General features: G+C 63.2%; 56 protein-coding genes and 4 tRNA genes (2 of these 60 running past the window's edge). 28 read left to right on the top strand and 32 right to left on the bottom strand.

Features of this window, described 5'->3' with window-relative positions; translation table 11 throughout:
• From FHS78_RS00825 to FHS78_RS00740, 18 genes are all read right to left on the bottom strand, one after another.
• On the bottom strand, positions 1-15 hold the beginning of the coding sequence (locus tag FHS78_RS00825) for an XdhC family protein (protein ID WP_167089325.1). It extends 666 nt beyond the left edge of the window; only the first 15 of its 681 coding nucleotides appear in the window; the start codon lies at positions 13-15; its stop codon lies off the left edge, out of view.
• The gene (locus tag FHS78_RS00820) at positions 12-368 is read right to left on the bottom strand and encodes an XdhC family protein (RefSeq protein ID WP_246220291.1); all 357 of its coding nucleotides are present in this window, start codon (positions 366-368) and stop codon (positions 12-14) included. Before FHS78_RS00820 ends, FHS78_RS00825 begins: the two co-directional genes overlap by 4 nt.
• Positions 365-1,555, bottom strand: a complete 1,191-nt coding sequence (locus FHS78_RS00815; RefSeq protein ID WP_167089323.1) for a vWA domain-containing protein — start codon at positions 1,553-1,555, stop codon at positions 365-367. Before FHS78_RS00815 ends, FHS78_RS00820 begins: the two co-directional genes overlap by 4 nt.
• Positions 1,556-1,563: 8 nt before the next feature.
• Positions 1,564-2,475 carry an AAA family ATPase gene (locus FHS78_RS00810; protein ID WP_167089321.1) on the bottom strand — a complete coding sequence of 304 codons (912 nt, stop codon included), beginning with the start codon at positions 2,473-2,475 and terminating at the stop codon, positions 1,564-1,566.
• 42 nt (positions 2,476-2,517) lie between these two features.
• Positions 2,518-3,315: an FAD binding domain-containing protein gene (locus FHS78_RS00805; RefSeq protein ID WP_167089319.1), complete on the bottom strand. Its 798-nt coding sequence runs from the start codon at positions 3,313-3,315 to the stop codon at positions 2,518-2,520.
• A gap of 11 nt (positions 3,316-3,326) precedes the next feature.
• Complete coding sequence (locus tag FHS78_RS00800; RefSeq protein WP_205305142.1) at positions 3,327-5,708, bottom strand: xanthine dehydrogenase family protein molybdopterin-binding subunit; 2,382 nt, start codon at positions 5,706-5,708, stop codon at positions 3,327-3,329.
• A 34-nt stretch (positions 5,709-5,742) separates the two neighbouring features.
• Positions 5,743-6,207: a (2Fe-2S)-binding protein gene (locus tag FHS78_RS00795; RefSeq protein WP_167089316.1), complete on the bottom strand. Its 465-nt coding sequence runs from the start codon at positions 6,205-6,207 to the stop codon at positions 5,743-5,745.
• Positions 6,208-6,353: 146 nt separating this feature from the next.
• The gene (locus FHS78_RS00790; RefSeq protein ID WP_167089314.1) at positions 6,354-7,022 is read right to left on the bottom strand and encodes an SRPBCC family protein; all 669 of its coding nucleotides are present in this window, start codon (positions 7,020-7,022) and stop codon (positions 6,354-6,356) included.
• A gap of 52 nt (positions 7,023-7,074) precedes the next feature.
• A complete protein-coding gene (locus FHS78_RS00785; RefSeq protein ID WP_167089312.1) occupies positions 7,075-8,769 on the bottom strand; it encodes a Na(+)/H(+) antiporter subunit D in 1,695 nt (564 codons plus the stop codon).
• A complete protein-coding gene (locus FHS78_RS00780; protein WP_167089310.1) occupies positions 8,762-9,118 on the bottom strand; it encodes a hypothetical protein in 357 nt (118 codons plus the stop codon). Before FHS78_RS00780 ends, FHS78_RS00785 begins: the two co-directional genes overlap by 8 nt.
• Positions 9,115-10,629, bottom strand: coding sequence for a monovalent cation/H+ antiporter subunit D family protein (locus FHS78_RS00775; protein WP_167089308.1), 1,515 nt, complete (start codon positions 10,627-10,629; stop codon positions 9,115-9,117). Before FHS78_RS00775 ends, FHS78_RS00780 begins: the two co-directional genes overlap by 4 nt.
• Positions 10,630-10,636: 7 nt before the next feature.
• Positions 10,637-12,142 carry a monovalent cation/H+ antiporter subunit D family protein gene (locus FHS78_RS00770; RefSeq protein ID WP_167089306.1) on the bottom strand — a complete coding sequence of 502 codons (1,506 nt, stop codon included), beginning with the start codon at positions 12,140-12,142 and terminating at the stop codon, positions 10,637-10,639.
• The gene (locus FHS78_RS00765) at positions 12,139-12,597 is read right to left on the bottom strand and encodes a cation:proton antiporter subunit C (RefSeq protein ID WP_167089304.1); all 459 of its coding nucleotides are present in this window, start codon (positions 12,595-12,597) and stop codon (positions 12,139-12,141) included. The genes FHS78_RS00770 and FHS78_RS00765 overlap by 4 nt, the downstream gene beginning before the upstream one ends.
• Positions 12,597-13,034 (bottom strand): Na(+)/H(+) antiporter subunit B, encoded by a 438-nt coding sequence (locus tag FHS78_RS00760; RefSeq protein ID WP_167089302.1) that lies wholly within the window; start codon positions 13,032-13,034, stop codon positions 12,597-12,599. The genes FHS78_RS00765 and FHS78_RS00760 overlap by 1 nt, the downstream gene beginning before the upstream one ends.
• Positions 13,035-13,041: 7 nt before the next feature.
• Positions 13,042-13,608 carry a DUF4040 domain-containing protein gene (locus FHS78_RS00755; protein ID WP_205305141.1) on the bottom strand — a complete coding sequence of 189 codons (567 nt, stop codon included), beginning with the start codon at positions 13,606-13,608 and terminating at the stop codon, positions 13,042-13,044.
• Positions 13,608-14,036, bottom strand: a complete 429-nt coding sequence (gene mnhG, locus FHS78_RS00750) for a monovalent cation/H(+) antiporter subunit G (protein ID WP_246220290.1) — start codon at positions 14,034-14,036, stop codon at positions 13,608-13,610. The genes FHS78_RS00755 and mnhG overlap by 1 nt, the downstream gene beginning before the upstream one ends.
• A gap of 3 nt (positions 14,037-14,039) precedes the next feature.
• Positions 14,040-14,333, bottom strand: coding sequence for an MrpF/PhaF family protein (locus FHS78_RS00745; protein ID WP_167089297.1), 294 nt, complete (start codon positions 14,331-14,333; stop codon positions 14,040-14,042).
• Entirely contained in the window at positions 14,330-14,845 is a 516-nt protein-coding gene (locus FHS78_RS00740; RefSeq protein ID WP_205305140.1) for a Na+/H+ antiporter subunit E, read from the bottom strand. The genes FHS78_RS00745 and FHS78_RS00740 overlap by 4 nt, the downstream gene beginning before the upstream one ends.
• A 324-nt stretch (positions 14,846-15,169) precedes the next feature.
• On the opposite strand from FHS78_RS00740, the gene FHS78_RS00735 reads away from it, so the two are divergent.
• Both FHS78_RS00735 and FHS78_RS00730 read left to right on the top strand, forming a co-directional pair.
• On the top strand, positions 15,170-15,754 hold the full coding sequence (locus tag FHS78_RS00735; RefSeq protein WP_167089931.1) for a cold-shock protein: 585 nt from the start codon (positions 15,170-15,172) through the stop codon (positions 15,752-15,754).
• A gap of 43 nt (positions 15,755-15,797) precedes the next feature.
• A complete protein-coding gene (locus FHS78_RS00730) occupies positions 15,798-16,247 on the top strand; it encodes a PaaI family thioesterase (RefSeq protein ID WP_167089295.1) in 450 nt (149 codons plus the stop codon).
• Between the two features lie 24 nt (positions 16,248-16,271).
• On the opposite strand, the gene FHS78_RS00725 is transcribed toward FHS78_RS00730, so the two are convergent.
• Both FHS78_RS00725 and FHS78_RS00720 read right to left on the bottom strand, forming a co-directional pair.
• Positions 16,272-16,348, bottom strand: a tRNA-Pro gene (locus FHS78_RS00725).
• Positions 16,349-16,440: 92 nt separating this feature from the next.
• Positions 16,441-16,674 (bottom strand): hypothetical protein, encoded by a 234-nt coding sequence (locus tag FHS78_RS00720; RefSeq protein WP_167089293.1) that lies wholly within the window; start codon positions 16,672-16,674, stop codon positions 16,441-16,443.
• A 229-nt stretch (positions 16,675-16,903) separates the two neighbouring features.
• Between FHS78_RS00720 and FHS78_RS19300 the strand changes: the two genes are divergently transcribed.
• The 8 genes from FHS78_RS19300 (at position 16,904) to FHS78_RS00680 (ending at position 24,341) form a co-directional block, all read left to right on the top strand.
• Positions 16,904-17,212, top strand: coding sequence for an ETC complex I subunit (locus tag FHS78_RS19300; RefSeq protein ID WP_281356541.1), 309 nt, complete (start codon positions 16,904-16,906; stop codon positions 17,210-17,212).
• A gap of 38 nt (positions 17,213-17,250) precedes the next feature.
• A tRNA-Arg gene (locus FHS78_RS00710) sits at positions 17,251-17,327 on the top strand.
• Between the two features lie 173 nt (positions 17,328-17,500).
• Positions 17,501-18,505, top strand: a complete 1,005-nt coding sequence (gene ptcA / locus FHS78_RS00705) for a putrescine carbamoyltransferase (protein WP_167089291.1) — start codon at positions 17,501-17,503, stop codon at positions 18,503-18,505.
• A gap of 51 nt (positions 18,506-18,556) precedes the next feature.
• Complete coding sequence (locus tag FHS78_RS00700; RefSeq protein WP_167089289.1) at positions 18,557-19,954, top strand: APC family permease; 1,398 nt, start codon at positions 18,557-18,559, stop codon at positions 19,952-19,954.
• A 58-nt stretch (positions 19,955-20,012) separates the two neighbouring features.
• Positions 20,013-21,116, top strand: coding sequence for an agmatine deiminase (aguA, locus tag FHS78_RS00695; RefSeq protein WP_167089287.1), 1,104 nt, complete (start codon positions 20,013-20,015; stop codon positions 21,114-21,116).
• A gap of 10 nt (positions 21,117-21,126) precedes the next feature.
• Complete coding sequence (arcC, locus tag FHS78_RS00690; protein WP_167089285.1) at positions 21,127-22,050, top strand: carbamate kinase; 924 nt, start codon at positions 21,127-21,129, stop codon at positions 22,048-22,050.
• Between the two features lie 129 nt (positions 22,051-22,179).
• Positions 22,180-22,908: a tetratricopeptide repeat protein gene (locus FHS78_RS00685; protein ID WP_167089283.1), complete on the top strand. Its 729-nt coding sequence runs from the start codon at positions 22,180-22,182 to the stop codon at positions 22,906-22,908.
• A gap of 125 nt (positions 22,909-23,033) precedes the next feature.
• Positions 23,034-24,341, top strand: a complete 1,308-nt coding sequence (locus FHS78_RS00680) for a D-arabinono-1,4-lactone oxidase (RefSeq protein ID WP_167089281.1) — start codon at positions 23,034-23,036, stop codon at positions 24,339-24,341.
• 20 nt (positions 24,342-24,361) lie between these two features.
• On the opposite strand, the gene FHS78_RS00675 is transcribed toward FHS78_RS00680, so the two are convergent.
• Together FHS78_RS00675 and metC are read right to left on the bottom strand one after the other, a co-directional pair.
• A complete protein-coding gene (locus FHS78_RS00675) occupies positions 24,362-24,586 on the bottom strand; it encodes an acyl-CoA carboxylase biotin carboxyl carrier protein subunit (protein WP_167089280.1) in 225 nt (74 codons plus the stop codon).
• 33 nt (positions 24,587-24,619) lie between these two features.
• Positions 24,620-25,792, bottom strand: coding sequence for a cystathionine beta-lyase (metC, locus tag FHS78_RS00670; RefSeq protein WP_167089278.1), 1,173 nt, complete (start codon positions 25,790-25,792; stop codon positions 24,620-24,622).
• Between the two features lie 178 nt (positions 25,793-25,970).
• Between metC and FHS78_RS00665 the strand changes: the two genes are divergently transcribed.
• The 4 genes from FHS78_RS00665 to FHS78_RS00650 are packed head-to-tail and all read left to right on the top strand — an operon-like array spanning position 25,971 to position 30,107.
• The gene (locus tag FHS78_RS00665) at positions 25,971-27,011 is read left to right on the top strand and encodes an amino acid ABC transporter substrate-binding protein (RefSeq protein WP_425500282.1); all 1,041 of its coding nucleotides are present in this window, start codon (positions 25,971-25,973) and stop codon (positions 27,009-27,011) included.
• A gap of 9 nt (positions 27,012-27,020) precedes the next feature.
• Positions 27,021-28,208, top strand: coding sequence for an ABC transporter permease subunit (locus tag FHS78_RS00660; protein ID WP_167089274.1), 1,188 nt, complete (start codon positions 27,021-27,023; stop codon positions 28,206-28,208).
• Entirely contained in the window at positions 28,209-29,321 is a 1,113-nt protein-coding gene (locus FHS78_RS00655) for an amino acid ABC transporter permease (protein ID WP_167089272.1), read from the top strand. It abuts the gene before it with no gap.
• A gap of 9 nt (positions 29,322-29,330) precedes the next feature.
• Positions 29,331-30,107: an amino acid ABC transporter ATP-binding protein gene (locus FHS78_RS00650; RefSeq protein WP_205305139.1), complete on the top strand. Its 777-nt coding sequence runs from the start codon at positions 29,331-29,333 to the stop codon at positions 30,105-30,107.
• Between the two features lie 99 nt (positions 30,108-30,206).
• Here FHS78_RS00650 and FHS78_RS00645 read toward each other — a convergent pair whose 3' ends face one another.
• From FHS78_RS00645 to FHS78_RS00620, 6 genes are all read right to left on the bottom strand, one after another.
• Positions 30,207-30,731, bottom strand: a complete 525-nt coding sequence (locus tag FHS78_RS00645; protein WP_167089270.1) for a GNAT family N-acetyltransferase — start codon at positions 30,729-30,731, stop codon at positions 30,207-30,209.
• A gap of 9 nt (positions 30,732-30,740) precedes the next feature.
• Positions 30,741-31,619 carry a 3-mercaptopyruvate sulfurtransferase gene (sseA, locus tag FHS78_RS00640; protein ID WP_167089268.1) on the bottom strand — a complete coding sequence of 293 codons (879 nt, stop codon included), beginning with the start codon at positions 31,617-31,619 and terminating at the stop codon, positions 30,741-30,743.
• A 23-nt stretch (positions 31,620-31,642) separates the two neighbouring features.
• Positions 31,643-32,644, bottom strand: coding sequence for a cysteine synthase A (locus FHS78_RS00635; RefSeq protein WP_167089266.1), 1,002 nt, complete (start codon positions 32,642-32,644; stop codon positions 31,643-31,645).
• A gap of 94 nt (positions 32,645-32,738) precedes the next feature.
• Positions 32,739-33,353 carry an NUDIX domain-containing protein gene (locus FHS78_RS00630; protein WP_167089264.1) on the bottom strand — a complete coding sequence of 205 codons (615 nt, stop codon included), beginning with the start codon at positions 33,351-33,353 and terminating at the stop codon, positions 32,739-32,741.
• Between the two features lie 84 nt (positions 33,354-33,437).
• Positions 33,438-34,703, bottom strand: a complete 1,266-nt coding sequence (locus FHS78_RS00625) for an SAM-dependent methyltransferase (protein WP_167089262.1) — start codon at positions 34,701-34,703, stop codon at positions 33,438-33,440.
• Between the two features lie 169 nt (positions 34,704-34,872).
• Positions 34,873-34,947: transfer RNA gene (locus FHS78_RS00620), tRNA-Asn, on the bottom strand.
• Positions 34,948-35,119: 172 nt separating this feature from the next.
• Between FHS78_RS00620 and FHS78_RS00615 the strand changes: the two genes are divergently transcribed.
• Positions 35,120-35,398 (top strand): PGPGW domain-containing protein, encoded by a 279-nt coding sequence (locus FHS78_RS00615; RefSeq protein WP_167089260.1) that lies wholly within the window; start codon positions 35,120-35,122, stop codon positions 35,396-35,398.
• Here the strand turns inward: FHS78_RS00615 and FHS78_RS00610 are convergent.
• The gene (locus tag FHS78_RS00610; RefSeq protein WP_167089258.1) at positions 35,395-36,489 is read right to left on the bottom strand and encodes a polysaccharide deacetylase family protein; all 1,095 of its coding nucleotides are present in this window, start codon (positions 36,487-36,489) and stop codon (positions 35,395-35,397) included. The two genes, FHS78_RS00615 and FHS78_RS00610, sit on opposite strands and share 4 nt — an antisense overlap.
• A gap of 164 nt (positions 36,490-36,653) precedes the next feature.
• On the opposite strand from FHS78_RS00610, the gene FHS78_RS00605 reads away from it, so the two are divergent.
• From FHS78_RS00605 to FHS78_RS00590, 4 genes are read left to right on the top strand one after another with little or no spacing between them, the layout of a single operon-like run.
• Positions 36,654-37,949, top strand: a complete 1,296-nt coding sequence (locus FHS78_RS00605) for a GNAT family N-acetyltransferase (protein ID WP_167089256.1) — start codon at positions 36,654-36,656, stop codon at positions 37,947-37,949.
• A 9-nt stretch (positions 37,950-37,958) separates the two neighbouring features.
• Positions 37,959-39,383 (top strand): lipopolysaccharide biosynthesis protein, encoded by a 1,425-nt coding sequence (locus tag FHS78_RS00600; protein WP_167089253.1) that lies wholly within the window; start codon positions 37,959-37,961, stop codon positions 39,381-39,383.
• A gap of 1 nt (position 39,384) precedes the next feature.
• A complete protein-coding gene (locus tag FHS78_RS00595) occupies positions 39,385-40,674 on the top strand; it encodes a GNAT family N-acetyltransferase (RefSeq protein ID WP_167089251.1) in 1,290 nt (429 codons plus the stop codon).
• Entirely contained in the window at positions 40,658-41,566 is a 909-nt protein-coding gene (locus FHS78_RS00590; protein WP_167089249.1) for a cupin-like domain-containing protein, read from the top strand. The genes FHS78_RS00595 and FHS78_RS00590 overlap by 17 nt, the downstream gene beginning before the upstream one ends.
• Before the next feature lie 19 nt (positions 41,567-41,585).
• On the opposite strand, the gene FHS78_RS00585 is transcribed toward FHS78_RS00590, so the two are convergent.
• Positions 41,586-43,847, bottom strand: a complete 2,262-nt coding sequence (locus FHS78_RS00585) for a polysaccharide biosynthesis tyrosine autokinase (RefSeq protein ID WP_167089247.1) — start codon at positions 43,845-43,847, stop codon at positions 41,586-41,588.
• A gap of 210 nt (positions 43,848-44,057) precedes the next feature.
• Here FHS78_RS00585 and FHS78_RS00580 point away from each other — a divergent pair, with 210 nt between their 5' ends.
• From FHS78_RS00580 to FHS78_RS00570, 3 genes are read left to right on the top strand one after another with little or no spacing between them, the layout of a single operon-like run.
• The gene (locus tag FHS78_RS00580; protein WP_167089245.1) at positions 44,058-44,618 is read left to right on the top strand and encodes a polysaccharide biosynthesis/export family protein; all 561 of its coding nucleotides are present in this window, start codon (positions 44,058-44,060) and stop codon (positions 44,616-44,618) included.
• Positions 44,618-45,817, top strand: a complete 1,200-nt coding sequence (locus tag FHS78_RS00575) for a glycosyltransferase family 4 protein (RefSeq protein ID WP_167089243.1) — start codon at positions 44,618-44,620, stop codon at positions 45,815-45,817. The genes FHS78_RS00580 and FHS78_RS00575 overlap by 1 nt, the downstream gene beginning before the upstream one ends.
• Positions 45,818-45,829: 12 nt before the next feature.
• Complete coding sequence (locus tag FHS78_RS00570) at positions 45,830-47,149, top strand: O-antigen ligase family protein (protein WP_167089240.1); 1,320 nt, start codon at positions 45,830-45,832, stop codon at positions 47,147-47,149.
• 25 nt (positions 47,150-47,174) lie between these two features.
• Here the strand turns inward: FHS78_RS00570 and FHS78_RS00565 are convergent.
• Positions 47,175-47,248 (bottom strand) — tRNA-Cys (locus FHS78_RS00565).
• Positions 47,249-47,557: 309 nt separating this feature from the next.
• Here FHS78_RS00565 and FHS78_RS00560 point away from each other — a divergent pair.
• The 5 genes from FHS78_RS00560 to FHS78_RS00540 all read left to right on the top strand — a co-directional run bounded on the left by FHS78_RS00560 (position 47,558) and on the right by FHS78_RS00540 (position 54,300).
• Positions 47,558-48,229: a protein-L-isoaspartate O-methyltransferase family protein gene (locus FHS78_RS00560; RefSeq protein WP_167089238.1), complete on the top strand. Its 672-nt coding sequence runs from the start codon at positions 47,558-47,560 to the stop codon at positions 48,227-48,229.
• 177 nt (positions 48,230-48,406) lie between these two features.
• On the top strand, positions 48,407-49,846 hold the full coding sequence (locus FHS78_RS00555; protein WP_167089236.1) for a TolC family outer membrane protein: 1,440 nt from the start codon (positions 48,407-48,409) through the stop codon (positions 49,844-49,846).
• Positions 49,847-49,965: 119 nt separating this feature from the next.
• The gene (locus FHS78_RS19560) at positions 49,966-50,790 is read left to right on the top strand and encodes a PopZ family protein (protein WP_167089234.1); all 825 of its coding nucleotides are present in this window, start codon (positions 49,966-49,968) and stop codon (positions 50,788-50,790) included.
• Between the two features lie 204 nt (positions 50,791-50,994).
• A complete protein-coding gene (locus FHS78_RS00545) occupies positions 50,995-53,724 on the top strand; it encodes a valine--tRNA ligase (protein WP_167089232.1) in 2,730 nt (909 codons plus the stop codon).
• 114 nt (positions 53,725-53,838) lie between these two features.
• Positions 53,839-54,300 (top strand): putative periplasmic lipoprotein, encoded by a 462-nt coding sequence (locus FHS78_RS00540; RefSeq protein ID WP_167089230.1) that lies wholly within the window; start codon positions 53,839-53,841, stop codon positions 54,298-54,300.
• Positions 54,301-54,349: 49 nt separating this feature from the next.
• Here the strand turns inward: FHS78_RS00540 and FHS78_RS00535 are convergent, their stop codons facing one another.
• Complete coding sequence (locus FHS78_RS00535; RefSeq protein ID WP_167089228.1) at positions 54,350-54,589, bottom strand: hypothetical protein; 240 nt, start codon at positions 54,587-54,589, stop codon at positions 54,350-54,352.
• 177 nt (positions 54,590-54,766) lie between these two features.
• Here FHS78_RS00535 and FHS78_RS00530 point away from each other — a divergent pair, with 177 nt between their 5' ends.
• Positions 54,767-54,889 carry the 5' portion of a tetratricopeptide repeat protein gene (locus tag FHS78_RS00530; RefSeq protein WP_167089226.1) on the top strand. It continues 639 nt past the right edge of the window, so the window shows 123 of its 762 coding nt (coding positions 1-123); the start codon lies at positions 54,767-54,769; the stop codon falls past the right edge of the window.

Below are 54,889 nucleotides of genomic sequence, written 5' to 3'. Positions count from 1 at the left end.
GATTTCCGCCTTCATGCGTTCCCCTCGACCGGTTCGATCATGACGCGGATGCGCCCGCCGCAGGCAAGCCCCACTTCCCAGGCGCGGGCGTCGGAGACGCCATATTCCACGATCTCCGCCGTTCCGCCGTCGAGCTTGTCGAGCGCGCGCGTCACCACATCGCCCTCGATACAGCCGCCGGAAACCGACCCCGTGAAGGTCGCATCGTCGCGGATCGCGAGCTGGCTCCCCACGGGCCGGGGCGCGGAACCCCAAGTCTCGATCACGGTCGCGAGCGCCACCTTGTGGCCGTCCTTCATCCAGGCGGCGGCCTGTTCCAGCACCTTGTCGTGGTCCATTTCGCGCGCGCTTTTCGAGGTATCGCTCATGCCGCTTTCTTTCCTGTTTTCGCCCGGTCCGGCTCGCCGGAAAGCGCTTCCACCAGCGCCGTCAGCGACTTGATGTTATGGACCGGCCGGAACTCGTCCACATGGGGCAGCAGCGCCCTGATCCCCAGTGATTTCGGTTCGAAGCCGTCATAGCGCAAGAGGGGATTAAGCCAGATAAGCCGCTTTGTCTGCCGATGCAGCCGCGTGATCTCGGGTTCCACGCCGTCGCCGGCCTCCCGGTCGAGGCCGTCCGTCACCAGCAGCACGACCGCGCCCTGGCCCAGCACGCGCCGCGCCCAGTCCACATTGAAGCGATGCAGCGTCTCGCCGATCCGTGTGCCGCCGTCCCAGTCGTCCACGGCCTGCGTCACGCGCTCGATGGCCTCGTCGATGTCGCGGTGGCGCAGTTCGCGCGTCACATTGGTCAGCCGCGTCCCGAAAAGGAAGACATGCACCCGGTCCCGGGCATTGGTCAGCGCATGCAGGAAATGCAGGAAAACCCGTGCATAAACGGACATGGAGCCGGAAATATCGCACAGCACGACCAGCGGCGGGCGGCGTGTGCGGTAGTCGCGCCGCTTCAGCGGAATGATGCCGCTGGTGCGCAAGCTCGCCCGCATGGTGGCGCGCATATCCACGAGCTGGCCGCGTACCGCCGCGCGTGTCCGCCGCGTCCGGCTTTCGTCGAGCGGCAGGCGCAGCCTTGCAATGGCCGCGCGCGCCTCGGCGAGTTCGGCTGCCGACATCTGCTCGAAATCCTTGGTTCGCAGCACTTCCTGCGCGGAAAAGGTCTCGCTCGCATCGACGTCGATATCGGGCTCCTCGGTCGCCTCCATATCGTTCTGGCCGAACAAAGCTTCGGCGAGGCGGCGGCTCGTTTCCTCGCGCGTCTCGTCGGTGCTTTCGATTTCCGGCAGCATCATCGACATCATGCGGTCGATGAGTTTCGGATCGCGCCAGAAGACGTGGAAGGCCTGATCGAAAAGCTCGTGATGCTCGTGCCGTTTCACCAATGTCGCATGCAGCGTCCAGTAGAAATCCTCGCGTCGCGTCAGCCCTGCGGCCTGCACCGCTTCGATGGCCTCGATCACCTGCCGGGGGCCGGCGGGCATGCCGGCGCGGCGCAGCACGCGGGCGAAATGGACGATGTTTTCGGCGAGGCGGCCTTCCGGCTGAGGCTCTGCCATGGCGGGACCTATTGCGCCGCGCTCGCGGCCATGCGGATCTCCTCGAGAATCCGCGCCGCTTCGCTGCCCTGAACGCGCGCAATGTCGTCCTGATATTTCAGCAGCGTGCCGAGCGTGTCGTTGACATTGTTGGCGTCGAGCGCGAGCGCATTGAGATGGGTCAGCGCGTTGGCCCAGTCGAGCGTTTCCGCCACGCCAGGGCTCTTGTAGAGGTCCATTTTCCGGAGCTGCTGCACGAAGGCGACCACCTGCTGCGACAGCTCTTCGGGTGCATGCGGCGCTTTCAGCTTCAGGATTTCCAGTTCCCGTTCGGCGTTCGGATAGTCAACCCAGTGATAGAGGCAGCGCCGTTTCAGCGCGTCATGGATTTCGCGCGTCCGGTTGGAGGTCACGATGACGATGGGCGGATTATCCGCATGGATGGTGCCGATCTCGGGCACCGTCACCTGAAAATCCGAAAGCACTTCCAGCAGATAGGCCTCGAAGGGTTCGTCCGTCCGGTCCAGCTCGTCGATCAGCAGCACGGGCGGGCCTTCCACCGCCGGTTCCAGCGCCTGCAACAGCGGACGGCGGATGAGGAAGCGCTCGGAGAAGATGTCCTTGCCCAGTTCGTCGCGCGTTTCCACGCCTTCCGCTTCGGCCAGCCGGATCTCGATCATCTGCGCCTGATAGTTCCACTCATAGACGGCGGCGGCGGTGTCGAGCCCCTCATAGCATTGCAGGCGGATGAGGCGGCGGCCGAGCGCCTGTGCGAGGACTTTGGCGATCTCGGTCTTGCCGACGCCCGCTTCGCCTTCCAGCAGCAGCGGACGGCCCATTTTCAGGGCGAGAAAAACAACGGTCGACAGCGAGCGGTCGGCGACATAGCTGCCGCGCGCCAGCAGATCGACTGTCTCGTCGATGGAAGAAGGCAGGGTCATGAACTCAGTCTACCGGTCGGGAACCAAAAGCCGAAACGCCGCTTATCCGGCTGCCTCGACCGCCCGTTTGGCCATCACGGTGATGAGGTGTGCCCGATATTCGGCACTACCATGCATATCAGTGTTGAGTCCGTCCGGGGATATCTTGACGTTGGCGACGGCGTCCGGGGACCAGTTTTTTTCCAGCGCCGCTTCCATCTCGCTGGCACGGAAGACGCCGTCCTGACCGGCGCCCGTCACGGCGACGCGAATGCCCCACGGGCCTTTGGACACGAAAACCCCCACCATGGCGTAGCGCGAGGCCGGGTTGGCGAACTTCATGTAGGCCGCCTTTTCCGGATGCGGAAAGGTCACTTCCTTGATGATTTCGTCGTCTTCGAGCGCGGTTTCGAACATGCCGGTGAAGAACTCGTCCGCCTCGATCAGCCGCTTGGTGGTGTGGATCTTGGCGTCGAGTCCGAGGCAGGCCCCGGGATAATCGGCGGCAGGATCGTTATTGGCGATGGAGCCGCCCAGTGTGCCCATATGACGGACGGCGGGATCGCCGATATTGTCGGCCAGTCTCGCGAGCGCGGGATTGTGCGTCATGACATCGGCGGAGGCTGCGACATCGGCATGTTTCGTGCCGGCACCGATGGTCAGCGCATCGCCTTCGGCCTTGATGTAACGCAGGTCCGTCAGCGAGCCGATATCGACGAGGTCGCTCGGCATGGCAAGCCGCTGCTTCAGCGTGGGGATAAGGGTCTGCCCGCCGGCCAGGAGCTTGGGATCGTCCGCCCCGGCAAGCGCCTTGACGGCTTCGTCCAGCGTCTTCGGGCGGTGATAGTTGAACTGATACATCGGGTGTCTCCTTATTCGGCGGCTGCGCGCGGCTGCCTGGCTTGCAGCGCGGCCCAGACACGCGCCGGCGTTGCCGGCATGGCGATTTCGCGAATGTTGAGGGCATCCGTCACGGCGTTGATGATGGCGGGCGGGGAGGCGATGGCGCCTGCCTCGCCGCAGCCTTTCATGCCGAGCGGGTTCGAGGGGCATTCAGTCGTGGTGAAACCGAGCCGGAAGCTCGGCAGGTCGTCGGCGCGCGGCATGCAGTAATCCATATAGGAGCCTGTCACGAGCTGGCCGGATTCCGGGTCGTAGACGCCATGTTCCAGCAGCGCCTGGCCGACGCCCTGCGCGATGCCGCCATGCACCTGTCCCTCGACGATCATGGGATTGATGATGGTGCCGAAATCGTCGACGGCCACGAAATTCGCAATCTTCGTGACGCCGGTGTCCGGGTCGATCTCGACTTCGCAGATATGGCAGCCCGCGGGGAAGGTGAAGTTGGTCGGATCGTAGAACGCGCCTTCCTTGAGGCCCGGTTCGAGGTCGCTGCCGGCGAAACCATGCGCGGTATAGGCGGCGAGCGAGAGTTCCGCCCAGGCCATGCTCTTGTCCGTGCCCTGTACGGTGAAGGTGCCGTTCTCGAAGACGATATCCTCGACGGCGGCTTCCATGAGGTGCGCGGCGATCTTCTTCGCCTTGGCCTCGATCTTGTCGAGCGCGCGGGAAATGGCGCTCATGCCGACCGCGCCGGAGCGCGAGCCGTAAGTCCCCATACCGAACTGCACCTTGTCCGTGTCGCCATGCACGATCTCCACATCGTCCAGCGGCACGCCGAGGCGCGAGGAAACGAGCTGTGCGAAAGTCGTTTCATGGCCCTGGCCATGGCTGTGCGAGCCCGTCAGCACGTCGATATTCCCTGTCGGATTGACGCGGACTTCGGCGGATTCCCAAAGCCCCACGCCTGCGCCGAGAGAGCCGACGGCGGCGGAGGGTGCAAGGCCGCAGGCCTCGATATAGGTCGAGAAGCCGATGCCGCGCAGCTTGCCCCGGGATTCCGCTTCCGCGCGGCGGGCCGGAAAACCCTTGTAGTCGATGGCTTCCAGCGCCGCGTCGAGCGAGGCTTCGTAATTGCCGATGTCGTAATTCATGATGACCGGCGTCTGGTGCGGGAATTCGCGCACGAAATTCTTCCGGCGGAACTCGGCCGGGTCCATGCCGATTTCACGCGCCGCCGTTTCCGCGATCCGTTCGATGAGGTAGGTCGCTTCCGGGCGGCCCGCGCCGCGATAGGCGTCCACGGGCGCGGTATGCGTATAAACGCCGTCCACCTCGACATGGATGGCCGGCAGATCGTACTGGCCGGAAAGCAACGTGCCGTAGAGATAGGTCGGCACGGCGGCGGAGAAGGTGGAGAGATAGGCGCCGAGATTGGCCACCGTCTTCACCCGCAGGCCCAGCATCTTGCCGTCGGCGTCGAGCGCCAGTTCCGCCTTGCTCAGATGGTCGCGCCCATGCGCATCCGATAGGAAGGCTTCGGAGCGATTGCCCGTCCATTTGATCGGGCGGCCGACCTTGGCCGACGCCCAGGCGCAGGCAGTTTCTTCCGAATAGATGAAGATCTTGGAGCCGAACCCGCCGCCCACATCCGGTGCGATGACGCGCAGCTTGTGTTCCGGCGCGACGCCGACGAAGGCGGAGAGGACGAGACGGGCGACATGCGGGTTCTGGCTCGTGGTCCAGAGCGTGTAATCCCCGGTTCCCTTGTCGAACTCGCCGATGGCCGCGCGCGGTTCCATCGCATTGGGGATCAGGCGATTGTTTTCCAGATCGAGCGAGACGATACGGGCGGCCTTCGAGAAGGCGGCTTCGGTTTCGGCCTTGTTGCCAAGTTCCCATTCGAAACAGGTATTGCGCGGCGCTTCCGGGTGGACCTGCGGGGCGTCGCCGTTCTGGCAGCTCGCGAGAGAAACCGCGGCGGGCAGGGCGTCGTAATCCACATCGATGAGTTCGGCGGCGGCTTCGGCCTGCTCGCGCGTCTCGGCGACGACCATGGCGACGTGATCGCCGACATAGCGCACGGTATCGAGGGCGAGAACCGGATGCGGGCCGACCTTCATCGGCTCGCCGTCTTTCGAGGTGACCGTCCAGCCGCAGATCAGGCCGCCCAGTTCGTCCCTGGCGATATCCTGTCCGGTGAAGACGGCGAGAACGCCTTCCGCCTTTTCGGCATCGCTGATGTCGATGGAGCGGATCCTGGCGTGGGCGTGGGGCGATCTGAGGAAGCTCGCATGCGTCTGATGCGGGCGGTTGATGTCGTCGGTGTAGTGGCCGTTCCCGGTGATGAACCGGAAATCCTCTTTCCGGCGCGCTGGCTTGCCGATACCGGTTTCAGAAATTTCTGCCGTCATGGCGCTCCTCCTCCCCGGATATGTGTCCTGCGCTTCAGCGCATTTCGTTCGATGCCGCCAGAATTGCCTTCACGATGTTGTGGTAACCGGTGCAGCGGCAGATATTCCCCTCCAGCTGCTCGCGCACCGTTTCCTCGTCGAGGTCCGGTTTGCGGCGGATCAGGTCGACCGCCGTCATGATCATGCCGGGCGTGCAATAGCCGCATTGCAGGCCGTGATGTTCCCGGAATGCCTTCTGCACGGGGTGAAGCTCGCCATCCTGGGCGAGGCCTTCGACGGTCGTGACCTCGGCGCCCTCGGCCTGGGCGGCCAGCATGGTGCAGCTTTTCACTGCCTTGCCGTCCACATGCACAACGCAGGCGCCGCACTGGCTGGTGTCGCAGCCGATATGCGTGCCCGTCAGGCCGAGCGTGTCCCGAATATAGGTAACCAGGAGCGTGCGGGGTTCAACATCGGCACTAACAGACTTGCCATTGACCGTCATGGCGACAACGGACATGCGCGACCTCCCGTCGAGTTTGGCCTCTTCTGAAAAATCAGCGGATCGGGCCTTGTGAACCGGCAGCAACGCGCTGCCGACTGAACGAGTCTCTGCTTTCGGTCACTTCCCGTCAAGTTTTGCGGCGACGGGCCGCCCGCCGGGCCCTAGAGGCCGACGATCAGGGCGGCGACGACCACGGCGACGATGATGAGCGGTCCCCAAACCCAGGGCGAGATGCTGAAACCGGCTTCCTCGTCGGGGATAAGCGGCGCGCCCGTCGGCGAGATCGCATCGTGATCGGGGGATTTTCCTTCGATGCCGTGCGAGGCTTCTTCCACGATTTCCGGCAATTCTTCGCCGGTCTCCTCGGCCGGCGCGGCTTCCGGTTCCTTCTGGCCCGCGACCTTGGAAAAATTCGAGAAGAATTCTTCCGACATCTTGGCCGCGGTGGAGTCGATAAAGCGCTGGCCGATCTGGGCGAGCTTGCCGCCCACCTGGGCCTTCACCGCATAGGACAGCTTGGTGCCGCCATCGGCGGTGTCCTCGAGCGAGACATCCGCGGAGCCCTTGGCAAAGCCGGCCGCGCCGCCGGAGCCTTCGCCGGAAATCGTGTAGCCGTTCGGCGGATCGATATTGGTGAGCTGCACCTTGCCCTTGAAGCGGGCGCTGACGGGCCCGACCTTGGCCTTCACCGTGGCTGCGAAGGCGTCGTCCGCCGTCTGTTCGACGGTTTCCGCGCCGGGGATGCATTGCTGCAGGATGGCGGCGTCGTTGAGCGCGGCCCAGACTTTGTCGCGCGGTGCCGGGATCGTGTATTCGCCTGACATTTCCATGGGCGCGTCTCCTTAAATTCGATTGCTTGTTTTCCGCGAGCCGAAGCAGACGTCAAACATAGGTGAGCAGCACCGTCATACCAAGGATCACCGCGACCCAAAGGACCATGGATCCGCTCGGCCATGTGCGGGCGAGGGGGCCGTGGGGACCGTGGGTGGCGTAGATGCCCCGGATGAAACTGGTGATGTAGTACTCGGTGAACTGGCTCAGCCCGCGCCAGATCGCGCCGACCATGGCCGACAGGAAGCCCATGATGACCGGCAGCATGCGGCGGTAGATCCAGTCCGTGTCGAGATTGACCGAGCGCAGTTCCGGCGGATAGACGCCGGTTTTCATCAGCACCGTAAAGGCAAGCGCCGAGAAGAAGAGAAGCTGCAACTGGGTGATGACATGGCCGGTCGTATAGGGATGGTAGGTCACGTCGAAGGGCAGCAGCGAATAGAGCGGGGCCGGATAGACGCCGATGCCGATGCACAGGGCCGCCGTGATCCCCATGGCGATCAGCATATGCGTGGGCGCTTCCTTCGGCCGCTTGCCGCTGTCATGGGCGAAGAAGGCAAAATAGGGAATCTTGATCCCGGAATGGTGAAACACGCCCGCCGAGGCGAAGAGCAGTATCAGCCAGACCACATAATGTCCCTGGTCGGCGCTGGCGCTCACGATCAGCGATTTCGAGATGAAGCCCGAAAAGAGCGGGAAGGCGGAAATGGAGGCCGCCCCCACCACGCAGAAGAGCATGGTCAGCGGCATGGTCTTGTAGAGGCCGCCCAGCTCGGAGCCTTTGGCTGTGCCGGTGCGGAACAGGACCGCGCCCACGCTCATGAAGAGAAGCGCCTTGTAGAGAATGTGACAAAAGGCATGGGCCGCCGTGCCGTTGAGCGCGAGCGGCGTGCCGATGCCGACGCCTACCACCATGAAGCCGAGCTGGTTGTTGAGGCTGTAGGCGAGAACGCGGCGCAGGTCGTTCTCGATCACGGCGTAGAAGATCGGGAACAGTGTCATCACCGCGCCGATATAGATCAGGATTTCGGTTCCCGGAAATCCCCGGGCCAGCGCATAGACCGCAAGTTTGGTGGTGAACGCGGAGAGCACGACCGACCCGGTGACGGTGGCGGCGGGATAAGCGTCCTGAAGCCAGTTATGCAGCAGGGGGAAGGCGCATTTGATGCCGAAGGCGATGAAGATGCAGATGGTCGCAGGGCTGCCGAGCGTCATCGTCTCGAAGGCGATCGAGCCCGTTTCCCGGTACTGAAGAACGGTACCGGCAAGCAGCAAGACGCCGGAGAAGACTTGTATGACGAGATAGCGCATCCCGGTCGCATAGGCGCCTTCGGTGCGCCGCGCCCAGACAAGAAACACCGAGGTGATCGCCGTCAGTTCCCAGAATACGAAGAGCGTGACGAGGTCGGATGCGAAGACCGCGCCGATGGCGGCACCGGCGTAAAGAAGCGCCGCGACCTGCTGGACGGTATCGCGGACATGCCATGCGTAAATGATCGACAGGAAGGCGGCGATTGAGAAGATCAGGCCGAAAATCCGCGAAAGCGCGTCGACGCGCATCAGCCCGATATGCATGCCCATGGCGTTGAAGGAGGCATAGGTGCCTTCCGGCAGGGTCCAGAAGACCGCGACGCCGGCGACGGGGACGAGCAGCATGAAGAGCTGGCGCGCTCTCCCGTTCGGCAGGAAGGGGACCAGAAGCGCGGCGGCGATATAGATCGCGGCGGGGGTCAGGATCTCAGGCATCGAAATCCTCCCGGCCCAGATCGAACTCGGGATGCTCTTCCGCCTCCACCGAGCGCGGCGCGTAGTAATCCTCGCGGCGCATGAGGATCATGCGAAGGCCCTTGGCCGCGACCACGAGCCCGGCGCACATGAAAAAGCCGTAGAGACCGTAAAAGGCGGGAAACTCCTCTATCGGGAACTCCACATGCTTGTGATAGGCGAAATCGAGCAGGCCGAGCACGACGCAGAGCGTGACGAGCATCCAGACCAGCCTGTTCACATTGCGCATATCGTCGACCCAGAGAAACATCCGGGCCAGCCTGGAAAAGGCGGCCGGGTCGTCGCGCCGATTTTCGTGTTCGCGGTTCATGGATATGTCTCCGGGAGGATCGGAACGTGCAGCAGGAAGTCGTAGAGCGGGCTGATCGCGAATATGGCGAGCAGACACAGGAGTGCCGTGAGGCAGAGCGGCAGGACGCAGAGAAGCGGCGCCTCGCGCCAGCGTTTGCCGTCATCCGCGGCCGCCGCGCCCAGTGAGTGCGCGGCAACGGGCGCGGGCGCGAAAAATCCCCGGGCCACGATGGGCATGAGATAAGCGATATTCAGCAGCGAACTGACAAGCAGGACCGCGATGATCGCGAGCTGTCCCGTATTGGCGGCGCCCAGCATCAGATACATCTTGCTCCAGGCGCCGGCGAAGGGCGGCAGGCCGATAATGCTGAAGGACGCGATGCCGAAGGCGGCGAAGGTGAACGGCATTTCGCGGCCGAGCCCGTCCAGTTCGCTGACCTTTTTCTTGTGGGTCGCGACATAGATGGCGCCCGCGCACATGAAGAGTGTGATCTTGCCGACGGCGTGCGTCACGATATGCATGGCGCCGCCGACAATCCCCATCTGCGTCGCCAACGCCATGCCAAGCGTGATGTAGGAAAGCTGGCTGACGGTGGAATAGGCGAGCCGCGCCTTCAGGTCGTCCTTGGTCAGCGCGATGATGGAGGCGATCAGGATCGAGGCCGAGGCGAGCCAGACGAGCCATTGCGAGGCGTCGGTCTGCGACAGGAAATCCACGCCGAAGACATAGACGCCGACTTTCAGCATGGTGAAGACACCCGCCTTCACCACGGCCACGGCATGGAGAAGGGCGCTGACCGGCGTCGGCGCGACCATGGCGGAGGGCAGCCAGCGATGGAACGGCATGAGCGCGGCCTTGCCGATGCCGAAAGCGAAGAGCGCAAGCAGTACCGGCACCAGCGCGGGGTCCACCTGACCGGCGATGAAACCGCCGGGCCGGAAGTCCAGCGTTCCCGTCGCGCTCCATGTCCAGATGATCGCCGTCAGCAGGAACAGGATCGAGGTCGTCATCAGGATGGCGAGATAGGTCCGCGCGCCGCGCCTTGCCTCGTCGGTTTGCTTGTGCGCGACGAGGGGATAAGTCGAGACCGTCAGCACTTCGTAGAAGATGAAGAGCGTGAAAAGGTTCGCCGAGAACGCGATGCCGAGCGCCGCGGAAATGGCCAGCGCGTAGCAGATGTTGAAGCGCGTCAGATGGCGCTCGTTTTCCGCGCGCATATAGCCGATGGAGTAGATCGCGGCGGGTATCCACAGGCCCGATGCGACCAGTGCGAAGATCATGCCCAGCGGTTCGATGGAAAAGGAAATCACCAGCCCGGGCATCACCTCGAAAAGCGAGACGGACGGCGTCTGGCCGGCATTGACCATGCCCAGCAGGTCCAGCACGACGAGAAAGGTGGCGATGGCGGCGACGACGCTGGCGGCGTCGCGCAGGTTCGGCCGGCTGGAAAGGGCGGCGATGACGAGCGTGACGAAGGCCGGAATGCCGATTGCGAGAAGAATGGCGGTGCTGCCGTCCGTGATAATCATACGACCCTCACTGCCAGATGATGTTGGATGTGGAGATGAGCGTCGAGGCGGCGCGGCTGGCCGCTGCGCTGGTCAGCGCCGCATGGGTGCCGAAATAGACGGTTGCCGCCGCCAGAATCCACATGGGCACAAGCATGCTGAGCGGCGCTTCCTTCGCTTTCGTGTCGGGCGAGGGGGAGTGCAGATAGAGCATTTCCACAATGCGCCAGACATAGGCGATGGCGATCAGCGACGACAGGACGATGGCCGCCGCCACCGGCCACCAGCCGAGTTCCAGCGCGGCCTGGACGAGATACCATTTGCTCACGAAGCCGACGGTGAGAGGAATGCCGATCAGGCTCAGCCCGCCGACGACGAAGGCGGCGCTGGTCCAGGGCATGATGCGGCCCAGTCCTTTCAGCTCCGAAATCTTGCTGCTGCCCACCGAATAGACGAACGCCCCGGCCACCATGAACAGTGTGGCCTTGGTCACGGCATGGTTGAAGAGGTGGATGACGGTGGCCATGACGCCGGTCTGCGTCATGAAGGCGGTGCCGAGCAGCATGTAGCCGACCTGCGCGATGCTGGAATAGGCCAGCATGCGTTTCAGGTCGGTCTGGAAAACCGCCACCAGCGACGCGGCGAACATCGCCAGCAGCGCCAGCGGCAGCAGCACGTATTGCAGCGTCGATTGCTGATAGGCGTAGTCGAAGCCGAAAATGCCGAACATGAAGCGCAGCAGCACATAGACCGCGACCTTGGTCGAGGTCGCCGAAATGAAGACCGAGACGGCGGACGGCGCAAAGGTATAGGCGTTCGGCAGCCAGAGATGCAGCGGGAACATCGCGAGCTTCAGCCCGATGCCCACCAGCACGAAGGCAAAGCCCATATGCAGCATGCGGGTGTCGCCGCGCAGGGTGATCTGGTGGGCGAGATCGGCCATGTTGAGCGTACCGGTCGCCATATAGAGAAGGCCGAGGCCGATGACGAAGAAGGTCGCGCCCACCGTCCCCATGATGAGGTAGTTGTAGGCGGCGGTCAGGGCGCGCCGGTTGCGCTCCGCGCCCGTCGCGACCAGTGCGTAAGTCGAGAGCGAGGATATCTCCAGAAAGACGAACACGTTGAAGGCGTCGCCCGTGATGGTGACGCCGAGCAGGCCCGTCAGGCAGAGAAGGAAGGCGGTGTAGAAGAAGCCTTGTTTTTCCCGCGGAATTTCCTGCGCCACGCTTTTTGCGGCATAGGGGAGCGTGACGACGGCGATGCCGGACACGATCAGCAGGACGAAGGCATTCAGAACGTCGACCCGGTACTCGATGCCGATTGGCGGCGCCCATCCCCCCAGATGATAGGAAATGATGCCGCCGTCCAGCGTCTGCCCGAGCAGCGCCACCGACATGGCGAAGCTCGCAATGGCGACGACGAAGGCGATGAGCCATGCCAGGCGGCTGCGATTGAAGATGGCGCAGACCGGGGCGGCCATCAGCGGTATCACGACCTGAAGGGCCGGCAGGTTTTTGGCGATGAGGTCGATCATTTCCCGCCGGGCTCTCCCTTGTTCGCATCGCCCTGTCCGGGGACGGGGGATGCTTCGGCGCTTTCTTCGGCGAAATCGAGTTCATGTTCGATTTCGATGAGTTCGTCTTCTTCGATGCTGCCGAACTCCTCGCCGATGCGCACGACGAGCGCCAGCGCAAGAGCGGTCGTTGCGATGCCGACCACGATGGCGGTGAGGATCAGGACATGCGGCAGGGGATTGGAATAGACGGTATTCGGATCGCCGGTCAGGATCGGCGCCGTTCCGCCCTCGATCTTGCCCATCGAGATGTAGAGCATGAAGACCGAGGTCTGGAACAGGTTGAGGCCGACCACCTTCTTGATGAGATTTCCCCGGCTCACCGTGATGTAGAGGCCGGTCATCATCAGAATGACGAACAGCCAGTAATTGTAATGGCCGATGATGAACTCGAGATCGAGGACGACTTCCTGCATCACCAGTCCTCATCCTTGAGTTTGGGCGTGCGGGATGCGAAGGCCACGAAAATGCCGATCATGACGGATGCCACGGTGATGCCGACGCCGAGTTCCACGAGAAGAATTCCCCATTCCTGGGCGTGATGTCCGCCATGCCCGATGGATTCGTAGTCCAGGAAATTATGGCCGACGAGGAGCGCGTAAAAGCCGGTCCCGGCATAGATCAGGACGCCGAGGCTCATCGCCACGCGAATGACGGATGTCGGCAGGACTTCCGTCATCGCTTCGACGCCGAAGACCAGCCCGTAGAGAATAAAGGCGACGGCGAAGATGACGCCGGCCTGAAAGCCGCCGCCCGGTCCGAAGTCCCCATGCCATTGCACATAAAGCGCATAGACGATGATCGGGGGGATCAGAAGTTTGGAAACGACGCGAAGGATAGAGTGATGGTCCATCGGTTTTTCACTCCTTGTCCGTGCGTTTTTGCTTTTTCCGGCTGAACGAGCCGAGCAGCAGGATAACGGCGACGGCCGCGGTGAAGATCACGGTGGTTTCGCCCAGCGTGTCGTAGCCGCGATAGCTCGCGAGAATGCCGGTGACGATATTGGGCACGCCGATATCGTCCGGCGTGCGGGCGATATAGTCGGGCGCCACATGTTCGTGGATGGGCGCCTGCGCCGTGCCGAAAGCCGGCATGTCCAGCGTGCTGTAGACGAGGGCGGCGCCCGTTACCACGCAGACGAAAACCGGCAGGACCGGCGAGCGTTTCGTGGTTTTTTCGCGGGTGACGGTGAGCGCCATGGTGCCGAGCATGAGGACGGTGGAAATTCCCGCCCCGACGGCGGCTTCGGTAAAGGCGACGTCGACGGCGTCCAGCGCGACGAAGAGACCGGCGGACAAGAGGCTGAACACGCCCGACAGCATCGCAACGGCGAAGAGATGCCGCACCCGGACGATGGCGATGGCCGTCATGACGAGAAAGGTGAAGAGCAGGACGTTGACGATGGCTGCCAGGGAGATGCCGGTCATCATGCGTTTCCTTCCGTGCCCGACGTCGTGCCGGGGCTTGCCGCCGCGCCGCTGCGATGGGGAATGGCGGCCGTCGGCACATCGCCCAGAGTCTCCTCCGTCTCGTCCTTTTTGAGGTCGAGCGGCCTCAGCCCGGCAACGAAAGCGGCGTTGCTGACGGCGTGGGTCGCCGTCGGGCTGGTGATGAAAACGAAAAAGGCGATGAGGATAAGTTTGAGGGTCGCGATGTCCCAGCCTGTCTGGAACATCATGCCGATCAGGATGAGTTCGGCCCCGGCGGTGTCGATCACGCCGGCGGCATGCAGGCGGGACCAGAAGTCGGGCAGGCGAACGATGCCGAACGCGCCGATGAGCAGGAAAATGCTTCCCATCGTAAAGGCGATGGCGGTGGCGATGTCGCAGGCGGTTTCGATGAGGCTCATATCCATCGTTCAGCCCTCCGCCCCGTCCCGGTTGCCCAGGCCGCGGCCGAGTGCGCGGTAACGGAAGAATTTCAGCACGGCGATCGTGCCGACGAAATTGATCAGTGCGTAGAGGAGGGCGATGTCCAGGAAGTCAGGGCGCTCGGTCAGGAAACCGATAAAGCCGAGCAGCAGAACGGTGAGCGTGCCGAAGGAATTCAGCGCCAGGACACGGTCGTAAAGGGCCGGACCGATATAGAGCCGGGCGAGAACGAGCAGCATGGCAACGACAAGGGCGGCGGTGCCGGCAATGAACAGGATCATCGGTGGCGGGCCTCTACTTTGGTCACCCGGTCGCCCATCTCCTCGAAGCCTTCGCTGCCGGTGAATTCGTCTGTCAGGGCGTGAACGAGAAAGGCGCCGTCGCCGGTCTCGACGGTAATCGTGCCGGGGGTGAGCGTAATGGAGTTTGCGAAGATCGTCCGTCCCATCTCGGTTTTCTGATCCCACGGTACCCGTATCAACTGCTGGGAGAGCGTCATGTCCCGAGACAGGATGACGCGGCAGACGGCCACGCTCGCCTTGAAGATCTCGCCGCCAAGCCAGCCCCAGTAAAGGAAAAGCGCGGGCCGGAGCTGCACGGGAACGGCTTCGTCGTCGAGCAGGCGCATGCGCGCGGCGAGATAGACGGTGAAGAGAACCGAGGCCACGCCAATCGAAAGAAGGAACGGCGTGAAGTAACCCGAAAGTGTGAGCCAGAGCGCTATGAGGGCGATCGTCAAGCTGATGGCTTTGACCATTTCGGTACCGGCGTCCTGATGGGTGCGGCGCAGCATAGCGGTTCCCCGAAGGCGTATGCCGGCTGCTGATGGGATGTTTTGCGCTGCGAAAAGGAGATTCTCGCTGCGACACGCTAATATGCACAGTCGCGCTATGGGGGGCAAGGAACCCCGGACACGGCCTGCGCCTTTGGATGACCTGAATATTAGAGAAACATTTTTTGACGACGGGCTTTGTCTTTACTGCCGCCGGATCGCTGTTATAGTTTTTTCATCTTGAGGGGGATCGTGGGGAGTATCCACGGACCAGAACGAAGTCCCGGCTTGTCTGAGCGGAGGCCATATCTGTCTCGGCACGTCGGATCGGTAATCGTGGCTGGGATGGAAGAACGGTTGGAGAGTGCGGCGGAATCCGTCGATAACGCATTCGAAGTATCTGGCGTCGTGAAATGGTTCGATGCGGTCAAGGGATATGGCTTCATCGTACCCGATGACGGACGAGAGGATGTGCTCGTTCACCTGTCATGTCTGAAGCAGGCGGGCAGGGAAATTCTCGAAGAGGGCGCGACCGTCACCTGCGAGGCGGTCAAGCGGCCCAAGGGCAATCAGGCAATCCGAATACTTGAAGTCGACGAGAGTACGGCCGTGCGCAGCGCCTCGTCCCAGGTGCCGGCGCGCAACCGCTCTCCGGCCTCGGCGGTGGTCGCCGTGGGCGAATACGAGATCGCGACCGTGAAATGGTTCAACCGCGCCCGGGGCTATGGCTTCGTGACGCGCGGGGACGGAACGCCGGACATTTTCGTGCATATGGAGACGCTGCGCCGCCACGGCATCCGGGATCTCGTTCCCGGGCAGAATGTCAGCGTCCGGTTCGGCGAAGGTCCGAAAGGGCTGATGGTGGCTGAGATCTCGCTTCCGGAAGGCAATGGAAACGGCGACGGTAACGGCTCGGATCAGGGCGACTGACCGGCTATAAGGCCCTATCCGATTTCCGGGAGACGAGTTGAGTATGCGCCGCGAAAAGCTTTCCGAGGACGATTCCGCCTATGACGATCCGCCCGAGGGGTTCGTCCCGTCCGGTACGCGCGGTCCCTACACCACGCATAACGGGCCCTTTTTCCATAAGGTGACGGAAGACGGCTTCTGGCACGGGGTGCGTGTGAGGGAGCGGCACTGCAATTCGCGCGGCATCACGCATGGCGGCATGTTGATGGCGTTTGCGGACGGTTTGCTCGGGACCGCGGTTTTCCGGGAAACCCAGACGGTGGCGCTGACCATCCGGATGACGTCGGATTTTCTCTCCTCCGCCCGGCCGGGCGATTGGCTGGAGGGGACGGCGCGCGTCGTCAAGGCGACGCGATCGGTCTGTTTTTGCGAAGCCGAGCTATATGTCGGAAGCCGCCCGGTCCTGAAGGCCAATGGCGTCTTCAAGCTGATGCAGCGGCACAAGGAAGGTTAGGGGAGCGGCCTTTCGGCCGGAAGATGGTCGGGGCGGCGTGATTCGAACACGCGACCCTCTGCTCCCAAAGCAGATGCGCTACCAGGCTGCGCTACGCCCCGACGGCTCCAAATCGCGGAGACCGTTCCAATACACCCGATTGCAGAGTCGCGGCAACCGGCCAGAACGGGCCGTCATCGCCCGGGGCGTTCGATCAGGCGGCCTTTGCCAGGATGGCCGAGTGCACCTCGTCTTCGCCCAGCCAATAGGCTCTGCTGGCGAGGCGTTCGACCCTGTCGGCCGGCCATACGTCCCGCCCGCCCCGGACAACCGGACCGGCGAGATCGAGGATGCATTCAATATCGCGACCGTTGAAGCCCTTGCTTTCGAGAAAGGCCTCGGTCTCGCGGCGGTCGAAATAGACGGGATTCGAGATGGCCTGCGCCATGGGGGGACCTCCTTCCGTCTCTGTCGGTTGTTGTCTAGGCGTGAGGCATGTCAGGGTCGTGACGCCTGTGAGACTTCTTGTTGTCAGGCCCGCGCCGTGCGGACCTGGGAGGGACGCTGAACGGCGTCCTGTGGTTCTTGTGGCTTGCAAATCTGACCTTATTGAGGCCATAAGATGCAAAATCGGTAAGTTTCGGCATTCTGTTCGATCGGATCTCGGGAGTTTGGATTTGGCGCATGTTCGCATCTACAAGCCGGCCAAGACGGCCATGCAGTCGGGCCGGGCCAAGACGAAGAAGTGGGTTCTCGATTTCGAGCCGTCCGCGCGGCGGCAGATCGAGCCGCTGATGGGCTGGACCAGTTCTCCGGATACGCGCCAGCAGCTTCGCCTGAGCTTCGAAACGAAGGAAGAGGCCGTCGCCTATGCCGAGAAGCATGGGTTGACCTATCGCGTTTTCGAACCGCATAGCGCCAAGGCGCCCGCCAAATCCTATGCGGACAATTTCAAGTTCGGCCGCAAGACCCTCTGGACGCATTGATCGACGTCCCTTGCCGGGCCGCCTCCGAGTGCTTCTTCGGTCCCGTAGCTCAACTGGATAGAGCACTCGCCTTCTAAGCGAGTGGTTGCAGGTTCAAGTCCTGCCGGGATCGCCACTCGCTTCCATTGTCTGTTTTTTACCTGAATTTTTAGGCCAGTTGTTGCGCTGCAAGACGGTGCGGCGACCTGCCATCCGTATTATTGCGGATACAAAGGCCAACGCCGGGGATGCATCATCCCGTCCATCGATCCGGGCTCACATCGGATCAGTCAGCGACGGAGGCAAGGCGTGCTCAGGCATTTCATTCAGACACAGGACTTTTCCAAGGAAGAACTGCTCAGGCTCATCGAGCTTATTCGCCTGCTCAAAAGAGCCGACAAGGAAGGCGCGTGTCCGAAGCTGCTGGCGGGCGCTTCGCTGGGCATGATCTTCGAGGAACCGTCGACGCGCACGCGGGTGTCCTTTGAAGTCGCGATGACGAAGCTGGGCGGCCACGCGCTTTATCTGCGTCCGGGCGAAATTCATATGGGAGAGCGGGAATCGATCAGCGACACGGCCAAGGTCGTGTCCCGGATGGTCGACGTCATCGAGGCGCGCACGCTCAAGCATCAGACCGTTCTCGATCTGGCCAAATATGCGACCGTGCCGGTGCTCAACGGGCTGACCGACTACAACCATCCCACCCAGGTCGTGTGCGATGTCTTCACGATGATCGAGCATGCGCCCAAGGGAAAGAAGCTGGAAGACTTCAACGTCACCTTTGTCGGCGACGCCACCAATGTCTGCACCTCGCTGATGATGATTTGCACGCATCTGGGCATGTCCTTCACCCATGCGGCGCCGAAGAAATATCAGCTCTGGGACGAGATGCGGAAAATCGGCGAGGAAAACTGCAAGCAGTCCGGCGGCAGCCTCACCATCACCGACGATCCGGCGGCGGCGGTCTCGAATGCCGATTTCATCTACACCGATTTGTGGTGGTGGGTCGGACAGGAAGACGAGATCCCGGAACGGCGCGACGCCTTCATGCCCACCTTCCAGGTGAATGCCGATCTCGTTTCCAAAGCGCCCGACACCGTCAAGATCATGCATTGCCTGCCGGCCTCGCGAGGCGTGGAGGCGACCGACGAGGTGCTGGATTCCGACAAGTCGGTCATTTTCGATCAGGCGGAAAACCGTCTTCATACTGAAAAAGCGTTGCTTGTCTATTTCGTGTATCCGCGCCTCAAGCATGCGTCGGAGGCTCTCGTCGCACATCATCAAGGTGAGATCGAAGCCTTCATGGGGGGCTGACGGGGCAGTTCAGAGAGTGAGTTCGGCTGAAAAACAAACGGGGTTATAGAGATGTCGGAAACTTCCGCGGGACCGGACGCGAACGGCGCCGGTGGGTTCAAGAAGGTGTTGAGGGGGCTCGATATGACCCTTTTCACCGTTTGCGCAATTCTGGTGATCGACCAGTTGGCCGCCTCCGCCGCGATCGGCGCGCAGTCGGTCTTCTGGTGGATTTTCACCATGATCCTTTTCTTTATTCCCTACGGCCTGATCACGGCCGAACTGGGCAGCACCTATCCCGATCAGGGCGGTATCTATGCCTGGGTGCGGCGCGCTTTCGGTCCCAAATGGGGCGGGCGAACCGCATGGCTCTGGTGGATCAACGTGGCTCTCTGGCAGCCTTCCGTGTTCATTCTGTTCGCGGGTATTTTTGCCACTCTCTTCATTCCGGGCCTGCCGCTGTGGTGGCAGATCGGGATCGCGGTCGTCCTGACCTGGCTCGTGGCCTGGATCAACATTATCGCGCTCGATGTCGGTAAATGGGTGCCGAATGTGGGCGCGGTCTTCAAGGTCGCGATCATGCTCACCATCGGCATTGGCGGCTTCGTCTATGCAAGCCAGCATGGCGTGGCAAACGAGCTGACGCTGGAGAGCATGGCGCCGAGCTGGGGAGCGACGCTCGCCTTCCTGCCGGTCATTGTCTACAACTTCATGGGCTTCGAGCTGATGTCGGGTGCCGGCGCGGAGATGAAAAACCCCGCGCGCGACGTGCCGCTCGCCATCGTGGTATCGGGCGTTCTGATCGCCGCTTTCTATCTGCTGGGCACCATCGGAATTCTGATCGCCCTGCCGATGGACGAGATCAATCTCGTGGAAGGCATCATCGATACGCTTCGTCAGTTGCTCGGCGATAGCGGAGCGGGGCAGGCCGCCGTCTATGTGCTGGGTATCATGGCGCTCTACACCTTCGTGGCGAACATGGTGACCTGGACGCTCGGGGCGAACCGGTCGGCGGCGGAAGCGGCCAATGAGGGCGCATTGCCGACGATGTTCGAAAAGCTGCATCCGGTTCACAAGACGCCGGCCTCGGCGGCCATCGTGACTGCGGTGGTGACGACCGTCGTGATCGTGATCTACGGCTTCATGGCGGCCGATGCGGAAGACCTGTTCTGGACGCTTTTCGCCTTCTCGTCGGTGGTGTTCCTGTTGCCCTATCTGCTGATGTTCGCCGCCTTCCTGCGGCTCAGGACCATCGATGCCGACCGGCCGCGCGCCTATCGCGTCCCGGGGGGCAACAGCACGGCCTGGGTCCTGTCGCTTGTCTGCATGGCGTTCATCGTCCAGGCGATCGTGTTCTTCATCTACATTCCGGGCGAGTTCGACTGGAACTATGCCTTGTCCATCGTCGCCGGCGTGGTCGCGACGCTGATCGTCGGTGAAGTGCTGATCCGGATGGGCAAGAAAGTCTGACCCGGGTTCAATGCGCCGGGCCCTTCGGGGCCCGGCATCCGTTCTTTTGGAGAGTGCCATGAGCAAACGCCTGCAAACCACCCCTCGTGCCGACGGCTTCCGGATGCCCGGCGAATTCGAGCCCCATGCGGGGTGCTGGATTTTGTGGCCCGAGCGGCCGGACAACTGGCGTCTCGGCGCGAAGCCGGCCCAGGAGGCGTTCGTCGCCGTGGCCCGGGCGATTTCCGCCAGCGAGCCGGTTACGATGGCGGTTTCCCCGCGCCAGTTCCAGAATGCGCGGGCCATGCTGCCGGAGACCGTGCGGGTCGTCGAAATCTCCAATGACGATTCATGGATACGCGATTGCGGTCCCACATTCGTGACCAATGCCGATGGCGAGATCCGGGCCATCGACTGGATCTTCAATTCATGGGGCGGTCTGGAAGGTGGGCTCTATTTTCCGTGGGATCAGGACGATCTCGTCGCGTTGAAGGTTGCCGAAATCGAGAAGGCGCACAGCTACCGCGCGCCCATCGTGCTGGAGGGCGGCTCCATTCACGTCGACGGGGAAGGCACCTTGCTGACGACCGAGGAATGTCTGCTCAACAAGAACCGGAATCCGGGGCTTTCGCGTCGGGAGATTGAAGACGTGCTGGGCGAGTATCTGAACATCACCAAGGTGATCTGGCTGGAGCGGGGCGTTTTCAACGACGAAACGAACGGGCATGTGGATAATATCGCTTGCTTCGTGGAGCCCGGCGTCGTCGCGCTGACGTGGACGGACGACAAGTCGGATCCGCAATACGAGATTTCGCTCGACGCTTACGAGCGGCTGAGCGCGGCGACCGATGCGCGGGGCCGCAAGCTCGACATCCACAAGATTCATCAGCCGTCGCCGATCCTCATCACGGCTGAAGAGTCGGCGGGGGTCGATGTCGTCGAGGGAACCCAGCCCCGGCGCGAGGGCGACCGGATGGCGGCGTCCTATGTGAACTTCTATATCGGGAATTCGGTGGTGGCCGTGCCCGCCTTCGGCGATCCGATGGACGAGCCAGCCGCCGAGACGCTCCGCAAGCTCTTTCCCGGGCGTCATGTGACGCAGGTGCCCGCGCGGGAAATCCTGCTCGGCGGGGGCAATATTCATTGCATCACGCAGCAGCAACCTGTGGGCATTGCCGGGTAGGGTTGAGGCCATGCGGATTGTCGTTGCCTTGGGCGGGAATGCCCTTCTGAAGCGTGGTGAACCGCTGACGGCGGAGAACCAGCGCCGGAACATGCGCGAAGCGGCGGGCCAGCTCGCGGCTATCGCGAAAGGCCATGAGCTGGTTCTGGTTCATGGCAACGGTCCGCAGGTCGGCCTGCTCGCGCTGGAAGCGGATGCCTATAAGGACGTGCCGTCCTATCCGCTCGACATTCTGGGCGCGGAGTCCCAGGGCATGATCGGCTATGTCATCGCGCAGGAACTTCAGGCCGAACTCGCGGATCGTTCGATTGCGACGCTCATCACCCGGACCGTGGTCGATGGCGAGGATCCCGCCTTCCAGACGCCGACCAAGCCCATCGGCCCGGTTTATACGGCGGAGCAGGCAAAGGAGCTGGCCTCGGCGCGGCGCTGGCACATGGTGGACGAGGGCAAGGCCGGCTGGCGGCGCGTCGTGGCGTCGCCTCGTCCGCGCGAGATCGTGGAGCTGTCGGCCATCTCCACGCTGCTTGCCTCCGGCGCGATGGTGATTTGCGCCGGCGGTGGCGGCGTTCCCGTCATTCCGCGCGAAGGCGGCGGGCTTTCCGGCGTGGAGGCCGTGATCGACAAGGACCGCGCGGCGGCTTTGCTGGCGCATCGGCTCAAGGCGGACAGGCTGGTGATTCTGACGGATGTCGATGGCGTGTTCGCGGGGTGGGGAACGCCGGATCAGACCTTGATTACGGAAATTAAAGCTGCCGAGGCGGACGGCTCCGGCTATGCGGCCGGCTCCATGGGCCCCAAGGTGGAGGCCGCCGCCTATTTCGCGCAGGAAGCGGGCAAAACCGCCTCGATCGGCAGTCTTTCCAGGGCGTTGGCGGTTTTCGAGGGCGAGGCGGGGACCCATATCACGCCCGATGCTCGCCGCGACGGCTGAGCGACCCGCCGTCCGGGCCAGATAACCAAGGTTTAAGTTGCGCCGCTTGGCGATGACTTTCATCCTTCATGGCAGGGATGATGTGCAGTGCCGTATGCACATTGGAGAACGAGCGGAGGAGGCTATTTCATGCACAAGGAAACGAGCGGGTCGGCCCGGCAACGCCAGGATGTACTGACCGCGCTGACGGTGGCCGCGGCGGCTTTGCTGCTGGCCCTGTCGTTGAACTTCGTGCGGCCGGCCTTTGCCGAGACCGACGAATTGATCACCACGGCCGACCAGGTGAAGGACGCCAGCGAGGCGGCCGGTGTGGACCTCTATCACCGGGGCTTTTACGAGGCGGCGATGAAGGTCTGGAAACGCGCCGTGGAAGAGAAGCAGGATCCGGGCGCGGCCTTCCGTCTGGGAGAAGAGTATTTCGATGCCAAGGTCGTGGACCGGAGCATGACCGACGCGGTGAAATACATGATGATCGGCGCGGAAGGCGGCGACCCCCGGGCGCAGATGGATCTCGGCACCTATTACGACAAGGGCTGGGGCGTGAAGCATGACCGGGAACTCGCGGCCAGGTGGTACAAGGCGGCGGCGGATAACGGCAAGCCCGACGCGCAGTACAATATCGGCACCATGTATGAGGACGGCGAGGGCGTCGAAAAGAACCTGAAGCTCGCTTACGCCTATTATCTCATGGCGGCCAAGAACGGTTTCCCAAACTATCCCGCCGAGGCGATCCAGCGTCTGTCGAAGGAGATGGAGCCCGCGGATATCAAGGCGGCCTCCAAAATGGCGGCGACAATGATGAAATCGCAGCCGCAGGATCCGCTTGCGCCCGCGGCGGCGGCGGAGTCCATGAAATAGGATCGCGGTGTCTTCATACCCCGCGGCATTATCCCCGGCTTGTGCCGGGGATTTTCGTTTGCGGGCAAGGGTCTGTCGCCATGCCGGGCAAGCGGGTAGCATGACCGCATAGAACAGGAGGAGCCATGAGTACCGTTTGGTCGAACTGGTCGGGCTGGGTCAAAGCCTGGCCGAAGGAAATCCTGACGCCGGAGAACGAGGCGGCGCTGGCGGGCATCGTCGGCGAGGCGTCGGGCCCCGTTCGCGTTGCGGGCCGGGGGCACTCCTTCACGGCGATCGTTCCCTCCGACGATGTGCTGCTTTCTCTGGAAAAAATGAGCGGTGTGGCGTCCCACGACGCCAATGCGCAGACGGCGCGCATCGCCGCGGGCACCACGATCCGCGATCTCGGTCCGCTGCTGCACGAAAAGGGGCTGGCGCTTGCCAATCAGGGCGATATCGACCGTCAGGCGCTCGCCGGCGCGGTGGGAACCGGAACGCATGGCACGGGCGGCAAGCTCGGCTCTCTCTCGGCCGCGGTGAAAGGCTTCCGTCTGGTCACGGCCTCGGGCGAGGTGCTCGAGTGCAGCCGGGCCGAGAACAGCGACGTTTACGATGCGGGCCGTGTCAGTTTCGGCAGCCTGGGCGTGATGAGCGAAATCGAGATGCAGTTACGGCCGTCCTATGCGCTGGAAGAGGGCGGCGGCCGCATGGCGCTCTCCGAGGCGCTGGCCAAGGCGCCGGAAATGCGCGATGCCAACCGCCATTTCGAGTTTTTCTGGTTTCCCTTTGCCGACGACGTGCTGGTGAAGACGCTCAACGAAACGGATCGGCCCGCGAAGCCGCGTCGTCGCGCGCCGGACGGCGAAATGTCCCGTGGCGACGTAATCATGCAGCGCGCCTGCGAGGCGGCGCGTTTCCTGCCGCCATTGCGCGGGCCGCTTCAGCGCTTCATGACGCGCAATGCGGGCGAGCGTTATGCGCCGGGCCAGGCCGGAAAGGCGCGATGGTCATACGATGCCTTTCCGAGCGACCGGAACGTCCGGTTCAACGAAATGGAATATGCCGTCCCTGCCGAGCGCGGGCCGGACTGCATCGCAGAGGTCGGGGCCTACATGAAGAAGTGCGGGGTGAATTTCCTCTTCCCGCTCGAATTCCGCTATGTCGCGGCGGACGATGCGTGGCTGAGCCCGTTCCACGAGCGCGACAGCGTGACGATTTCCGTCCACCAGTATCATCGCCAGCCCTATGCGGAGCTCTTCAAGGGCGTGGAAGCCATCTTCGCGCGTTATGAGGGACGGCCGCACTGGGGCAAGCTGCACACGCTCGGCGAGGCCGAGCTGCAAAAGCTCTATCCGCGTTGGGATGACTTCCAGCAAGTGCGCCGCAGGCTCGACCCCGGCGGCAAATTCCTCAATCCGCATCTGAGGCGTCTCTTCGGCGAGGAAGCGTAAGCGGCGAGGAAGCGTAGGGCTCAGCTTTCCTCGACGATGGCGACGACCTGTCCTTCCGCGACGGGCTCCTCCTCGGCGACGAGAATTTCCACAAGCGTGCAGTCGAAGGGCGCATCGACCGGAATTTCCATCTTCATCGATTCAAGGATGAGGATGGGATCTTCCTCTTCCAGCGTGTCGCCGATACCGGCTTCGATCTTCCAGACCTTTCCGGCGATTTCGCTTTTGACTTCTTTGCGGGCCAATGGGGATGTCCTGTTGTCGGTCGATGGCAAGGGTTAGCGGGCGGCATTCAGCCGGTCGAAACCGGCTTCGAGGTCGGCGATGAGATCCTCGGGCGCTTCCAGTCCCGCATGGATGCGCAGCAGCGGGCCTTCCGCCGCGTATTTCGTCGCTGTACGGATCTTTGCGGGATATTGCGGCACGATCAGGCTTTCATAGCCGCCCCAGCTATATCCCATTCCGTAAAGCTCAAGATCGTCCAGCATCGCGGCCAGCGCATCGTCCGTGCAGGGTGTGAGTTCGATGGAAAACAAACCGCTTGCGCCGGTGAAGTCGCGCTGCCAGAGCGCGTGATCGGGGTGGCTCGGCAGGGCGGGGTGAATGACGCGCGCAACCTCGGGTTGCGTTTCCAGCCAGCGCGCCAGTTCGAGGCCCGTTTCCATATGCTGTTTCAGCCTCACGCTAAGGGTGCGGAGCCCGCGCTGGATGAGATAGGCGTCGTCCGGCGCAAGGCACATGCCGATTTCGCCATGGCCGTCGATGGTCTGCTTCCAGGCTTCCTCGGTGGTGGTGATCGTGCCGGCCATCACATCGGAATGGCCGCACAGATATTTCGTCGCCGCCTGAACGGATATGTCGACGCCATGCTCGAAGGGTTTGAAGAAGAGCGGCGAGGCCCAGGTGTTGTCCATGATGACGAGCGCGCCGCCTTCATGCGCCGCTTCGGCGATGGCGGGAATGTCCTGCACCTCGAAGGTGACCGAGCCCGGCGATTCCACGAAGACGACGGATGTGGCGGGCCGGATGAGCGTCGATATGTCTCCGCCGATGCGGGGATCGTAATATTCGACATCGACGCCGAAGCGGGTGAGCGTCGTATCGCAGAAATGCCGGGTCGGACCGTAGACGCTGTCCGTCATCAGCAGATGATCGCCCGCTTTCAGGTTGGCGAGCAGCGAGACGGTGACGGCGGCGAGGCCGGACGGGGCGAGGGCGCAATGCGCGCCGCCCTCGAGTTCGGCCACGGCCTCGGCCAGCATGGCGGTGGTGGGCGTGCCGCGGCGTCCATAGGTGTATTTGACCTCGCGCTTCTTCAGCGACTGGAAGGTCGGATAGAGAATCGTGGAGGCGTGATAGACGGGCGGGTTGACAACCCCGAAATTGGCTTCCGGGTCGCGCCCCGCCGTGACAATCGTCGTTTCCGGACGGGAGAATTTCTTTTCGCTCATAATATCCCGGCGTGGTGCTGGCTGCCTCAGGCCTTGCGCTGAGGCGCATCGTGGTTAGTCTCTTGGCGGACACCATAACATCTTGTCACAGGGCGCTGGCAAAGGAAGCGGGATGGAGAATCGATTTCAGGCTCTTTTAATGGGCCTCGTGCTCGGAGCGGCGATCGTCTATCTCTTCATGCCCATTGCCAAAGCGCCCGGTCCGGCGGGCAATCGGCTTGCGGCGGTGGATCGCGCGACCGGCGAGGCGCGGCCGGAAACGGCGGCGGGCGACACGCTTGCGCGGGTGCGCGAGCGGGGCGAACTCGTCTGCGGCGTGAATCAGGGGCTTCCCGGTTTTTCGAATCCCGACGACAAGGGGCGCTGGTCGGGCATCGATGTGGACTATTGCCGGGCCATCGCGGCGGCGATTTTCGACGATCCGGACAGGGTGAAATTCCGCCCGCTCAATGCGAAGGACCGTTTCACGGCGCTTCAATCCGGCGAGATCGACATTCTGTCGCGCAACACGACATGGACCATGTCGCGCGATACGCAGCTCGGGCTCGATTTCGCGGGCGTCGTTTATTATGACGGCCAGGGTTTTCTGGTTCACAAGGATTCCGGCATCGCGCATGCCGCCGATCTCGACGGCGCGACGATCTGCACACAGACAGGCACCACGACCGAACTCAACGTCGCGGATTATTTCCGGTCGAACGGGTACAAATACAAGGTGCTTTCCTACGAGAAGAACGACGAGGCGCTCGCCGCCTATGACGATCACCGCTGCGATGCCTATACCACCGATGCGTCGGGCCTGGCGGCGGTCCGGCTGAAGATGAAGGATCCTTCCCGGCATCTCATTCTGCCGGAAATCATTTCAAAGGAACCTCTGGGGCCGGTGGTGCGGCAGGGCGATCCGCAATGGGCCGACATTGCGCGCTGGACGCTTTTCGCCCTCATCAATGCCGAGGAACTGGGCGTCACCTCCGGTAATGTGGAGGAGATGAAAAGTTCCGACTCGCCGCGCGTCCGGCGGCTCCTCGGCGGCGAGGGCGCTTATGGCAATGCGATAGGCCTGAGCGACGACTGGGTCGTGCGCATTATCCGTCATCTCGGGAACTACGGCGAAGTGTTCGAGCGGAATGTCGGCACGAATACGAAACTCGGAATCGAGCGCGGCCTGAACGCGCTCTGGAACAAGGGCGGCATCATGTATGCGCCGCCGATCCGATAGGTGACGGGCGTGGCGGGGGCAGCGGCAAGGGACAAGCGGAAGATCGGGCTGAAATGGTCCAATCCGGCGGTGCGCTCGGTCGTCTATCAGGCGGCCCTGATCGCGCTGGTGCTCTATGGCGGCTGGTTCATCGTCACGACGACGCAGGCCAATCTGGCGCGGCTGAATATCGCGACGGGTTTCGGCTTCATGGACAATACGGCCGGTTTCGGCATCGTTCAGTCGCTCATTCCCTATACGGAAGAATCCTCCTATGGCCGCGCCTTTCTGGTCGGCCTGATCAATACGCTGATGGTCGCCGGTATCGGTATCGTTCTGGCGACGATCCTCGGTTTCTTCGTCGGCGTGGCGCGCCTTTCGACCAACTGGCTGGTCTCGAAGATCGCCTGGGCCTATGTCGAGGTGATGCGGAACATTCCGCTGCTGCTGCAATTGTTCTTCTGGTATTTCACCGTTCTGCGGCCGCTTCCGGCGCCGGTCGACAGCCTTTCGCCGGTGGAAGGCGTCTATCTGAACAATCGCGGCGTGGTCGTGCCGTCGCCCGTCTTCGGCGAGAGTTCGGCCTTTTTCGGCATTGTCGTGCTGCTGTCTCTGGTCGCGGGCTATGCGGTCCTTCGCTGGGCCCGGAAACGGCAATCCGCGACGGGTGAGATATTTCCCGCCTGGCGCACGGCCATTGCGATCGTGCTGGGCGTTCCCGCGCTGGCGTGGCTTTTCGGCGGAGCGCCTTTCACGCTCGATTTTCCGGCCTATCGGGGCTTCGGTTTCGATGGCGGGATGCGCCTCATACCCGAATTCATCGCCTTGCTTCTCGGCCTCACGCTTTACACGGCGGCCTTCATCGCGGAGATCGTTCGCGCCGGTATTCTGTCGGTCAGCCATGGGCAGACGGAAGCCGCCTATGCGCTCGGCCTGCCGGCGGGCCGGACGTTGCGCCTCGTCGTCATTCCGCAGGCGCTCCGGGTCATCGTGCCGCCGCTGACGAGCCAGCTTCTCAACCTCACCAAGAATTCCTCTCTGGCCGTTGCGATCGCCTATCCCGACCTCGTGGCGGTGTTCGCCGGTACGGTGCTGAACCAGACGGGGCAGGCCATCGAGGTCATCGCGCTCACCATGGCCGTCTATCTCACGATCAGTCTCGTCACCTCGTTCCTGATGAACCTCTACAACGCCCGTGTGGCCATACAGGAGCGGTAGATGACGGATATGGCATCGCAGATCCAAAAGCCGCGGGAGCCGCTGTCCATCGGGCGGGGGATTACATGGCTGCGGAAAAACCTGTTTTCGAGCTGGTTCAATACCGCACTGACCCTGCTGTCGCTTTATGTCATCTGGCTGGTCGTCCCGCCGCTGATCGATTTCGCGATTATCGATGCGGTCTGGACCGGGGCCTCGCGCGAGGCGTGTCTCGGGCCGGATGCCGGGGCCTGCTGGCCGTTCGTCTGGGCCAATATCGACCAGTTCCTCTACGGGCGGTATCCGTCGTCGGAAGTCTGGCGGGTCTATGTCGTATTCGCCCTTGGCGCGATAGGGCTCGTCCCGGCGCTCATTCCGGCGGCGCCGGCGAAGCGCTTCAACCTGATCTTCCTGCTCGTCGCCTATCCCGTCATCGCCGTCACGCTGCTCGCTGGCGGGCGTCCGGGCCTGCCCGCGGTCGATACAAGCTATTGGGGCGGGTTGTTGGTGACGCTTGTGGTGGCGGTCACCGGCATCGTGATCTCGCTGCCGCTCGGTATCGTGCTCGCTCTGGGGCGGCGCTCTTCCATGCCCGCGATCCGTCTGGTCTCCATCGTCTTTATCGAGTTCTGGCGCGGCGTTCCGCTTGTCACGGTTCTTTTCATGGCAAGCGTCATGCTGCCGCTCTTCCTGCCGGAAGGGGTCTCTCTCGACAATCTCTTGCGTTGTCTGGTCGGCGTGGCGCTTTTCGCCTCGGCCTATATGGCGGAAGTGGTGCGCGGCGGGCTGCAGGCCATTCCCCGCGGTCAGTACGAGGCGGCGCGGGCCGGCGGGCTCAGCTATTGGCAGGCCATGGGGCTCGTCGTATTGCCCCAGGCGTTGCGTCATGTCATTCCGGGGATCGTCAACACCTTCATCGGCCTCTTCAAGGATACGACGCTGGTGCTGATCGTCGGCATCTTCGATCTGCTGGGGCAGGTGCGCTCGCAATTGAGCGATCCGAACTGGTCGGTGCCGCAGGGCGCGATTACCGGCTATCTCTTTGCCGCCCTGGTATTCTGGGTCTTCTGCTTCGGCATGGCCCGCTATTCAGCCTATATGGAGCGCCGGTTGAACGCCGGATCGCGCCGCTAGGAGACCTTCATGTCCGACACCGCCGTTCCGCCGAAAATGAAAGTCTCCGACAAGGCGATTATCGAGATATCCCATCTCGATAAATGGTTCGACGATTTCCATGTCCTGAAGGACATCAACCTCACGGTGAACGAGGGCGAGCGGATCGTCATTGCCGGGCCGTCGGGGTCCGGCAAGTCGACGCTGATCCGCTGCATCAATCATCTCGAAACGCATGATGCCGGGTCCATTGTGGTGGACGGGATCGAGCTGTCGGACGATCTCAAGAAGATCGACAGCGTACGGCGCGAAGTCGGGATGGTATTCCAGCAGTTCAATCTTTTTCCGCATATGACGGTGCTTGAGAACTGTACGCTCGCCCCCGTCTGGGTACGGAAAATGCCGGAGCATGAAGCGCGCGATCTGGCGATGAAATATCTGGAGCGCGTCCAGATACCCGAGCAGGCCCATAAATATCCGGGGCAGCTTTCGGGCGGCCAGCAGCAGCGCGTCGCCATCGCGCGCGCCTTGTGCATGAACCCGCGCGTCATGCTGTTCGACGAACCCACCTCCGCGCTCGATCCGGAAATGATCAAGGAAGTGCTGGATGTGATGGTGGAGCTTGCGAAAGAAGGCATGACCATGCTCTGCGTCACGCATGAAATGGGCTTCGCGCGCGAAGTGGCCAATCGCGTCGTCTTCATGGACGGGGGGGAGATCGTGGAAACGGCCGATCCGGAAACCTTCTTCAATCATCCCAAGAACGAGCGGACGAAGACGTTCCTGTCGCAGATTCTGGCCCATTGATCTGAGGCGTCATTGCGAGCGCAGCGAAGCAATCCAGTGCCACACGGCACGGCGTGGATTGCTTCGTCGCTGCGCTCCTCGCAATGACGGGGGCCTGTCCTAGTCCACCTCTTCCAGCTCGACTTCCTCGCGGCCGCAGACGCTGAAGCCTGCGCGCTGATACATGGTCAGCGCGCGCGGGTGGTCGAGCGTGCAGGTCTGCACGATCAGGCGCTGCGGATGGCGCGCCCAGGCGATGCGGATCGCTTCCTGCAACAGGAAGGCGCCAAGCCCTTCCCCGATGAATTCGGGCATCAGGCCGAGGAAGGACAGTTCGGCGCGGGGCATGAAGCGGAAGTCGAGTTCGGCAAATCCGGCCGGGACGCCGTTCATGTAGAGAACGTAGATCTCGACATTCTCGTCATGGATGATCGCGCCGAGTTCCAGGTCGGTCAGCCGCTTGCGATTGACCCAGACATAGTCCCTGCCGATGGCGTCATAAAGATAGCGGTAAAAGTGGATCGGCGGCCGTTCGGCGCGGAGAAGCGCGCATTTGCCGCGCGGGCAGGGGCAGGGGCGCTTTGCGTGCACGGGCTCCGCCGGCATTTCCAGATGCGTGACGGTTGTCTTGTGCTTCCTGCCCATGCGCCTGTCTCAGCATTCGTGAGGCAGGTCGGACCGCGATCCCCATTCGGCCCATGAGCCGTCATAGACGGCGACGCGGGGCAGGCCGAGTTCATGCAGCGCCAGCGCCAGAATGCAGGCCGTTACGCCGGAGCCGCAGGAGGTGACGATCGGGCGACGCAGGTCGATGCCCGCCTTCTGGAACAGGTCGCGCAGCTCCTCGCGCGGTTTCATCGTGCCGTCTTCACTGAGCAGGGATCCGGCGGGCACGTTGACGCTGCCGGGAATATGGCCGGAGGCGAGGCCTGCACGCGGCTCCGGGTCCGTGCCGTTGAAGCGTCCCGGCCCGCGCGCATCCACGATCTGCTCGGATTGCGTTTCCAGATCGCGCGCCACGGCGTCGCAGTCGCGGATCAGCATGGTGTTGCGCCGCGCCGTATAGTGGCGCGCACCGCTGCGCGACGCTTCGTCGGTGACCGGGCGTCCCTCGGCCTTCCACTTCTTGAGGCCGCCATCCAGCACGACGACGTCGTCATGGCCCATGACGCGGAACATCCACCAGACGCGGGCGGCGCTGAAAAGCCCTGCGCCATCATAGACGACCACCCGCGTACCGTCGCCGAGGCCCATCTTGCGCATGCGGGAGGAGAATTTTTCCGGGCTCGGCAGCATATGCGGATAGGGGCTGTCGAGATCGCAGATTTCGTCGATATCGAAAAAGAGCGCGCCGGGAATATGCTCGCGCTCATATTCCGCGCGGGGATCGCGCTGATGCTCGGGCAGGTACCAGGACGCATCGACGATCGTCACATCGGGCGCTTCGAGATGGCGGGCGAGCCAGTCGGTGCTGACGAGAGCGGAAGAGGCGGCTGTCGCTTCTCTGGCCAGGGGGGATGGATCGGCAGCCATTTCTCGTTTCCTCTCTGGGCGTCTCAGGAGAGCCAGGCCGGGGCCGGCAGTCCTTTTTCTTTCAGGAACGTCGGGTTGAACAGTTTGCTCTGATACCGTGTGCCGTAGTCGCAAAGGATCGTGACGATGGTATGACCCGGTCCCATTTCCTTTGCCAGCCGAATGGCGCCGGCGACATTGATGCCGCTGGAGCCGCCAAGGCAGAGGCCTTCATTCTGCAAGAGATCGAAGATGATGGGGAGGGCTTCCTCATCGGGGATCTGGAACGGATGGTCGATCGGCGCGCCTTCGAGGTTCGCCGTGATGCGGCCCTGACCGATGCCCTCGGTGATGGACCCGCCCTCGGATTTCAGTTCGCCGTTCTTGTAATAATTGTAGAGCGCGGCGCCCATCGGGTCGGCGAGGCCGATCTGGATATCCTTGTTGCGCTCTTTCAGCGCCATGCCGGTGCCGGCCAGCGTGCCGCCCGTGCCGACGGCGCAGATGAAGCCGTCCACCTTGCCGTCCGTCTGGGCGTAGATTTCCGGGCCCGTGGTTTCGATATGCGCCTGGCGGTTGGCGACATTGTCGAACTGGTTGGCCCAGATGGCGCCGCCGGGCTCTTTCGCGTTCAGTTCCTCGGCGAGGCGGCCCGAATATTTCACGTAGTTGTTCGGGTCCTTGTAGGGCACCGCCGGAACCTCGATGAGTTCGGCGCCGCACAGCCGCAGCATGTCCTTCTTTTCCTGAGACTGGGTCTCGGGAATGACGATCACGCTCCGGAAGCCCAATGCGTTGCCGACCAGCGCCAGGCCGATGCCGGTATTGCCCGCCGTGCCTTCGACGATGACGCCGCCGGGTTTCAGCGTGCCCTTGGCCAGCGCGTCCTGGATGATGAAGAGCGCGGCGCGGTCCTTGACCGACTGGCCCGGGTTCAGGAACTCGGCCTTGCCGAGAATGTCACACCCGGTTTCCTCCGAGGCCTTTTTCAGCCTGAGGAGGGGGGTGTTGCCGATCGCGTCGGCGAGGCCGTTTTTGATGTCCATCGGGCGTTTCTTGATGTTCGTTGCGAAATTGTCGGTGCTGGGAACATACGGAGCGGCGGCGGCCACTTCAAGTAAGGGGCCGGCGAAAAAGGCTTTACCTCAGCCGTTCGGGATTCAACGCAACCCATTGAATCATAAAGGCTGTCTTTGCGTCGCGGATGCGGCCGTCATTGATGGCGGCCAGGGCGTCGGCAAGGGGCACCGCCACGGCGCGAATATCCTCATGCTCATGGTCGAGGCCGTGAATGCCGCCGGCGGAGGAGAGGTCCGCCCGGGCGGCGAAGATATAGGAGCGTTCGCCATAGCCGCCGGGGGACGACCAGAAGGGGCCGATGAGGATCGGATCGTCGATCAGGCAGTCCGCCTCTTCCTGCGCTTCGCGGATGGCCACCTCGGCGGGCGTCTCGCCCGGATCGATGATCCCGGCAATCGCCTCGAAGAGCCAGGTCGCCTCGCCATGGACCAGGCCGCAGGGCCGGAACTGCTCGACGAGCAGGATGGCGTCCAGCGCCGGATCGTAGGGCAGCACGCAACTGACCTCGCCGATGGTGTAGACGTCGCGCGTGACGACATCCGACCAGCCGCCTTCAAACAGGCGATGGCGGAAGGTGAAGCGCTCCAGCTTGCCCCATCCCTGTCCGATGGTTTCGCGCGATTGCCGGTCGACATCGTCGAGCGTACGGGGGCTGGGCGTCAGGCGTTTTTCCATCGGAGGCGACTCGTTTCGGCGGGAAATAGGCCGTCACGGTAGCAGCCGATGGCGGCCTGCCAAAGCGGTTCGGGCCTCGGCCCGTCAGGCCTTGGCGGGCCGTGCGAGCGTCACCTGCGTCACGTCGATATTGCCGGTGCGGAAGCCCGCTTCGCAGTAGCTGAGATAGAATTCCCACATGCGGCGGAAGCGGTCGTCGAAGCCCATGGGCTGGATCTCCGGCCAGGCGCCCAGAAAGCGCTCCCGCCATTGCTTCAGCGTTTCCGCATAGTCGAGACCGAAATCGAAATTGCCGACCCATGTGAGGCCCGCCCTTGTCACCTGGTCGCGCAGGGCCGACGGCGAGGGAAGCATGCCGCCGGGAAAGATGTAGCGCTGAATGAAGTCGGCGCGCCTGCGATAGGTGGCAAAGGAGACGTCGTTGATGGTGATGATCTGCAATCCCGCCACGCCGCCGGGTTTGAGGCAGCGATGAAGCGCGTCGAAATAGGAGGGCCAGTATTGTTCGCCGACCGCCTCGAACATCTCGATGGAAGCGACGCGGTCGTATTTTTCCTTCACGTCGCGATAGTCCTGATAGCGGATTTCGACGCGGTCGCTTAAGCCAGCCTTTTCCATGCGCTCGCGGGCGAAGGCGAGCTGTTCCTTGCTGATGGTGATGCCCGTTACGCGGCAGCCGATTTCCCGCGCGGCGAATTCGGCAAAGCCGCCCCAGCCGCAACCGATCTCCAGAAGCTCGTGTTCCGGCTTCAGCTCGATCCGTTCGGCGAGCATCCGGTATTTGTTTTCCTGCGCTTCCGGTAGCGGCTGGCCGGGATGCGCGAAATGCGCGGAGGAATAGGTCATGCTCGGATCCAGCCAGCGGCGGTAGAAATGGTTTCCGAGGTCGTAGTGATACTCGATGTTGCGCTTCGAGCCGGATCGGGAGTTGCGCCGCGCGAGATGGCGCAGCCGGGCCAGGGCCTTCATCAGGCCGAAGCCGTGGCGCTGGCGCTGAAGCGCGTGCTTGTTGTTTTCGACGAGCTGCAGGAAAGCGGTGACGTCGGGCGTGGTCCACATGCCTTCGAGAAAGGCTTCCGCCGCTCCCAGGTCGCCGCCGGTGAAAAAGCGCCGGGCGACGGCGGTGTCCCTGAGTTCCATCACCGCATGGGGGCCGTCCTCGGGCCCCTCGAAGCGAAACCGGCGACCGTCGGGCAGGGTGAGGTCGAGCGCGCCATAGCGCAGCCGCATCAAAAGGCGGAAGGCAAGCCGCAGAAAGAACGGCAGCGGCTTGATCGCCCGCAGATTGGCGGGCGTGACCAATGTGGTGGCAAGCAGATCGTGCCTGGGGGAACCGGTGGTTTCTGTCATGGCGTCGGAACCTCCTCCTTGCTCCGGTCATCGAAATGAATGACAGGGCTGATCGGGCCACGCCTTTGTTACGAACCGGGGACGGGCACGGTTCAGCAGGTCTTTTGGATATGGTGACGGAGACGGAAAGAAAAAGCCACGGCGCAGAGACTGCACCGTGGCTTCAAAATGGCTCCCCGGGCCGGATTCGAACCAGCGACCAACCGGTTAACAGCCGGTTGCTCTACCACTGAGCTACCGGGGATCAGATCGGCACACGTCCGGACTGCTTGCCGCCGCGCGTCGATGAAGGCTGCATATAGCAAAAGCGTTGGCGGGCTGCCAACCGAAATTCCTTACAATCGACATCTTGGATATCTATTTAGAGCAGGCAGTGCCGGGGATTTCCGGCTTTGAGCAGAAACCGGGACGGGAAAATGGCGCGTGTGCGTCTTGGCAACAGGGAATTCAAGGCTCCGGGTACGCCGCTGACCCGGACAATCGCCGGTATTGCCCTGATATTCGGAGGCGTCCTCGGCTTTCTCCCGATTCTCGGCTTCTGGATGATTCCGCTGGGCATCATCATCCTGTCGGTGGATTTCCACCCGGTGAGGCGTTTTCGCCGGAAGGTCGAGGTCCGATGGGGGCGGTGGCGGCAAAATACGCGCTCGGGTGATTCGTCCGCGGCGACGGATGGCAGCCGGGCTTCCGACTAGTCGATCCCCATGGAAGCGATCGGCTTGCCGAGCGCGAAGGGCAGGCCGCTCAGCAGCGTCTCCACCATTCGTATGTCCTGAAATTCCCCGTTGAGCGAGAGCCGGGGCAATGCGCACATCCTGTCGCGGTGCCGGGGCTGGATGAGGCCCTTGCGCGTGGTGGTCGCGGTGCGAAAGCCCATCTCGGCGATCAGCCGGAAATCGCGCTCGCCCGCCGAGCCGTGATCGCCATAGGGATAGGAGAAATGCGTCGGGCGCTTGCCGAGTTCGGCCTCGTGGCGGGCAAGGCCGCGCTCGACTTCCGCGCGCGCCGCCGCGTCCGTCAGGCCGGACAGGGCGAAGTGTCCCGCCGTATGCGCCTCGATGCGGGCCAGCGGATGGCGCGCGAGGCTGCGCAGCTCGTCCCAGCTCATGGCGGCATCTTTTGCGATGGAGGCCACCGGAACATTGTGCTGCTCCGCGAGCGCGGCGATGACGGCCCGCATCTCGCTTTCCGGCCTTTTGCGCAGGCTCCAGTAGATCGTCTGCCAGGCGGCCTTCTTGTCGTCCGTGGTCGCGGTCGGGATGACGACCGGCTTTCCCTCCAGCTCCATCGTGATCTGCCTTGCCGTGCCGATGACGTTCTCGAGCGTGATCCACCAGAGGTCCGCCTTTCCGTCGGGCAGGTCGGTCGCCAGATAGACGGTGAAAGGGGTTTCGTGGCGCTCGAAGACGGGCAGGGCCTCGGTGAAATTGTCCCGGTAACCGTCATCCAGCGTGAAGGCGGCGAATTTCCGTTCATGGCCGGTTTCGATGCGGCGGGCGGCCTCGTCGAGGTCGACGCAGTCATAGCCGAGCCGTTTCACCAGGCGGATCGTCTCGTCCAGAAAATCGGGGGTGATCTCCAGCAGCCGGTTCGGCTGGAAGGGCGCCGTGCTTTCGGGCCGCACCCGATGCAGCATGAAAATGACCCCGAGGCCCGAAAGGAAGCGTGGTGCCATGCGGTGGCCGCGCAGGGCGTGGATCGCCAGCAACCCCGTTCTCATCAGGGAGGGCTCGGGGGCGGGCCCCCTTGCCACGGGGGCCGCCACGCCTGCGTCTGTATCGGCCATTTCACCTTGATCCGCTAAATCCCGACTTTTCGACGGGATATTGCACGCCGTTTGCAAACCTCATGCAGCAAACAGAGTGCATGTCCGGAATTGAGAAATCCTTTCCGAAACTGCGCCGAAAGAAAACGAACGTTTCAAAACGACGCATCTCAACGAGGCCTCCGATGACCCAGATTAAGTCGCAGTTCGAGGAGTTTCCGTCAGCCCGGCCCATCGGCCGGGAGGAATTGCACGAAAAAGCGGGCCTTGCCGCCGAAGGCGAGGTCATTCAGGGGCCGTGGGCCGCCGTGAAGCCGCGGGTTCTGCTTTCGGTCCATGAAGATCTCGCCGAGGTTCGGGAAGTCTGGCAGCAGCTCGAAGAAGAGGGCGATTGCAGCGTTTTCCAGACTTATGCCTGGCTTTCCAACTGGACGCGCCATATCGGCGCGCTGCGCGGGGTTCGTCCGCAGATCGTCGTCGGTTGGGATGCATCGGGCGAGGCGCTCTTTCTTTTCCCCATGGCGATCGAGGGCAATCTGTTGGCCCGGAAGCTCGTCTGGCTGGGCGGCGAACTGGCCGAATATCCCGGGCCCATCCTTGCGAAGAATTTTGCCCGTCAGGTGCGGCCGGGCCAGTTTCCGGCTCTCTGGGAAGACGTGCGCGCGCTTTTGCCGAAGCATCACCTCGTCGCGCTCAACCGGATGACCCGGCGGACCGGCGAACAGGCCAATCCCTTCATGGAACTTGGCGGCCTGAGCGAGCATAACTGCGCTTCTCACTCCACGACCCTGATGGCCGATTGGGACAGCTATTACGACGCCAAACGGTCCAAGAGCAGCAAAAAGCGCGACCGGCAGAAGCGCCGCCGGATGGGTGAACTTGGCGAGATCGCCTTTGCGATGCATGACGAGGACGGCGCGAAAGTCGAGACCATCGAAGCGCTGATGGCGCAGAAAGCCCGCAGCTTCGCGCGGATGGGCGTCGCCAATATCTTCGACCGTCCCGGCTATCGCGACTTTTACAAGGCGCTGGCAACGGATGCCGACAGCGATATCGCCTGTGTCTCCTCCCTGACGGTGGGCGACGACATCGTGGCGGCCAATCTCTGCGTGAGTTTCGGAGGCCGCTTCTACGACCTTCTCGCCAGCTATGACGAGGCGTCCGAGGCGGCCCGCTTCGGTCCCGGCGTCGTCCAGCAGATGGAACTCATGAAGCACGCCATCGATACCGATCACACGGTTTTCGATTTCACCATGGGCGACGAGGCCTACAAGGCCACCTGGTGCGAAAATACGCAGTATCTCTACAACCACTTCGACGCGCAGGGCGTACGGGGGACGATTGCTGCGTTTCCCGCCCGGGGGCTCATCTGGCTGAAACGGTTCGTCAAGAAGACGCCGCTATTCTGCAATGCCTATCTCAAGTTGCGCTCCTGCCGGTCGATGCTGACTTTCGGGCGAGCCGCGGCTGTATCGGCCTGAGGAATGGCAATGACCCAAGCGGCGGAACCCACGGCTGTCGCACAGAATGACGACAAGCCTGAGCAGGGCGGCGTTTCCGCTCTGCTGACGGGGCTTCTCGCCAAAATGCGCGAGGGCGACATTTCGGGCGTCCTTCGCGGGGCCGCTTTCGTCATGGGTATCCGCGTTCTGGGCGCGGTGATCGGGCTGGCCAGCCAGATCCTGCTCGCGCGCTGGATGGGCGCGTTCCAGTACGGCATTTTTTCCTATGTCTGGGTCTGGGTGATCGTTCTGGGCATCATCGTGCCCATGGGGTTCGGGACTTCGGTGCTGCGTTTCGTGCCGGATTACCGGGCGCGGGAAAAATGGCGCCGTCTCGCAGGCATGCTGCGCGCCTCCTGGTATGTGGTGATGGCGCTGTCGCTCGGGGCGGTGCTTCTCGGCAGCGGTCTTCTCTATGCGCTTCGCGGCGTGATCGACGGCTATTTTCTGCTGCCGCTCCTTGTAGGGCTTCTCTGCGTACCCGGCTTTGCGCTGATGGACTGGCAGGAAGGCGCCGCGCGCGCCTTTGGCTGGGTCAATCTCGCCTATCTGCCGACCTATGTGTTCCGGCCGCTCGGCATCGTGCTCGCCGCAGGCGGCATCCTTCTGGCCGGGTTCGAGCCGACGGGCCTCAATGTCATCGCCGGTGCGCTCGGCGCGACCATGCTGGCGCTCATCCTGCAGCGCGTCCTGCTGATGCGCCGCGTGCGGGACAACGTGCCGTCGGCGCGGCCGGTCTATCATCTCAAACATTGGTGGATGGCGTCCGTGCCGCTGGTGCTGGTCGAGGGGTTCTATCTCGTCCTCTCCAATACCGACATCGTTCTGCTGGGCCGCTATGTCGATCCGGACAAGGTGGGGATCTATTTCGCCGCGACGCGCATCGCCAATCTGATGAGCTTCATCTATTTCGCTTTCGCCGCGCCGGCGGCGCCGAAATTCGCCGAGCTTCATGCCTCCGGCAAACATGCGGAGTTGCAGAAGCTGATGCGGGGCGTGGTGCATTCGGTGTTCTGGCCGACGCTCGTCGCCGCTCTCGGCCTGCTTGTGTTCGGCGAGTTTGCGCTCGGCTTCTTCGGGCCGGAATTCCGCGACGGCGCGCCGGTGCTCTGGATCCTGATGATCGGCTTTCTGGCGCATGCCGCCTTCGGTCCGACCGAGCATGTGCTGAACATGACCGGCCATCAGAAGGCGACCGCCTGGGCCTATGGCGCCGCGGCGCTGTGCAATATCGCGCTCAACATCCTTCTCATTCCCCGCTTCGGTCTCGAGGGGGCGGCTGTCGCCACCTCGGCCTCGGTGACGCTCACCTCCATAGGGCTCTGCGTCATCGTGAAACGCCGGCTGGGGATTTCGTCATTCGTGGGAGCGGGAAGCCTTGCCCGTTTCGTCGGCCTGAAGCGGGGGGTCTGACATGACCGGCATTCGTACCAATATCGGCAGGATCAAGACGCGGGACGGGAGGACGGACGAGCCCGTGCTGACGGTCGAGCGGCTGCTTCATGCGGCGCGCTATCTGCACGATGCGCCGCCCGAGGCGGATGTCGTCGTGCTGGAAAGCGCCGATGCGCTGTCGCCCTATGCCGCCGAAATCGATGCGCTTGGCGAGCGGGCGACGGATACGAATACGCAGTTCGAAAGCGCGACGCTGGCGTCGTCGATGCGTCATCTTGCGGGCGGGAAGGACGTCGAGATCGCGCTTGTCTGGAGCGATGCGGACGGGGCGGGCCAGCGTGTGCTTCTCGGCGCGTTTCCCTATCGCTCCCTGCGCGGGCGTTTCGGCGTTCCGCTTCCCGTCTGGCAGGTCTGGACGCATCTTCACAGCTACATCGCGACCCCCTTGCTGCGGGCGGGCCGGGAGAAACAGGCGCTGGCGCGTTTCCTTGCCTTTGCCGGTCAGTGCGGCGCCGTCGCGGTCGAATTTCCGCTCTGCCAGGGCGACGGGGCGTTCTCGGCGGCTCTCGATGAGGTGGTCGCGGAACGCAGCCTGCCTTTGCGCGAAACCGACCGGCACGAGCGGGCCTTTCTGCAATCCGACTTCAAGGGCGCGGACTATTTCACGAAGACCATGCGCAAGAAGAAGCGCAAGGAATACGGACGGCTCTGGAACCGGCTGTCGGAAGAAGGCGATGTGCAGCTTGTCGCGCATGATGCCGCGTCGGATTTCGACGGCTGGCTGGATCGCTTTCTCACGCTCGAGGCGAAGGGCTGGAAAGGACAGCGCGGCACGGCGCTCAAGGTCGTGCCGGGCGAACGGGCCTTCTTTACGGAGATCTGCAAGGGCGCCCGGGCCCAGGACAAGCTGCATTGTCTCGAACTGACGGTGGACGGCGCGCCGATCGCCATGCTGGCGAGCTTTCGCGCGGGGCGCGGCCTCTACACCTTCAAGATCGCCTTTGACGAGGATTACGCCCGGTTCTCTCCCGGCGCGCAGCTCATGATGCGGGGCGGCGCCATGTTGCTCGACGATCCGCGTTTCGACTGGGTCGATTCCTGCGCCATTCCCGATCATCCGATGATCGATCACATCTGGGCGGAGCGTCGCGTCATGCGTTCCGTCATCGTCGGGACGGACCACAGGCTCAGCCAGGCCGCGGTCCCTTTCCTTTCAACCATGACGACATGCGCAACCATGCTCCGGGAACGGGCCAAGCGCATCTATCACATGATCCGCAAGGAGGTGGAACATGGCACGGCTAATTGAAATCGTTGAAAAGGATGCCGTCGGCGAAACGATGCCGACGAAGAGCTTTCGCCTTAAGCACGATCTGGCGTCTCATCCGCTCTTTCAGCTCGACCGTCTGGCAAAACTTGCCGGAGACCTTCCCGCCGATCAGGTGGAGTGGAACGGCCAGGTGGCGCCCAATCAGGATCCGAAGCTGACGCCGGCCAACGGCATGAGCGCGGAGGAAACGGTGCGCCGCATCGAGGAAGCGAAATCCTGGATGGTGCTGAAGGATGTCGGGACCGATCCGGAATACAAGGCGCTTCTCGATGCCTGTCTCGACGAGATCGCCGAGCAGACCGGCGGCGCGATGGGCGGTGCCATGCGGCGCGCGGCCTTCATCTTCGTCACCTCGCCGGGCAATGTGACGCCGATGCATACCGATCCCGAACTCAATTTCCTGCTTCAGGTGCGCGGCAGCAAGCGCATGTCGGTCTGGGACCAGAAGGACCGCGAAACCGTGCCCGCCGAGCACATGGAAATGTATCCCGGGAAACACCGCAACATTCCCTATCGGGACGAATACGAAGCCCGCGCGCTGCACCAGCATCTGGAGCCGGGCGACAGCATTTTCGTGCCGCTCATGGCGCCTCACTGGGTGCAGAACGGCGAAGAGGTTTCCGTTTCCTTCTCCATCACCTGGATGACGAAAGAGGCGGAGAATTTCGTCAGCCTGCAATATGTGAATGCCGTCCTGCGCAAGCTGGGCCTGCCGCAGGCCGAGCCCGGCGAGCACAAGCTCTGGGACGGTGTGAAGGTCGCCGCCTATCGCGTCCTGAGGCCCGCCTATGATGCGGTCAAGAAGCTCGTCGGCGATCGCGACAAGGCCGTGGCGCTCGTCTTCGGGCGGAAGAACGCGGAGCCGGTCTGATCCGGCGGCGGCGAGATCGTTATTCAGCGGCCTGTCGGATCGGGCGTTCGCCGGTGTTTCCGGCGGAAGCGCGGCGGCCGGCGGGGCGAGGGGCCGATTGAGGCGTTACGGGACGGGCCGGATATGATTCCAGGCCCGTTTCGCTGTAACGGCGATAGCGGCGCATGTCGACGCGCGTGAGCAGGACGCCGACCCGGCGGCTGCTCGCGGCCGAGAGCATCTTCAGAACGCGCGCAACGACCCGGCGGCTGGTGGACGCCCAGCGAACCGAGAGGACGGTCACATCCGTCATCTTGGACAGGACCTGCGCATCGGCGGCGGCCAGCGCGGCGGGCGAGTCCACGATGACGATGTCGTATGTCTGCCGCAATGCGTTCAGCACCCAGAGCATCTGCGAGGAGGCGATGGCGGCGGTCGGGTTCGCGACCGGGCTGCCGGCCTGAATGACATGGGCCGGGCTCATGATGTCCTGGCGGATCACATGCTCGAAGCGGACGCGCCCCATCAGCAGATCGGACAGGCCGTGCTGGGCGGCAAGGCCCATCGCGTCGTGAATGCCGGGCGCGCGCAGATCGGCGTCCACCACGATGGTGCGATACCCGCCCATGGAAAAGACGCGGGCAAGGCTCGCCGCGGTGCTGGTCTTGCCTTCGCCGGCATGGGCGGAGGTCACGAGAACGGTGCGGGCGCGGCTTTCGCCGACGCGGGCGAGCAGCACATTGCCCTGTAGTGCGCGGATGGCCTCGCTATAGAGGTCGAAGGGCTCGCGCATGACGTGGGCGGCGGGCGGCGACTTCTTCCCCGATCCGGGCAGTTCCGGCACGAGCCCGAGGAAGGGCATGCCGGTGATGCGCTCGGCCTCTTCGCCGGAGCGGAAGCCCGCGGAGAAAACCTCCATCAGGAAGGCCACCATGATGGCCAGAATGAGCGAGGCCACGACCGAGAAGGTGATCGAGGACGCCGTGTTGGGATAGGAGGGCGCCGCTGGCGTTTGCGCCATCGAGACGATACGCGCATTGGCGGTGCGCGCATCCGCTTCGGCGCGGGCATTGGCCTGCTGATAGCGTTGCAGGAAGTCTTCGAGCAATTTGCGGTTGCTGGCCGCGTCGCGTTCGAGGGAGCGCAGCGTCACCTCGTCCTGATTGAGCTGGCCCATGCGCTGCTTGAGGCGGGCCAGGCTGGAGCGCAGGGAGGCGACGCGCGCATCGGCCACGCGAGCCTCGTTGCGCAACGCTTCGACGATCTTGCGGACTTCGACGCGGATCTGGGATTCCAGGTCGGCCAGATTGGCCTGCATCTGGCGCATGCGCGGGTGCGTCGGCAGAAGCGTCTCGGAAAGCTGCGCGATCTCCGCCTTGAGCCGCACTTCCTGCTGGCGCAATTGCTGGATCAGCGGCGACTGGAGAACGTCGATGGCGGATTCGACCTGTCCGCCGGAGGCGAGCAGCGACTGGGCGTTCTGCAGCTTGGCGCGGGCGGCGGCCTGATCGGACTCCGCGACGGTGAGCTGCGAATTGAGGTCGGTGAGCTGCTGGCGCGGCAAGGTGGAGCCATTGGTGATGAAGAGCCCCGATTTCGTCCGGAACGCCTCGACCTTGGCTTCGCTCTCCTGCACCTTGGCGCGCAATTGCTCGATCTGGCCAGCCAGCCATTTCGTGGCTTCGCGGTTCAGGTTTTCGCGGTCGGCGATCTGCTGCCCGACATAGATTTCGGCGAGCTTGTTCGGCACCTGCGCGGCCAGCTTCGCATCGCCGGACGAAAAGCCGATCGCCAGCACGCGCGACCTTTCCTTGCGGTAGACGCTGAGGTTCGCCAGCACATTGTCCACCACCTGGTCGAGATCCGTGGCGTCGTTCCTGTTTTCGCCGAGGAAGGAGAACATGCCGGGGCTACGCAGCGCCGGATTGTAGGCGGGCACCCGGTCGAGACGCAGGTCCCGGATCAGTTTCTCGATGAGCGGACGGGACGTGATGAGCTGGATTTCGCTCTGCATGGTCTCGTCGTCGGGAAGCCGGGGCTGGCTCTTGTCGTCGAAATTGGAAATCTCGCCGGTGCGCGGGGCAAGCAGCAGCCTCGTCTCGGCGGTATAGATGGGCGTCGTGGTGGCCAGCCACACCAGGCAGAGCGCCATCGCCGCGGCGAAGACGAGCGCGATCACTTCCTTGCGGGCCCAAAGGCCGCGCAGCACGTCCCAGGGCGACAGGTCCGCCTGGCCCTCGCTCGGGGCGGAACGGCGCCGGTCGCCGAAGGTTACGACCTGACTGGGTTGGGAATTGCTCACTCTCGGCCTCGGTGGCGTTATTCGTATCCACGGCTAGTAAACGCGGTTTGGGTAACGGAAGCCTTAACGCGGGGCCTCCCGGGGACCGGGCATCTTGCGAAAAATCGGCGCGTTTGGCGGGGCTTGGCGGGTCGGGCAGGGCGCGGCTAGCGAAGAATTAACCCTTCGGCGGATAGCATGAGGTGGTTAACGCCGAGCCTGGGTCAGCACATGAATTTTCGATTTCTAGCCGCCATCCTTGCCGTCGCGCTTCTCGCCGGATGTACCTCCCGGGGGATCGTCGCCGAGCGGTCGGTCATGGCCGACAACGAAGCGCCTTACACGCTGGGATCCGGCGACAAGCTGCGCGTCACCGTTTTCGGCCAGCCCGATCTCAGCGGCGAATTCGCCGTGGACGGCTCCGGCATGGTGTCGATGCCGCTCCTGCCGCCGGTCAGGGCGAGCGGGCTTTCCACCGAACAGCTTCAGCGCGAGATCGAGGCGGAACTGGGCAAGACGCTGCTGCGCGACCCGAGCGTCAGCGTTCAGGTGGCGGAGTTCCGGCCGTTTTTCATTCTGGGCGAAATCGCCAAGGCCGGGCAGTACCCTTATGTGAACGGCATGACCGTCGAGACCGCGGTCGCGATCGCCGGCGGCTACACCTATCGCGCCGACCAGGATGTCGCGCGCATTACCCGCCAGCGGGGCGACAAGGTGGTCGAGATGAATGTCGAGCCCACCGCCGTCGTCAAGCCCGGCGACACCATTCTCGTCATGGAGCGCTATTTCTGATGGCCGGGCTGTCGCATGGCTCGGACCGGTCTCCGCTCAGGGTCCTGCATATCCTTCGCCATCCCATGGGCGGGCTCTTTCGTCATGTCTGCGACCTGATCGAAGGCCAGCAGGATGCGGGCGTGATGACCGGCGTCGTCTGCGCGGAACCGCCTCCCGGCAACGCGGTATCCCGCGCCATGCTGCAAAAGCTGGAATGCCATTGCGGGCTCGGCCTGCATATCGTGCCGATGGGCCGCCTGCCGGGTATCGGCGATTTCCGCGCGCTGGAGCGGATCGGCGAGATCGCGCGGCGGTTGCGGCCGGACTTTCTGCACGGACACGGCGCGAAGGGCGGGGCCTATGCCCGGCTTCTGTCGCGCAGCCACGGCGCCCTTCGGCTCTACACGCCGCATGGCGGCGCGCTTCATTATTCCGGCCTGTCGCCCACGGGGGCCCTCTTTCTCGCCATGGAGCGGTTTCTCATGAGCCGGACCGATGGTTTCCTCTTCGAGTCCGGGTTCAGCCAACGTGCCTATGAGGAAAAAATCGGCCGTCCGGCGGCGGCGTCGGTCGTCATTCCGAACGGTGTGCGGCCGGATGAATTCGCGCCGGTCGAAACGGACAAGGGCGCGGCGGATTTCGTTTTCATCGGCGAATTGCGGCAGCTGAAAGGCGTCTCCGTGCTCATCGACGCGCTGTCGGGCATGAAGGAGCGGGCAACGCTCGCCATTGTGGGGGGTGGGCCGGACGAGGCCGCCTTTCGTGCACAGGCGGAACGGCTTTCGCTGATGGACCGCGTTTCCTTTCTCGGCCCGATGGCCGCGCGGGACGCGTTTCGGCGGGGACGGATCGTCGTGATGCCGTCTCTTGCGGAATCGCTGCCCTATGTCGCATTGGAGGCCATCGCGGCGGGCAGGCCCTTCATCGCGACGCATGTCGGCGCGATGGCGGAGGTGTTCGGTCCCGACGCGGCGGCGCTTCTGCCGCCGGGCGACGTCGCGGCGTTGGCGCGGGCGCTGGATGAGGCGCAAGGCGATGCCCGACCGTTGAACGAGCAGGCATCCCGTCTGCAAGCGCGGGTTCGGTCGGACTTTTCCACGGAGCGCATGGTCGGCGATGTGCTGGGCTTTTATGAAAGGCTCATCGCCTCCCATGCGCAGTCATGCGTGAGAGCGGCGGGACGGCGCGCCGCGCCCGAAGCGTCGCTTCGCAACTGAACCGGAAATGTGATGCAGGGCTGGCAGGTCGACATCGATGACAGCATGGCGAAGGGCGGTGTCCATCGCTGGAGCGCCGGTGTGCTGCTGGCCGACGTCATTGTCGGGCTCGCGCTTCTGACGAGTTTCTATGTCGTCGGGGCCAGCGGCGACGAGCAGCCCGCGCCCTACGACATGCTGATGGTCGCCGTGACCCTGCTGGTCGTCGTCCTCGGTCTTCGCCTGCCGCGCGGCCTTGCCTGGCCGGCGCTGATCTGGGGGCTGGTCATGGCGGGGATGGGCATTGGCGGGCTGAGCGCGATCTATGTCGACAAGGCCAATACGGCGACGCTGGTGATGGGATATCTCATCGTCACCTTCATTTTCTTCACCTCATACGTCTATGAGGATCCGCGCCGGCGGATGCTTTTGATCTTCTGGTGCTATACCGCCGCGGCCTGCGCCGCCGCGCTCGCGGGCATTGCGGGCTATTTCGGGCTGACGCCGGGCATGTTCGTGGAATGGGGCCGCGCCAAGGGCACCTTCAACGATCCGAATGTGTATGGCCCGTTCCTCGTCGGGCCCACCCTGTTTCTGGCTTACCGTCTGTCCGTGGCCACGCGATTGCGGGATCTCTGGATGGCCGTTCCGACGGCGGTGCTGGTTCTCGGCCTGTTTCTGAGCTTCTCGCGCGGGGCCTGGGGCTCCTTCGTGCTGTCCTGCGTGATCTTCTTCATCCTGACCGCGAAAACCGCCCGGTCGCGCACGCAGATCGCCCGCCTGCTGGGGTTTGCGGGGTTTCTGACCGTGATGGCGACCGTCGTGGTCGGCGTGGCCCTGTCGATTCCGGACGTGGCGGCGCTCTTTACCGAGCGTTTCTCGCTGGTCCAGGACTATGACGTGACCTCGCAGGGCGGCCGCTTCGAGGGGCAGGCCCGCGCATTCGAGATGGCGCTGCGCCATCCATTGGGAATCGGTCCCTCCCAATGGGCGATGATCAACAATCTCGATACGCATAACGTCTATATTCACCTGCTGGTCGCAGGCGGTTTTCTGTCCGGGCTCAGTTTCGTCGGCTTCGTCCTGCTGACGCTGTGGCGCGGCTGGTCGGCGGCCAAGCAGGCCGGGCCTGCGCAGGGCCTGCTGCTCGTGGCCTATGCGGCATTGGCCGCGCATTTTGCCGAAGGCTTCATCATCGACATCCAGAACTGGCGTCACTTCTATCTTCTGATGGGGATTGTCTGGGGGGGTATTCTGGCCACGGATGCGGCCCGGGCGGTTCAGCGCCGGCAGCCGAAACGGTTCGCGCGGGAGATCGAGGTGATCCCGCCGCCGCAGGCCGGTTTCAGGTAACGGGAAGTCCGACAAGAAGGTGATATGGAGGCCACGCCCGGAATCGAACCGGGGTATACGGATTTGCAGTCCGCTGCGTCACCACTCCGCCACGTGGCCTCACAAGAGCGGGATGCGAAAAGCGGAAACCGGTTTCGCAAGAATCCCGCGCAGATATCAAAGTCCCGAGAGCGCGGTTCGCGTCCGGCAAATCGCCATGCGCCCCGGGAGTGCGCGGATATAGCAAGTCCGCGCCGTCGGCACAATCTCCAATAATGCTGCGGCATTAAGGAAGCGTTCCCGAGGCAAAATTGCCGGCTCTGCCGCCGGGGCCCGAATTGAGTTTGTCCCTTTCAGCGACTATAAACGCGCCAGTACCCCATGATTTGCCTGCGTACCCTTTTCGGGGACATTCATCAGGATTTACCCATGACAGATTTCCAAGCCGCCCGCCTGAACATGGTCGAGAGCCAGGTGCGCTGCAATGCCGTGACCGACACCCGCGTCATTCAGGCCGTTTCCGACATCCCGCGCGAACGCTTCGTGCCGCAGTCCTGCCAGGGCTATGCCTATATGGATGAGGATCTGAAGATCGCGGATGGTGGGCGCGAGGGGGTATCGCGCTATCTGATGGAGCCGCGGGTTTTCGGCAAGCTCGTGCAGCTCGCGGAGGTGGACAGCAGCGATCTCGTTCTCGATATCGGCAGCGGCACCGGCTATTCCGCGGCCGTGCTGGCCCGGCTGGGCAGCGCGGTGGTCTCTCTCGAATGCGACGAGGATCTGGCGAAACGCGCCTCGGCGACGCTCAACGATCTGGGCATCGACAATGCGGCAGTGGTGACCGGACCGCTGGAGAAGGGCTATGCCGATCAGGCGCCCTATGACGTGATTTTCTTCAACGGGTCCGTCGAGACCGTGCCCGAGGCGATCCTGGAGCAGTTGAAGGAGAATGGCCGGCTTGTGGCCGTGGTGGGAGACGAGACCGCCGGCAGCGCCATGGTCTTCGTCCGCGTCGAGGACGATGTCAGCGGCCGCAAGGCTTTCGATGCGCTCGTCCAGCCCCTGCCGGGCTTTCGGCGGGAAAAGAGCTTCGTGTTCTGATCCGGCGGAATACCAGACAGATTTCATGTTTTTCAGGCGATATTCCAAGGAATTTGCCAAAAAATATGCAATGACGACACATGAATCCCGAAGTCGAACCTATATAGTGTCGGCAGCTTGATAGATGAATCGCGGATGCGTTGAGGGGCGAGCCGCGGTCTTTCGGAGAAGAAACTGATGAAAAGATTTGAGAACAAAGCCCCCGGCACCGCGGGATCGTTGCGCGTTTTGGCGCGGGCGCTTCTGGTTACGACTGCCGTCGCTACCGCTATGGGCACGGGCGCGCAGGCCGATACGCTTACGGATGCGCTTGTACAGGCCTATGGAACCAATCCGACGCTCGGGGCCCAGCGGGCCAATCTGCGGGCGACCGATGAAGGCGTCCCGCAGGCGCTTTCGGGCTGGCGTCCCTCGCTGACGGCGCAGGGCTCCTACGGGCTTACCAACAACCGGACCGAGACCAATGGCGGCGTCACGCAGGACAATACGCTCTACCCGCTGACCGGCACCGTCACGCTCCACCCGCTGACCGGCACCGTCACGCTCAACCAGAATATCTATGCCGGCGGGCAGACCGTGAACAGCACGGAGCAGGCCAAGGCCACCGTCCAGGCGGGCCGGGCGACCCTGTCCAGCGTCGAGCAATCGGTGCTTCTGGCCGCCGTGCAGGCCTATATGAACGTCATCCGCGACAATGGCGTGGTGGAGCTCAATCGCAACAACGTGCAGGTTCTGAAGCGCGAACTGGATGCGACGCGGGACCGCTTCGATGTCGGCGAACTGACCCGTACCGACGTGTCGCAGGCGGAGGCGCGTCTCAGCCTCGCCCGGACGAACCTCATCAATGCCGAAGCGCAATTGACCGCCAGCCGCGCCGCCTATGAGCGCGTGGTCGGTCAGGCGCCGGGCACTCTCGAAGAGCCGGACCGTCCCTCCGACCTGCCGCAGAGCGAAAAGGCCGCTCAGGATGTGGCGCGCGCGCAGCATCCCGACATCGTGGCGGCGCGCAAGGCCGAGGAGGCTTCCCGGTCGGCGATCCGCGTGGCGAAGGGCGCATTGCTGCCGAGCCTCGATGTGCAGGCGCAGTACCAGTATGCGCGCGATCCGGGCAATTGGATCCACGATACCGAGGAAAGCGCGGTGCTGGGCGTGCTCACCATCCCGCTTTACCAGACGGGCAGCGAGTATTCGGCCGTCCGCCAGGCCAAGCAGGTCAACAGCCAGCGCCGGATGGAGATTGCCGTGGCGATGCGCGCGGTCGACGAGGCCGTCCGCAATGCCTGGGAGCAGCTTCGGGCCTCGCAGTCGGCCGTGCTCTCCACGACGGAGCAGGTGAAGGCCAACAAGATCGCGCTCGATGGCGTCCGCCAGGAAGCGCAGGTCGGCTCCCGGACCACGCTCGACGTATTGAACGCCGAGCAGGAATTGCTGAACTCGCGCGTGACCCTCGTCAGCGCCGAGCGCGACCGCTCGGTTGCCGAATACGGACTTCTGGCGGCCATGGGTCAACTCACCGCCAGGAAGCTCGCTCTGCCGGTCAAATACTACGATCCGCAGAAGAATTATGATGAAGTCCGGAGCAAATGGATCGGTTTCGGAACCGGCGATGAGGAATAAGCCGCGAAATATTGGGTAAAGTTTGCTCTTTCGTGGCAATTCCGTTCAACTTCTCATAAGGTTTGAGAGGTAAGAATGGCATCCAGGCATATGGATGTCGGGAGTAACGGGACGCGATTATGAGCAATTCTGGGCAGGCCCAAGAACCGACCATGGAGGAAATTCTCGCCTCCATTCGGCGGATTATCTCCGAAGACAGCGGCGAAGAAGGCGAGGCGGGCCCCGAGGTCGCGCCCGAAGCCCCGCCTCCGGCCAGCGAGCCGGAGGAGAGCTTCGAGCTTGAGGAAGAGGGCGAGGTCCTTGAGTTGACCGACGCGCTTCCCGAAGAGCCCGCGGCGAGCGCGCCGGAACCTTCTTTCGTCGAGGAGCCGGCGCCGGCTCCCGAGCCTGAGCCCGTGCCCTATTCGGCGCCGGCGGCGGAAATCGAGGAAGAAGCCGCGCCGGTCGAGACCCCGGCCGAGACCAATGTGGTCGAGACGGCCTTCTCTCAGCCCGCGCCGACGCCCGATGCGGCCGGGGAAGCCGAATTCGAGCCTGAAATCGAGCCCGAAATCGAGGAAGAGGCGGTCATTGCCGACCCCGAACCCGCCGGTTTCGATGAGGACGACGCCGCCGAAGAGGAGGCGTTCGACGCCGATGACGACATCGTTTTCGAAGAGCTTTCAGAGGAGCCTGTGATGAGCGCCGAGAGTGCCGAACCGCTTCTGTCCGAGGCGGCCAACAGCAATCTGATGTCCCGCGTGACCGAGGATGCCGCCTCGGCGGCGTTCGGCGCGCTGTCGAGTTCGCTCGTCACCAGCACGGGCGATGCCCGGACACTGGAAGAGCTGGTCGGCGAGCTTCTGAAGCCCATGCTGAAGGACTGGCTCGACGCCAATCTGCCTTCCATGGTCGAGGAAATGGTACGCGAGGAGATCGAGCGGGTATCGCGCAAGCGCCGCTGATTCTTCGTTTCCATACCCCAAGGCTTTCAGGGCCGGTCCGGAAACGGACCGGCCCTTTTCGTTTGCCGCCCGCCCATCCGGCCCGTCTTGCGCGGCCAGCTTGATAGGGGGCGGTGGCTGTGGTGTAAAACAGCCGGATTCTCCGTATCTGGTCCGATTTCCGCCGTCGCCGGAAGTCCGGGCCGCCCAAGGATAGATTTTCAGATGCTCGACAAGACTTTTGCCCCGCAGGAAGTGGAAAAACGGCTCTATGCGCTCTGGGAAGAGGGCGGAGCCTTCAAGGCGGGGCCGTCGGACCGGGTAGAGGGCGGCGCCAAGCCCTACAGCATCGTGATCCCGCCGCCCAACGTCACGGGCACGCTGCATATGGGCCATGCGCTCAATAACACGCTGCAGGACATTCTGATCCGCTTCGAGCGGATGCGCGGCAAGGATGTGCTCTGGCAGCCGGGCCTCGACCATGCGGGCATCGCCACCCAGATGATCGTCGAACGCCAGCTCGACGCGGAAGGCAACATGCATCGCCGCGACATGGGCCGCGACGCCTTCATCGAGCGCGTCTGGAAGTGGAAGGGCGAGAGCGGCGGCGCCATCGTCAACCAGCTCCGCCGCCTCGGCGCCTCCTGCGACTGGAGCCGCGAGCGCTTCACGCTGGATGACGGGCTTTCCAAAGCCGTCCTGAAAGTGTTCGTGGAGCTTTACCGCGAAGGCCTCATCTATCGCGACAAGCGGCTGGTGAACTGGCATCCCGAACTTCAGACCGCGATCTCCGACCTCGAAGTCGAGAATATCGAGGTGAAGGGCCATTTCTGGCATTTCCGCTATCCGCTGGCCGACGGCGTCACCTATGAGTGGCCGGTCTATGACGAGGACGGCAATCAAACGGGCACGGAAACGCGCGACTATATCGTCGTCGCCACCACGCGCCCCGAAACCATGCTGGGCGACACCGCCGTTGCGGTGAACCCGGAAGACGAGCGCTATGCGCCGCTCAAGGGCGCGAAGGTGAAGCTGCCGCTGACGGATCGTCTCATTCCCATCGTCTTCGACGAGCATGCCGATCCCGAGCAGGGCTCCGGCGCGGTGAAGATCACGCCCGCGCATGATTTCAACGACTTCGAAGTCGGCAAGCGGCACGATCTCGAACAGATCAACATCTTCGACGAGACCGCGCATCTGAACGATCTCGTCCCGGAAGCCTATCGCGGGCTGGAGCGCTTCGATGCGCGCAAGAAGATCGTCGAGGATCTCGATGCGCTCGGCCTGCTCGAGAAGATCGAGGACAAGCCCGTCATGGTGCCGCATGACGAGAAGTCCAAGATGGTCGTCATCGAGCCCTTCCTGACCGACCAGTGGTATGTGGACGCGGCCACGCTCGCCAAGCCCGCCATCGAGGCGGTGGAGCGGGGCGAGACGAGCTTCGTGCCGAAGAACTGGGAAAAGACCTATTTCGAATGGATGCGCAACATCCAGCCCTGGTGCATTTCGCGCCAGCTCTGGTGGGGCCATCGCATTCCGGCCTGGTATGCGGAAGACGGCGAAATCTTCGTCGCCTATTCGGAAGAGGAAGCGAAAGCCGAGGCCGAGAAGCATTACGGCAAGCCGGTCGAACTCCGCCGTGACGAGGATGTGCTCGACACCTGGTTCTCCTCCGCGCTCTGGCCGTTCTCCACGCTCGGCTGGCCGGACGAGACGCCGGAACTCAAGCGCTATTACATGACCGACGTGCTGGTCACGGGTTTCGACATCATCTTCTTCTGGGTCGCCCGGATGATGATGATGGGCATGCATTTTATGAAGGAAGTGCCCTTCCACACGGTCTATATCCACGCCCTTGTCCGCGACGAGAAGGGCCAGAAAATGTCGAAGACCAAGGGGAACGTGATCGACCCCCTGAAGCTCATCGATGAATACGGGGCGGACGCGCTGCGCTTCACGCTGTCCGCCATGGCCGCGCCGGGGCGCGACATCAAGCTCGCCACCAGCCGCGTCGAGGGCTATCGCAATTTCGGCACCAAGCTCTGGAACGCTTCGCGCTTCTGCGAGATGAACGAATGCGTGCGCGTCGAGGGGTTCGATCCCGCAGGCGTTCAGCACACGGTCAATAAATGGATCGTGGGAGAGGTCGCGCGTACCGCTGCGAAGATCACCGAGGAGATCGAGGCCTATCGCTTCAACGATGCGGCGGGCGCGGCCTATCGTTTCGTCTGGAACGTCTTCTGCGACTGGTATCTGGAATTCATCAAGCCGCTGCTGATGGGCGAGGACGAGGCCGCCAAGGCGGAGGCGCGCGCCACCGCCGCCTGGACGCTCGACCAGATCCTGAAGCTGCTTCACCCCTTCATGCCCTTCATCACCGAAGAGCTGTGGCAGCGCACGGGCGAGCAGGGGCCGAAGCGCGACGGCATGCTGGCCCTTGCGGACTGGCCTTTGCTGACCGGCGTAGGGTCGCCCGAAGCGGATGACGAAATGGAATGGGTCATCCGGCTCATCTCCGATGTCCGCTCGGTGCGTGCGGAAATGAACGTGCCCGCCGGCGCAAAGATCGAGCTGGCGATCAAGGATGCGTCCGGCGAAACGCTGGCCCGCCTCGACCGGCACAAGAGCCTCATCATGCGTCTGGCGCGGCTTGAAAAGGCGGAGCCGACCGACAGCGTCCCGCAGGGCGCGGTGCAGATGGTGCTCAACGAAGCCACGATCTTCCTGCCGCTGGCCGATGTGATCGACCTCGATGCCGAGATGGAACGCCTCAAAAAAGCGATTGCCAAGCTCGAAGGCGAGGTGAAGAAGATCGACGCCAAGCTCGGCAATGAAAAGTTCCTCGCCGGTGCGCCCGAGCATGTGGTGGAGGAGCAGCGCGAGCGGAAGGTCGATGCGGAAAGCACGATCAGCCGTCTGAGCGACGCCGTGAAGCGGCTGGAAAGCGCGGCGTGAATTCTCGGTGACGACAGGCGATTTTTCCGGAATCCGGATAAATCGCCTGTTTCACTTTAGGAGAATTTCGTCGATCATTGTTCCGGGTGTCATGCCTTTACAACCGGGGGAACAATGAAAAAGCTGATTATTGTCGCGGGCGCCGCCCTGGCGCTTGGCGGCTGCTCGACGATTGTCGATGGACAGTCCCAGACCATCGGGGTCAATACCAGTCCGACGGGCGCGCGATGCGAGTTGATGCGCGAGGGGGCCCGGATCGGCGTGGTGGATCCGACGCCGGGGACCGTGACCATCGACAAGACCAAATACGACATCATCGTCAATTGCTCGAAAGAGGGGTATCAGGACGCCTCCTTCGTCAACAAATCCGATGTGAATGCCGCGACTTTCGGCAACATCCTCATCGGCGGCGGCGTCGGCTGGGCGATCGACTCGGCCACGGGATCGGACAACAAATATCAGGGTACGGTCAGCATGACGCTGGCGGAAGAGGGCGATGAGCCGGCCGTGGTGTCGGAGCCGGAGCCCAATATCGCGCAATCGGCGGGCGAGAAAACCAGTGCGCTGATGAATTGACCGCAAACCGCGTCATCGAAAAGGCGGCCCCGGCGGGCCGCCTTTTTTGTTATCTGAACAAGCCGATCCAGATGAAGATCGTCGTCGCTACGCCTGCGATGAGCGCGAGGAGTTGCATGCCCGTCAGGAACAGGATGAACCAGTAGACGAAGGAGCCGACAAAGAGGCCGACCGCCATCCATATCGCGACGATGCCGAGGAACAGCCAGACCGGCAGCAGGGCGACGAGGATGATCCCGATAATGACCAGCAGAATGGGATTGCTGATGATGACCGTCGTTTCGTGCATCGCTGTCTCCTCTTCCGGTGAGCCTCCATAATCTTGCTAAGCGTGAAATGTGGCGGAAAGGCGCTGATCCGCCATCCAACGGATTTTTAAGGGAAATTTCCTTTATCGGGGGCTGCGGGCGGCCTAGTATCCGGGGCTGTTGTGCCTGTCCGGATGCCGAGACCCGAGGAGAATTCCATGTCCCGTTTTCAACGCCTTGCCGTTCTTGCCGCCGCTCTCGGCCTGACCATGACCGTGGGGGGAGAGGTGCGGGCCGCCCCGCCGGCGGAGGCGAGCGCGGCCTTTCAGCAGGGCATGACG

The sequence above is a fragment of the Parvibaculum indicum genome (assembly GCF_011762095.1).
Taxonomy (GTDB): domain Bacteria; phylum Pseudomonadota; class Alphaproteobacteria; order Parvibaculales; family Parvibaculaceae; genus Parvibaculum; species Parvibaculum indicum.
This window is presented reverse-complemented; position numbering and strand designations above follow the sequence as displayed.

What these genes read in the sequence shown, in the direction of transcription:
- FHS78_RS00785 (WP_167089312.1), bottom strand. Translation starts at nt 8,769, where the DNA reads ATGCCTGAGATCCTGACCCCCGCCGCGATCTATATCGCCGCCGCGCTT.
- FHS78_RS00735 (WP_167089931.1), top strand. Translation starts at nt 15,170, where the DNA reads ATGGAAGAACGGTTGGAGAGTGCGGCGGAATCCGTCGATAACGCATTC.
- FHS78_RS00595 (WP_167089251.1), top strand. Translation starts at nt 39,385, where the DNA reads ATGACCGGCATTCGTACCAATATCGGCAGGATCAAGACGCGGGACGGG.
- FHS78_RS00745 (WP_167089297.1), bottom strand. Translation starts at nt 14,333, where the DNA reads ATGATCCTGTTCATTGCCGGCACCGCCGCCCTTGTCGTTGCCATGCTG.
- metC (WP_167089278.1), bottom strand. Translation starts at nt 25,792, where the DNA reads ATGAGCGAAAAGAAATTCTCCCGTCCGGAAACGACGATTGTCACGGCG.
- FHS78_RS00555 (WP_167089236.1), top strand. Translation starts at nt 48,407, where the DNA reads ATGAAAAGATTTGAGAACAAAGCCCCCGGCACCGCGGGATCGTTGCGC.
- FHS78_RS00685 (WP_167089283.1), top strand. Translation starts at nt 22,180, where the DNA reads ATGCACAAGGAAACGAGCGGGTCGGCCCGGCAACGCCAGGATGTACTG.
- FHS78_RS00560 (WP_167089238.1), top strand. Translation starts at nt 47,558, where the DNA reads ATGACAGATTTCCAAGCCGCCCGCCTGAACATGGTCGAGAGCCAGGTG.
- FHS78_RS00535 (WP_167089228.1), bottom strand. Translation starts at nt 54,589, where the DNA reads ATGCACGAAACGACGGTCATCATCAGCAATCCCATTCTGCTGGTCATT.
- FHS78_RS00795 (WP_167089316.1), bottom strand. Translation starts at nt 6,207, where the DNA reads ATGTCCGTTGTCGCCATGACGGTCAATGGCAAGTCTGTTAGTGCCGAT.
- FHS78_RS00770 (WP_167089306.1), bottom strand. Translation starts at nt 12,142, where the DNA reads ATGATCGACCTCATCGCCAAAAACCTGCCGGCCCTTCAGGTCGTGATA.
- FHS78_RS00610 (WP_167089258.1), bottom strand. Translation starts at nt 36,489, where the DNA reads ATGGCCGATACAGACGCAGGCGTGGCGGCCCCCGTGGCAAGGGGGCCC.
- FHS78_RS19560 (WP_167089234.1), top strand. Translation starts at nt 49,966, where the DNA reads ATGAGCAATTCTGGGCAGGCCCAAGAACCGACCATGGAGGAAATTCTC.
- FHS78_RS00800 (WP_205305142.1), bottom strand. Translation starts at nt 5,708, where the DNA reads ATGACGGCAGAAATTTCTGAAACCGGTATCGGCAAGCCAGCGCGCCGG.
- FHS78_RS00655 (WP_167089272.1), top strand. Translation starts at nt 28,209, where the DNA reads ATGACGGATATGGCATCGCAGATCCAAAAGCCGCGGGAGCCGCTGTCC.
- FHS78_RS00665 (WP_425500282.1), top strand. Translation starts at nt 25,971, where the DNA reads ATGCCCATTGCCAAAGCGCCCGGTCCGGCGGGCAATCGGCTTGCGGCG.
- FHS78_RS00545 (WP_167089232.1), top strand. Translation starts at nt 50,995, where the DNA reads ATGCTCGACAAGACTTTTGCCCCGCAGGAAGTGGAAAAACGGCTCTAT.
- FHS78_RS00790 (WP_167089314.1), bottom strand. Translation starts at nt 7,022, where the DNA reads ATGGAAATGTCAGGCGAATACACGATCCCGGCACCGCGCGACAAAGTC.
- sseA (WP_167089268.1), bottom strand. Translation starts at nt 31,619, where the DNA reads ATGGCTGCCGATCCATCCCCCCTGGCCAGAGAAGCGACAGCCGCCTCT.
- aguA (WP_167089287.1), top strand. Translation starts at nt 20,013, where the DNA reads ATGAGCAAACGCCTGCAAACCACCCCTCGTGCCGACGGCTTCCGGATG.
- FHS78_RS00580 (WP_167089245.1), top strand. Translation starts at nt 44,058, where the DNA reads ATGAATTTTCGATTTCTAGCCGCCATCCTTGCCGTCGCGCTTCTCGCC.
- arcC (WP_167089285.1), top strand. Translation starts at nt 21,127, where the DNA reads ATGCGGATTGTCGTTGCCTTGGGCGGGAATGCCCTTCTGAAGCGTGGT.
- FHS78_RS00630 (WP_167089264.1), bottom strand. Translation starts at nt 33,353, where the DNA reads ATGGAAAAACGCCTGACGCCCAGCCCCCGTACGCTCGACGATGTCGAC.
- FHS78_RS00540 (WP_167089230.1), top strand. Translation starts at nt 53,839, where the DNA reads ATGAAAAAGCTGATTATTGTCGCGGGCGCCGCCCTGGCGCTTGGCGGC.
- FHS78_RS00765 (WP_167089304.1), bottom strand. Translation starts at nt 12,597, where the DNA reads ATGCAGGAAGTCGTCCTCGATCTCGAGTTCATCATCGGCCATTACAAT.
- FHS78_RS00680 (WP_167089281.1), top strand. Translation starts at nt 23,034, where the DNA reads ATGAGTACCGTTTGGTCGAACTGGTCGGGCTGGGTCAAAGCCTGGCCG.
- FHS78_RS00730 (WP_167089295.1), top strand. Translation starts at nt 15,798, where the DNA reads ATGCGCCGCGAAAAGCTTTCCGAGGACGATTCCGCCTATGACGATCCG.
- FHS78_RS00760 (WP_167089302.1), bottom strand. Translation starts at nt 13,034, where the DNA reads ATGGACCATCACTCTATCCTTCGCGTCGTTTCCAAACTTCTGATCCCC.
- FHS78_RS00590 (WP_167089249.1), top strand. Translation starts at nt 40,658, where the DNA reads ATGGCACGGCTAATTGAAATCGTTGAAAAGGATGCCGTCGGCGAAACG.
- FHS78_RS00570 (WP_167089240.1), top strand. Translation starts at nt 45,830, where the DNA reads ATGCAGGGCTGGCAGGTCGACATCGATGACAGCATGGCGAAGGGCGGT.
- FHS78_RS00645 (WP_167089270.1), bottom strand. Translation starts at nt 30,731, where the DNA reads ATGGGCAGGAAGCACAAGACAACCGTCACGCATCTGGAAATGCCGGCG.
- FHS78_RS00805 (WP_167089319.1), bottom strand. Translation starts at nt 3,315, where the DNA reads ATGTATCAGTTCAACTATCACCGCCCGAAGACGCTGGACGAAGCCGTC.
- FHS78_RS00700 (WP_167089289.1), top strand. Translation starts at nt 18,557, where the DNA reads ATGTCGGAAACTTCCGCGGGACCGGACGCGAACGGCGCCGGTGGGTTC.
- FHS78_RS00720 (WP_167089293.1), bottom strand. Translation starts at nt 16,674, where the DNA reads ATGGCGCAGGCCATCTCGAATCCCGTCTATTTCGACCGCCGCGAGACC.
- FHS78_RS00615 (WP_167089260.1), top strand. Translation starts at nt 35,120, where the DNA reads ATGGCGCGTGTGCGTCTTGGCAACAGGGAATTCAAGGCTCCGGGTACG.
- FHS78_RS00605 (WP_167089256.1), top strand. Translation starts at nt 36,654, where the DNA reads ATGACCCAGATTAAGTCGCAGTTCGAGGAGTTTCCGTCAGCCCGGCCC.
- FHS78_RS00820 (WP_246220291.1), bottom strand. Translation starts at nt 368, where the DNA reads ATGAGCGATACCTCGAAAAGCGCGCGCGAAATGGACCACGACAAGGTG.
- FHS78_RS00625 (WP_167089262.1), bottom strand. Translation starts at nt 34,703, where the DNA reads ATGACAGAAACCACCGGTTCCCCCAGGCACGATCTGCTTGCCACCACA.
- FHS78_RS00780 (WP_167089310.1), bottom strand. Translation starts at nt 9,118, where the DNA reads ATGAACCGCGAACACGAAAATCGGCGCGACGACCCGGCCGCCTTTTCC.
- FHS78_RS00815 (WP_167089323.1), bottom strand. Translation starts at nt 1,555, where the DNA reads ATGGCAGAGCCTCAGCCGGAAGGCCGCCTCGCCGAAAACATCGTCCAT.
- FHS78_RS00755 (WP_205305141.1), bottom strand. Translation starts at nt 13,608, where the DNA reads ATGACCGGCATCTCCCTGGCAGCCATCGTCAACGTCCTGCTCTTCACC.
- FHS78_RS00600 (WP_167089253.1), top strand. Translation starts at nt 37,959, where the DNA reads ATGACCCAAGCGGCGGAACCCACGGCTGTCGCACAGAATGACGACAAG.
- FHS78_RS00575 (WP_167089243.1), top strand. Translation starts at nt 44,618, where the DNA reads ATGGCCGGGCTGTCGCATGGCTCGGACCGGTCTCCGCTCAGGGTCCTG.
- FHS78_RS00740 (WP_205305140.1), bottom strand. Translation starts at nt 14,845, where the DNA reads ATGCTGCGCCGCACCCATCAGGACGCCGGTACCGAAATGGTCAAAGCC.
- mnhG (WP_246220290.1), bottom strand. Translation starts at nt 14,036, where the DNA reads ATGGATATGAGCCTCATCGAAACCGCCTGCGACATCGCCACCGCCATC.
- FHS78_RS00775 (WP_167089308.1), bottom strand. Translation starts at nt 10,629, where the DNA reads ATGATTATCACGGACGGCAGCACCGCCATTCTTCTCGCAATCGGCATT.
- FHS78_RS00810 (WP_167089321.1), bottom strand. Translation starts at nt 2,475, where the DNA reads ATGACCCTGCCTTCTTCCATCGACGAGACAGTCGATCTGCTGGCGCGC.
- FHS78_RS00650 (WP_205305139.1), top strand. Translation starts at nt 29,331, where the DNA reads ATGTCCGACACCGCCGTTCCGCCGAAAATGAAAGTCTCCGACAAGGCG.
- FHS78_RS00635 (WP_167089266.1), bottom strand. Translation starts at nt 32,644, where the DNA reads ATGGACATCAAAAACGGCCTCGCCGACGCGATCGGCAACACCCCCCTC.